Origin of the sequence: Paenibacillus phytohabitans, from assembly GCF_013141775.1 — a bacterium.
Lineage (GTDB): Bacteria > Bacillota > Bacilli > Paenibacillales > Paenibacillaceae > Paenibacillus_AQ > Paenibacillus_AQ phytohabitans.
In genome coordinates this window covers 1-52,412 of the sequence record NZ_WHOB01000095.1, presented here as the reverse complement: position 1 = coordinate 52,412, position 52,412 = coordinate 1, and the positions used below count along the sequence as shown (strand labels likewise).

The window sequence follows — 52,412 nt, the reverse complement described above, 5'->3', positions numbered from 1 at the left end:
AATTTCCTGTGCGGATTTACATGGCTACCATTTATTTGGAGAGATACCCAAGTGGCTATAAGGGGACCCTCTGCTAAGGGGTTAGACTGCGTAAGCGGTGCGAGGGTTCGAATCCCTCTCTCTCCGCCATTATAAATCCAATACTTGTAGTGTGGCGGCGTAGCTCAGCTGGCTAGAGCGTACGGTTCATACCCGTGAGGTCGGGGGTTCGATCCCCTCTGCCGCTACCATACATACCCGGAGGCTTAGCTCAGCTGGGAGAGCATCTGCCTTACAAGCAGAGGGTCGGGGGTTCGAACCCCTCAGCCTCCACCATTTTTAAATCTTAGATCCACCTTACACCGTGCCGGTGTAGCTCAACTGGTAGAGCAACTGACTTGTAATCAGTAGGTTGGGGGTTCAAGTCCTCTCGCCGGCACCATTTTTACATTAAATTGTGGAACCGTGGTGTAGTTGGCCTAACATGCCTGCCTGTCACGCAGGAGATCGCGGGTTCGAATCCCGTCGGTTCCGCCATTTTTTTTGTTTTAAGGCTTGTTTTTATGGCTCGGTAGCTCAGTCGGTAGAGCAAAGGACTGAAAATCCTTGTGTCGGGGGTTCGATTCCCTCCCGCGCCACCATTATGGAGGCTTAGCGAAGTGGCCAAACGCATCAGACTGTAAATCTGCTCACGTACGTGTTCGGTGGTTCGAATCCATCAGCCTCCATCCCTTTTTATGAGCCATTAGCTCAGTTGGTAGAGCACCTGACTTTTAATCAGGGTGTCGAAGGTTCGAGTCCTTCATGGCTCATCTCAATCAAGAAGTCATCACTTTCATGTGATGGCTTTTTTTATATTTTCTGGAGGTCTGAATATTAAAAAGTATATAAATTACCCGGATTTCGTTTAAAATAGCTCTCCTCGTTTAATTATAAGTCTATAATGCTGTAGAAATGAGGGAATGACAATTGATCTATGATGCGATTATAGTGGGCGGCGGTTTTGCGGGGCTTCAGGCGGCTATTCAATTGGGACGTTACTCGGTCCATCAGGTGCTTGTAATTGATGCAGGAGGCGGAAGATCAAGCATATGCCGGAATTATCATAATATATTGGGCTGGCCTGACGGTGTGCCGGGTGAGGAACTGCGGGCCAGGGGGAGACTTCAGGCCGAAAGGGCAGGTGTAGCGTTTCAGAAGGATAGAATAGTAAAAGCCGAGAAGCCGGACGAATTATTCATACTTCACGGAACCGGGGGGCAGCAATATGCAGGCCGGACTCTGCTGCTTGCTACAGGAGTAATGGACCGGTTTCCTGAGCTGCCGGGCTTACGGCCTGCCCTTGGCATGACGATCTATGTATGCCCGGACTGTGATGGCTTTGAAATTCAGAACCGGCAGACCGTATTGATAGGCTCTGGTGATGTGGGCGCTAATATGGCTTTTGTTTTAAGGGAACGCACAGGTGATTTGACCTACATTAATCATGAACATACACCCGTCTCGGCGGAAAATCGTAACCGGCTGCGGGATGAGGATATACAGTATATCGAAGAACCCGTTGCCCGCATTGAGGAAGAGAACGGAAGAATTAAGGCGGTAGCCTTGGAGAACGGGGAGGTTCTGCCGGCAGAGCGCGGGTTTATTGCTTTTGGCCAGAATCCGGTACATTCTGAGCTAGCTGCACAGCTGGGAGTGACGCTTCATAAGAACAAGCATGTGGAGGCGAATAAACGTTCATTAATGACTAATATCGAGCATGTATGGGTGGCAGGAGATGTTGCAGTGCATGCGGAGCAGGCGACGGTCGCTATGGGCGAAGGAGCCATTGCCGGGATCTGGATGCATAAGATTTTGAAAAAGATGAATCCGGTAAGTCTGCCTCCAGCCAAGAAGCATTATGCAGCAAAATAGACTTTTGATACACAACTGATCAAATGTCACTCAGGGTTCAGGAGAGCTATTCCGCAATTTGCAGCAAAATATGATAAAATAGGCGAAAAGAGCAAAAGTGGTGGAGAATGGTGACGATGGATAGTGAGGTTTTGCGTCAAAAATTGGAGCAACTCACCGGAAAGAGAACCGGAATCAAGCAGCTCGGGAGGCAGCATTCAGCTTCTCTTTTTGGCATGGGCACGGAGAAGGATCAAGAGCAGGCGGTCTTTCATGAGGGATATTTGTGGATTCCCCTATATGAGAATGACGGGCGTATAACCGCGGTGTGGGTGGAGACAGAAGGGCTGTCGCCTCTGGAACTGCAGCTGGTCAATTATGCGGGCCGTAATTTCGCGGTAGCCCTCAAGGCTACCGGGCTTAAGGAAGAAGGAGAGATGGAAGCCCGTCAGCTTAGCGGCTGGTTGAACTCGCAGCTCGAGCAAGAAAAGGATGATGCAGAGATTCCGGATGATATTACGCTGAAAGGCCGGCTGTTCGGGGATATGATTCCTTTTTTGCTGGTTAGTGAGAATGTCCATAATCCGCAGATGACATACCGTTCGTTAATGAAGCTGTTACGCAGTTATTTCGAGAACGAAGTTCTGCTAATTCCGCTGTTGGATAAGGAATGGTTAATTTTAGCCCGTAAGGAACTGCTCACCGGCGGAGATGATAAGGAAGATGAGGAAGAAAGTGCTGAGGATCTGCTGTCTCAGACCTCTATGGGACTGCATGAACTGATCGCCAGTGAATGGGTTGGCGTCTTCCATCTGGCGGTTTCTCCGGCCATCATTCCGGTTAAAGGCCTGACAGGCTCCGTGGCTCTGCTGCGCGAGACGATTATTCTGGGCCGGATCTTCCAGGTAGGTGATTATATCCATCTGCCGTGGGAGCTTCATATGGAGCGTCTGGTGAACAGTATCCCCGATGACCGCCGCAGACAGCTGCTGGGTCAGATCGGTGATTATACGGCTGTGCTGGCGGATAAGGAAATGCTGCTGACGCTGGAGACTTTTTTTGAAATGGACTGCAATGTCAGCGAAACCGCGAAGAAGCTGTATATCCACCGGAATACGCTCCTGTACAGACTCGACAAGATCAAACAGGAAACGGGAGCGGATGTCCGCAGTTTCGGGGATGCGGCGATTGTGAAGTTAGCCATGTTATTGTATAAAGTGACGAAAAGAAAATAGGATTTTTGTGAACCTTACAAATAGCCAGGAGGCCTGGTCTGGGGTAAGATAAGTGTACAAGAAAGCGTTTGATTTTCTAATCCAATAATTGACTCGAGGGGGAAATACAATGGCAGGCGTACGTTTAGAGCATATTTTCAAAAAATACCCGGGTTCCGATAAAGCAACAGTAATCGATATCAATCTTGATATTAAAGATAAGGAATTTCTCGTACTGGTTGGTCCTTCCGGTTGCGGTAAATCCACAACACTGCGTATGATCGCAGGTCTTGAAGAAATCTCTGAAGGTAAAATGTACATTGGTGACCGTGTAGTGAATGACGTGGCTCCTAAAGACCGCGATATCGCGATGGTATTCCAATCCTACGCCCTGTACCCGCATATGAGCGTGTATCAGAACATGGCTTTCGGTCTGAAACTGCGTAAAGTGAAGAAAGAAGAAATCGACAAGAAAGTGCGCGAAGCAGCAAGAATTCTCGATATCGAGCATTTGCTGGAACGCAAACCTAAGGCACTGTCCGGTGGTCAACGCCAACGTGTCGCTCTGGGCCGCGCTATTGTCCGTGATCCGCAAGTCTTCCTGATGGATGAGCCTCTTTCCAACTTGGATGCTAAACTTCGTGGTCAAATGCGTGCTGAAATCACTAAGCTGGTTAAACGTCTTGAAACCACTTGTATCTATGTAACGCATGACCAGACAGAAGCTATGACAATGGGTGACCGTATCGTAGTTATGTACGATGGTATCATTCAACAAGCAGCTTCCCCTGAAGAATTGTACAATGAGCCTACAAACCTGTTCGTTGCAGGATTCATCGGATCCCCAACAATGAACTTTATCAATGGTACACTCTCCGATGTTGGCGGCGCTGTTCGCTTCCGCGCAGATAACCTTGATGTTGAAGTTCCAGGCGGCAAAGCTACAATCCTGCGCAACAAAGGTTATATCGGCAAAGATGTAATCATGGGCGTTCGTCCAGAAGATATTCATGAAGAGCCAGTGTTCCTGGAAGCTTCCCCTAACACAATCTTCACTTCGCTGGTTGATGTTACTGAAAACCTTGGTCATGAAATGCTCCTCTACTTGAGCGGCCTTGGCGCTAACACTGTAATTGCCCGTGTAGATGGACGTTCCACTACCCGTGAAGGCAGCAAGCCTAGATTGGCAATCGACATGAACAAAATTCACCTCTTCGATAAAGAGTCCGAACTGAACATTCTGCTGGGATAAGACAAAGCACAGCGGGATATAGGTTATAATAGAAGAAAGCCGCCCTCACAGGCGGCTTTTTCTTGTATTGGGCATGTAGAGCCGGAGATAAAACGTAATGGTCCAAGGACCCGGAAAGCAGGGGATTCCGTCAGGACTGGCTTAGCAATACCGTAGGTAATAAGATTGCATTCATAGGCGTTATCAATTAAGATAGCAGGAGAATTACCTGTAGCTGGAATGGGAAAAGTTGTGAACCCGGGTGCAGGAAACGGGCACAACCGCAGGTGACGAAAGGACGGACATACATGGCTAAGAAGGTAAAGGTATCAGAACTGGTACAGCATTTTCAATTAGAGGTTGTTTCCGGACAAGAGGGTCTGAAAAGACCGATTACAGTGGATGATTTGAATCGTCCGGGACTGGAAATGGCCGGTTATTTCGAATATTATCCGGAAGAACGTGTTCAGCTGCTGGGCAAAACAGAGCTGGCTTTTTTCTCAATGCTACCTGAGGAAGAACGCAAAAGCCGGATTCGCGGGATTTGCAACGATAATACCCCTTGTATTGTAATTACCCGTGCACTGGATGTTCCGCAGGAGCTTATTGAGATCAGTAATGAAAAGGGATTACCTGTGCTGCGCAGCTCAATGGCGACCACTATTTTCTCGAGCAGACTGACAAGCTTCCTGGAAGGCAGACTGGCACCTACGGCAACAATCCACGGTGTTCTCTGTGATGTATATGGTGTAGGTATGCTGATTACAGGCAGCAGCGGTATCGGTAAAAGTGAAACGGCGCTCGAACTGGTTAAACGCGGGCACCGCCTGATCGCCGATGATGCTGTAGAGATCCGTCAGACCTCGGATAACCAGCTGCATGGTACAGCTCCGGAGCTCATTCGTCATTTGCTCGAAATCCGCGGGGTAGGGATTATTAATGTAATGACTCTCTTCGGTGCCGGGGCCATCCGTAATCATAAGCGGATCACACTGGTCGTTAGACTCGAGGCCTGGCAGCAGGATAAACAATATGACCGGCTCGGACTGGATGAGGAGACTACACGGATCATTGACACCGATGTGCCGCTTGTAACGATCCCCGTACGTCCGGGACGTAACCTTGCGGTAATTATCGAGGTTGCGGCGATGAACTACCGGTTGAAACAAATGGGCTTTAACGCGGCTCTACAATTTACGAATAAACTTACAGCCACCATCTCTGAAGACATGGATGATCTGGACTAGGAGTGTGAGAGCATGTTTTTTTCATTAGCGATTAATCCGATTGTCTTCTCCATCGGTTCACTGCCTGTTCACTGGTATGGTTTGATACTGGGTCTTGGTGCATTAGCCGGATTATTCCTTGCTATTCAAGAAGGCAAACGCTACAACATTCCGCAGGAGTTCTTCATGGACATGCTGCTGCTCGGAGTCCCTTCGGCGATCATTGGCGCGCGGATTTATTTTGTAGCGTTCAAATGGGAAGATTATAAGGACAACTTGCTGGATATATTCAAAGTCTGGAATGGCGGTATTGCTATTTATGGCGCGCTGATCGGGGCGATCATCTGCGGAATTATTTATTTCCGTTACAAGGGATATCCGTTCTGGCGTATCGTAGACATTTGTGCACCTGGACTGCTCGCCGGTCAGATGATTGGCCGTTGGGGTAATTTCATCAATCAGGAAGCCTACGGCGGCGTTGTAGAGGAATCTTTCCTGCGTGACAAGCTGCATCTGCCGGACTTTATTGTGAATCAAATGTACATAGGGGATGCGTTTCACCATCCGACCTTCCTGTATGAATCGCTCTGGAGCCTGCTGGGCATTCTGCTCCTCATGGTGCTGCGCCGCCAGAAATTTGTCCGTGCCGGTGAAATCTTCATGTCTTATTTCATCTGGTATTCGATCGGCCGCTTCTTTATTGAAGCTTTACGTACGGACAGCCTAGGATTTAACGGCAGCAGCGGTTTGGCATCGTTCATTAACGGTCTATGGAGTCCGATGAAATGGCTGGGATTTGAGCAGGGGTATTTCGATCCGGCATACGGGAATGTCCGTATCTCACAGCTGCTGGCACTACTGATCATTCTCGTTGCAGTTGTATTGATCATTGTACGGCGTGTCAGCGGTCAGCCGAAGGATCATTATTCTGATCCGATTGTCAGCACTAAACCGGCAGCGGCAGATGCTGTAGTTCCCGAGAGTGCAGTGAATACACCGCAGAAGGCTCCTCAGCCTATCCAGCCGGTGAAGGACTCATCTGAAGATAAGGAAACAAAGGAGTAGTAGAACTAATGATAGAATGCGTGTTATTTGACTTGGACGGAACGATTGTGAATACTAATGAGCTGATCATCAGCTCGTTCATGCATGCGCTGAAGGAGAATAACCTCCCGGCTCTAACCCGGGAAGAGATTATTCCCCATATGGGAACTACGCTCCAGCAGCAGATGAGCGCGTTCTCCGGTCTGCAGGACACAAGCGTGCTGGAGCTTTCTTACCGTTCATATAATTATGCGCATCATGATGAGCTAATCCGTTCTTTTCCTCATGTGAATGAGACTATGGAAGGGCTGTTAAGCCGGGGAATAAAGCTCGGGATTGTGACAACGAAGATTCGTCCAACTACTCTCAAAGCGCTGGAAATGTTCGATCTGCTGAAGTATATGGAGACGATTGTGACGGTCAATGATGTCAGTCAGGCGAAGCCGCATCCGGAGCCTGTCCTAACCGCGGTTGCTAATCTGGGTGTTGATCCGGCCAGAACTCTCATGGTAGGTGACAGTGCGGTCGATATTCAGTCTGCCAAGGCAGCGGGTGTGCGTGTAGCTGCGGTTGCCTGGTCACTCAAAGGTGAGGAAATGCTGCGGAAGTACAACCCGGATTACATCATCCACGACATGAAGGACTTATATACTATAGTGGAGCAGGAGACGAAGCAGCCGTGAGAAAGTTAACCCGCTATCCGGTGGAGGGCCATAATTCGCTCTGGTATATTTACCGTACGGTGAGCCCGTGGAAGGGCGTACGCAATTTCATTTTTATCCAGATTGCCCGCTACTGTCCGGTCTTGCCGCTTAAGAACTGGATCTACCGCAGGGTACTCGGGATGAAGGTGGGCAAGCATACTGCGTTTGGGCTAATGGCGATGGTGGATGTGTTTTTTCCGGAGAAAATTTCGGTCGGTGAGAACTCGGTCATCGGCTATAACACGACCATTCTTGCCCATGAATACCTCATCAAAGAGTACAGGCTGGGTGAAGTCATTATCGGGGAGAACGTCCTGATTGGAGCCAACACAACGATATTGCCTGGCGTTACGATTGGAGATTGGGCGGTTGTCGCCGCGGGTTCTGTCGTGCACAAGAATGTAGCTGCGGGCTCGTTCGTCGGGGGCAATCCGCTGCGTGAGCTGCGTCCGCCGGGATCAGCGGAGAAGGCTGTAGAAGAATAGTCACCAGGTAACCTCTTACCCTGCAGTTTCATATTGCGTGTATCTGCGCAGGAGCTGCAGGGTTTCTTGTGTAAACTTCGCAGCCTGGGCAATTAAGCAATCTTAAGCAACCTTTAAGTGTTCGGCGGGTATATATTGGCGATATACTTGTAAGTGCAGGAGCGGATCTTTCCGCATACGGACGCGCAGCACATATCAGAATGAAATAATCAGCAGGGGCAGACTTCCTGATAGGTATCACTTCCGCTTGGCGTCTATGAACAGCCATCATAGCAGAGAAGAGGAATCTTAAAGTGAATGCAGCAAAACAGGAACGTCTGCCCCAGCTGGATATATACCGTGCTCTGGCGATATTGGGCGTATTGCATGTCCATTCATCATCTTTTGCGGCCGGAGAATTGGCACTCCAGTCACCCTATTATTATTGGCTGAACTGGATCAACATCTTCTTTAAATTCGGTACACCGTCGTTTATTTTTCTAAGCAGCTTTGTGCTGTTCTATAATTATTACGGGCGGCCCGTGACGCGGAGTCTGATCGGAAGCTTTTACCGCCGCAGGCTGAAGTACATTCTGCTCCCCTATATGCTGGTATCCATCGGCTATTACGGATTGACCCTGTACGTGAATGGGAAGCTGGCACAGCCTCTGGCAGAGAGCATCTCCGGCTTCCTGGGTGCCTTATTTACGGGTTCGGCGTATGCGCATTTGTATTTCGTATTCATCAGCATCCAGTTCTACCTGCTGTTTCCGTTGCTGCTTAAGCTGCTGCAGAGCTCACGGCTGTGGGTGCGCTGGGCTTTTCCGATTGGACTTTCGCTGCAGTGGGTATTCATTATCTGGAACAAGTATCAGTTGCATATTGTGGAAAAAGGAAGCTTGTCGATCTCGTATCTGGCATACTATATGCTGGGCGCCTATATCGCCATTAATTTTGAAGCGATCAAGCTGTGGCTGATGAAGCCTTGGCGTGAACTGGCTGCCAGGTATAAAATGCTTATCCTGCTGCTTGTTACATTGTGGCTCGGAGCGGCCTTCACGCATGTACAATTATGGTATAGAGCCCGCCATTTCGGGATATGGACGGACTCGCTCTGGTACGAGCTGCTCTGGAATGTACATACGATGCTGTCAGCGCTGGTGCTGCTGTATGCCACTTTTCTTATCTACCGCAGGGCACCGAAGGTGATCGTTGCTATTTTGACCCGGCTGGGTGAGGTTTCATTTGCGTTGTATCTGATCCATCCTCTGCTGCTTGCAGTGTATAGAAGATTCGGAACGGGAATTCCTACAGATTCATTAACCTATGTATTCTATATTTACGGAGGATTGGCTGCGGCGCTGGCAGGAAGCTGGATACTTGTGCAATTTGCGTTCCGCCGCATCCGCCTGTCCTGGGTGGCATTCGGGAGCGTACCGCATTCACTTGCCCCTCCGGTGAAGGACAAGCCTGTGCACGGGAGCACCAATAGAGTGCCCGAAGGTAAAGATATCAGTAAATCATGAGAGTTCAACAGACCCCAACTCAGGGCATCAGGGATGAGGGTCTAGGCAGGAGGAAAGATAATGGCTCAAAAGGAAAGAATACCGCAGCTTGATGTATTCCGGGCGATAGCGATTATTGCGGTCATAGCGATACACGCCACTTCGCGGACACTGGCGGAAACGCTGGATACCTCTTTGTTTCATCCGTTTCTGTTCATAAACAAGTTCAGCCAGTTCGCTGTACCTTCGTTTGTATTCCTAAGCGGGTTTGTGCTGTTCTACAATTATATTGACCGTCCGCTTGGCGGGAAGACACTCGCGAAATTCTATAGCCGAAGGCTGATTTATATTATTGTGCCTTATCTTGTTTTCTCGGTGCTGTACTTTATATTGAAAATGACTGCCGGGCATACATGGGGCATGCCTCTTAATGAGCAGGCGGCCAAATTCGGCAAATATCTGTGGACCGGTACGGCGTATACCCATCTGTACTATATTATTATCATTATTCAGTTCTATGTGCTGTTCCCGCTCATGCTCTGGTGTCTGCAGAAAGTCCGCCGTCTGGCGGCGTGGGCACCGCTCATCGGACTTGCCTTACAGTGGGGATTCGTGCTGCTGAACAAATATATGGCTAATCATGGATACTGGCAGCTGTCCAAGGGCAGTCTTGCAATTACGTACTTCTCTTATTTCCTGCTCGGTGCAGCGATTGCGGTATATTACAGCTCTTTGAAAAAGTGGCTGATTCCTACCCGTGAAGGGTGGCGCTCCGGTAAGGGTGCAAGCTGGATTGTGCTGTGGTTCTTATGGGCCGCTGCAGGAATTGTTCATGTGGAGCTGTGGTTCAACAATTATACGAAGAAGACGGTCATCAACAGTCTATGGTATGAAGGCTTCTCCAATCTTCATGCGCTGCTCTCTTGTCTTGTGCTGTTCCAGCTGTCCTTCCTGCTGTACGGAGCGGGGCGCAGCCTGCTGGCAAGATTGCTGATCTCTGCAGGTGCCTGCTCCTTCGGGATATATCTGCTGCATCCGGCGCTGCTCTTCTTCTATAGAAAGCTGCCGCTGCACGGCGGATCGCTTGCCTACACGGCTGCCATTGCCGGGGGCTGGCTGGTGGCCTTCGCCGGCTCCTGGCTGGTCGTCGCCCTCGTCTTCCGTTATGTGAAGCCGGCCTGGGTACTGTTTGGTTCTGCGCCGCAGAAGGTTAAGCGGGCGCCTGAAGCAACAGTGTAGCTGGGTGCCTTGAAATGCAGTAATGAAGGGGACTTCAAATCCAGAATGATAAAAGCGCCGACTGGCCGCAGATGCGGGCCAGTTGGCGCTTTTATTCATATATTGGCAGGATTGCAGACTACTCTCCGGCCTGTTCGCGCTGGAAATCGGCAATCGCCTGATATTGGCCTTCGAGGCTGCGGTATACGGAGATATAGATGGGCAGCAGCTGCTTATAGACTTTGGCATGTGCCTGGACGGGTTCATGGCGGTGGGTCGAGCCAATCATGCCGAATACGGAATCGAAGGAATCGATCCGGCCGATGGCGTACAGCCCGAGGACAACGGCGCCAAGACAGGAGCTCTCGAAGCTCTCAGGGACTACCACCTCCTGATCAAATATGTCCGCCATCATCTGCCGCCATAGAGCGGAGCGGGCGAAGCCGCCGGTAGCCAGGATTCTGGCCGGCTGGCCGATAATTTCCTCCATAGCGAGCAGGACGGTATACATATTGAAGATGACACCCTCCAGCACAGAGCGGATCATATGCTCTTTGCGGTGATTCATGCTCAGTCCGAAGAAGGAGCCGCGCGCATCGGGGTTCCACAGCGGGGCACGCTCACCGGTCAGATAGGGATGGAAGAGCAGGCCACTGCTGCCTGGCGGTACCTGCTCGGCGATCCGGGTCAGGACCTCATAAGGATCAATACCGAGGCGCTTCGCGGTCTCTACCTCAGAGGCGGCGAACTCATCACGCACCCAGCGGAACAGCATGCCGCCATTATTCACGGGGCCGCCAATAACCCAGTGCTTGTCCGTTAGTGCATAGCAGAAGGTCCGCCCTTTCGGGTCGGTCAGCGGCCGGTCGACCACGGTGCGGATGGCACCGCTGGTTCCTATAGTCGCGGCAATAACCCCCGGCTCTATGGCACCGACCCCCAGATTGGATAGGACACCGTCACTGGCGCCTACGACAAACGGTGTGGCGGCCAGAAGTCCAAGCTCTTCCGGAAGCCCCGGAAGCAGCCCCTGCAGGATCTGCGTGGTGGGCACCGGTCTTGATAGACGTTCTGGAGTAATTCCGGCGATACGGAGCGCCTCAGCGTCCCAGTCAAGCTTCTCCAGATTGAACATACCTGTAGAAGAGGCAATGGAGTGATCAATTACATATTTGCCGAACAGCTTGAAGAAGATATATTCTTTAATGGAGATGAATTTATGGGTCTGGCTGAACAGCTCCGGATGCTCCTCACCGAGCCACATCAGCTTGGTAATTGGAGACATCGGATGGACGGGTGTTCCTGTCCGCATATACAGCTCATGCCCGTTCAGTTCATTCTTCAGCCGCCGGGCAGCTGCACTGCTCCGGTTATCGGCCCAGGTGATGCAGGCGGTAAGCGGTTTGCCGGAAGAATCTACAGCAATCACGCTGTGCATGGCCGAGCTGAAGGAGACAAGCAGAACCTGTCCAGGAGGGACGTGGCTGTCCTGCATGACTGAAGAGATAGTGTGCAGGACAGCCTGCAGAATCTGACCAGGGTCCTGTTCTGCTACAGAAGGGGAAGGCTGATGCAGCGGATAGCCCTGGTTGCTCTGTGTGACGATTGTTCCGTTCTCCTCGAAGAGGACAGCCTTGGTGCTGGTGGTTCCAATATCAACGCCGATCATATAGGATGTACTCAAGCCGTCAGTCCTTCTTTCTGCTCTGAAATAGATACCGGGAATACTTAATGCAGGAAATAAAGTACAATTATATTATATATTTCGTATGAAACATTCTGAAGTTCATGTTCTACAGCTTATTATATTCGCAGGTAATCACGGTGGCAAAGAGAGGATGGATAGGCGCTGCTTAACATATAGTCCAAGCTTCCGAAACTGGCGGGTATAGAAGGAGATTGTTGACGCAAAAGGATAGTCCGTGATACGATATTACCACTGCTTTAGTTTACTACCACTTTACCATATTAAAGCGATTTAAGATGCTTCTTATGATATCTGATGAGGTGAAAAGTGAAGATGTCCAAACCAAAGGGATTCGAAAAGCCTGCCGGCGTACGGGATTATCTCCCGCGTGCGGTAACGAAGCTGCGCAAGATTGAGAACGATGTGCTGCACTGCATGAGCCGCTGGGGCTACCGCCAGATGATTACTCCCACCCTTGAATATTACGATACGGTCGGTGTGGCCAGTTCCACGTCAGACCAGAAGTTGTATAAATTACTGAATAACCGCGGTCAGGCACTCGTGCTGCGTTCAGAAATGACAGCGCCCGTTGCCCGCGTAGTCTCCTCCTTATTGAAGGACGAACCGCTGCCGCTGCGCCTTTCCTATCATGCCAATGTCTTCCGTGCTATCGAAGAGGAGGCCGGCCGGGAAGCGGAATTCTTCCAGACCGGAGTGGAGCTTGTCGGAGATGATTCACCAGAGGCGGATGCTGAGGTCGTTGCACTGGCAATTGCCTCGCTGGAGGCCGCGGGAGTGAAATCTTTTAAAATTGCGATAGGGCATGTAGGCTTCCTCGACGGTCTGTTCCAGGAAGCGGTATCCGGCCTCCCGCAGGCCCAGGAAGAGCTGAAGAGTCATCTGCTGGGCCGTGATTATGTCGCTTTCCGGGAGACGCTGCGCCGCCTGGAACTGCCGGAAGCCCAGAAGAAGGAACTGGACGGACTGCTGCGGCTGCGGGGAGGCAAGGAAATCTGCGGACAGGCGCTGGAGCTCAGCAGCCATCCGCTGGCACGCGCTTCCATTGAGCATTTATGCAAGGTATGGGAGGTGCTTGTCGCATACGGCGTCTCTCAGCATGTGCTGATTGATCTGACGATGATCGGTGATTTCTCCTATTATACGGGCATGACGTTTGAAGGTTATGCTTCGGAGCTGGGCTTCCCGGTGTGCAGCGGCGGAAGGTACGACAATCTGCTTCAGCAGTTTGGACGCCCGATTCCGTCGACAGGCTTCTCACTGAAGACCAACCGCATTCTGGATGGTGTATCCGGAGTGACCGAAGAGGAAGAACTGCCGGTACTGGTCCAGTACGATGCCCTGCGGCGTCAGGAAGGTCTTGCTGAGGCGGCCCGGCTGCGGAATGAGGGCCACGCTGTGGTAACCCGGCTGGCGGCAGGCCCGGAAGAGCTGAAGGTTGTGAAGCGCCTGGATACGGATACCGTAGAGGCAGAGGGTGAACGTTACGGAGAGATTTATACGTTTGTGTCTTTTATCAGCGAGCATGGCTGATCTCATAAATGTGGAATGAAGCAATAGGTGACAATAAGTGAAATGAAGGAATATGTGAACCCAAGTAATCCCTGCAATTATATAGGGTAGCGGAAATTGAAATGGAGGCGGGTATGAATGGCACAGATTCTTAAGGTAGCCATGCCGAAAGGCCGGATTTACAACAAAGCGGCAGAGCTGTTCCGCAAGGCGGGACTGCCGATTCCTCCGGACGGGGAAGAATCACGCAAGCTGGTGATTTCACTGCCGGAAGCCGGAATGGAGTTTATTCTTGCCAAGCCGGTAGATGTGCCTACATATGTAGAGTATGGTGTAGCGGATATCGGTATTGTCGGCAAAGATGTACTGCTGGAAGAAAACCGTGATGTGTACGAGCTGCTTGATCTGGGAATCGCCCGCTGCCGGATGTCGATTATCGGACTCCCGAACTGGCAGCCGGGCATCCAGCAGCGGGTAGCGACCAAATATCCGAACGTGGCCTCACGGTACTTCCGTGAGCAGGGCCAGCAGGTCGAGGTTGTGAAGCTGAACGGCTCGATTGAGCTGGCGCCGCTGATTGGACTGGCTGACCGGATCGTGGATATGGTGGAGACCGGCCAGACCCTGAAGGATAACGGGCTGGTGGAAATGACCAGTATCTTCGAAATTACCAGCCGCCTGGTGGCCAACCGGGTAAGCTACCGGATGAAGAATGAGGAAATTCAGCAGCTGTGTGACCGCCTGCAGGCCGTGATTGCAGGCCCGGAGCTGCAGATTAAATAAGCTATACAGATTGAACTTTAAAAGATGAAAAAAGGATAGAAGTGACGAAGGAAAAGTTTGGAACTGTAGGAGCGGAAGTCCAAACATTATCCGTAGTTACGGCTGAGCCTAGCTAGTAAATAGAAAGTTCAGGGGGGAAGCAGCGGTGAAGGTCCAGTCCAGTAAGGAGTTTAAGCTGCAGCGTGAAGTGGAATACGGCACGCCGGAGCAGAACAAGGCGGTACGTGAAATCGTGGCCGGTATCAAACAGGAAGGTGATGCGGCATTGCTCCGGTATACGGAGCGCTTCGACGGCGCAGTGCTGACGCCTGCGCAGCTGCGGGTAACGCAGGAGGAGCTAGAGGCCGCCTATGGCCGGGTAGAGGAGTCCTTCGTGACGGCAATCCGGGCGGCAGCTGTCAATATCCGTGCGTTCCATGCGCGGCAGAAGCGCAATTCCTGGATGGATCTGCAGCCGGACGGCACGATCCTCGGACAGATCATCCGCCCGCTGAAGCGGGTGGGCGTCTATGTTCCCGGGGGCAAGGCAGCGTATCCGTCCTCGGTGCTGATGAACGTTATTCCGGCACAGATCGCCGGCGTGCCGGAGATCGTGATGGTTACACCGCCTTCGACGGGCGGCTTCGAAGGCATCGATCCCTATATTCTCGTTGCCGCCGCTGAAGCGGGCGTAAACGAGATATACCGCGTAGGCGGCGCGCAGGCGATCGCCGCCCTGGCCTTCGGCACGGAATCCATCGTGCCGGTCGATAAGATCTGCGGGCCAGGGAACATTTACGTGGCCCTGGCCAAACGCGAGGTCTACGGCGCTGTCGATATCGACAGCATCGCCGGACCGAGCGAGATCGTCGTGCTCGCCGACGATACCGCCGAGGCCGCCTACGTCGCGGCCGACCTGCTCTCGCAGGCCGAGCACGACGAGATGGCCTCGGCGATCCTTGTGACGCCGTCGCAGCGTCTCGCGGAGGCCGTTGCTGCCGAAGTAGAACGGCAGCTGCAGACGTTGCCGCGCGAAGCTATCGCGCGGGCCTCGGTGGAGAACTACGGCGCGATTATCGTCGTGGAATCGATCGAGGAGGGCATCTCCATTGTGAACCGGCTGGCGCCGGAGCATCTGGAGATTGTAGTGGCGGACCCGATGGCACTGACCGGCGCGATTGAGAACGCCGGGGCAATCTTCCTGGGTCCGTACAGCTCGGAGCCGGTCGGCGATTACTTCGCCGGACCGAACCATATTATACCGACCAACGGCACAGCAAGGTTCTCCTCGCCTGTGGACGTGGATGATTTCATTAAGAAATCCAGCCTGATCTATTACAGCAAGGAAGCACTGCTGCGGGACGGGGCGGCGATTATGGAGCTCGCCCGGCGTGAGGGTCTGGAAGGCCATGCCCGCGCAATAGAAATCCGGCTGGAGAACGAAGCGAAAGGTGGAGACGGAAATGGAGAACAATAATAATGAAGTGGCGCTGCGCAAGGCCGGACTTAGCCGTACAACCAACGAAACGGACATCGCGTTGACCTTTGCTGTGGACGGCAGCGGAGTTTCCGAGCTGGAGACCGATGTGCCTTTTCTGAATCATATGCTGGATCTATTCACCAAGCATGGACAGTTTGATCTGAGCGTACAGGCGCGGGGCGACATCGATATCGATGACCACCACACGGTTGAGGATATCGGTATCTGTCTGGGACAGGCGCTGCGGGAAGCGCTTGGCGACAAAAAAGGCATCAAGCGTTACGCGAGTGTCTTCGTCCCGATGGATGAGGCACTGGCTCAGGTAGTGATTGATATCAGCAACCGGCCGCATTTTGAATACCGGGCTACGTATCCATCGCAGCAGGTAGGCAGCTTCTCTACGGAGCTGGTTCACGAATTCCTCTGGAAATTTGCGCTGGAAGCGAGAATTACGCTGCATGTCATTGTACATTACGGCTCCAATACCCATCACATGATTGAAGCGGTCTTCAAGGCACTGGGACGGGCGCTGGATGAAGCGACACAAGTGGACCCCCGGGTGAAGGGTGTGCCTTCGACGAAGGGAGTGCTGTAGCATGACCGTTGCAATCGTCGATTACGGCATGGGCAACCTGCACAGTGTCAGCAAGGCGGTGGAACGCCTGGGGTATACGAGTCTGGTGACGGCAGATGCCGGTGAGATTCTGGCGGCAGACAGCGTGATCCTGCCGGGTGTCGGTGCATTCGGCGATGCGATGGAGCATCTGCGGGCGAGCGGAATGGATGTTGTAGTTAAGGCTGTAGCTGAAGCGGGACAGCCGCTGCTGGGTATATGCCTTGGTATGCAGCTGCTGTTCAGCAGCAGCGAGGAGCATGGCGAGCATAAGGGGCTGGATCTTCTGCCGGGCTCGGTGGTACGCTTCGCACCCCGTGACGGCTACAAGGTGCCGCATATGGGGTGGAACAAGCTGGGCTTCCTCCAGCCGGCGAGTCCGCTTCTGACCGGCCTTGAAGAAGGGCATGTCTACTTCGTCCATTCCTATCATGTGCTTGCAGGTAGCGACAGCGACCTGCTGGCGGTCACGGATTATGGACATCCGGTAACGGCTGTAGTCGGGCGGAACCATGTGTACGGCATGCAGTTTCACCCGGAGAAGAGCGGTGAGCTTGGCATCAAGCTGCTGGGGAATTTCCTGCGGCTTCGAAGAGAGCAGGCGTGAAGCCTGAATAACTATATTTGCAAATTGTAATGAAAGCGGGGAGCGCTACATGTCTTCTTTTATCGTATATCCGGCGATTGATATCCGTGACGGCAAATGTGTCCGGTTGCAGCAGGGGGATTACAGCCAGGAAACCATTTATAACGACAGTCCGGTTCAGGTGGCCAAGTCTTGGGAAGAGCAGGGCGGACAGTTTATCCATCTGGTCGATCTGGACGGCGCTAAGGCCGGGCATCCCGTTAATGATGCCATCATCGGAGCCATTGCCAGGAATGCCAATGTTCCGGTTCAGGTCGGCGGCGGTCTCCGCACGCTTGCGGATGTGGAGAAGCTGCTGGGTCTTGGCATCAGCCGGGTCATTATTGGAACGGCGGCGATCAATGATTATGCTTTTACAGAGGCGGTTCTCGCGAAGTATGGCGATAAGATAGCGATCGGTATTGACGCCCGTAACGGCTATGTGGCTACGCATGGGTGGCTGAATACCTCCGAGGTGCGCGCCGAGGATCTGGCCAAGGAGCTGGCAGCCAAGGGTGCAGAGACCTTCATCTACACAGACATCTCCCGTGACGGGATGATGCAGGGACCGAACGTGGAGGGTATTCTATCCATGGCCGGGGCGAGCGGCAAAACCGTAATTGCCTCCGGCGGTGTTACCAGCCTGGACGATCTGCTGCGTCTGAGCGTACATAGCAGCAGCGGGATCGGTGGAGCGATTGTCGGCAAGGCGCTCTACACCGGCAATATTGATCTGGCTGAAGCCCTGCAGGCGCTGGGTAAGGCGTAGGGGTTACGGGCTTAGTAATTACTTTTGTTAGCCTGTGAAGGAGGGGTCTTGGATGTTAGCCAAACGGATTATCCCCTGTCTGGATGTGAAGGACGGGCGGGTGGTAAAAGGCGTTAATTTCGTAAATCTGCGCGATGCCGGAGATCCGGTGGAGCTGGCGGCTTTATATGATAGCGAAGGTGCAGATGAGCTGGTATTTCTGGATATCTCCGCTTCAGTGGAAGGGCGGGCGACTATGGTTGAGGTCGTGCGGCAGACTGCCGGGGAGATTGCTATTCCATTCACGGTGGGCGGCGGGATTTCTACACCCGAGGACATGAAGCGGATCCTGCGCGCCGGTGCGGACAAGATCGGCATTAATACGGCAGCTGTCAATAATCCGCAGCTGATTCTTGAAGGCGCCCGCCACTTCGGCTCCCAGTGCATTGTGGTGGCGATGGATGCCAAATATAATGAAGCTTGGGGCGAGTGGGAAGTGTACACTCACGGCGGACGTACGCCTACCGGTATCCGGGCGCTTACCTGGGCCAAGGAAGCTGAGCGGCTGGGAGCGGGCGAAATCCTGCTTACGAGCATGGACGCGGACGGCACGAAGGACGGCTTCGATCTGAAGCTGACGGCAGCAGTCTGCGATCTGCTGAGCATTCCCGTAATTGCTTCCGGCGGTGCGGGAAGAATTGATCATTTCTATGATGTATTTACCGCAGGCAAGGCAGATGCCGGGCTTGCGGCAACTATTTTTCACTATAAAGAGATTGCCATTCATGATTTGAAGGCTGATCTGAAGCAAAGAGGGGTAGAGATCCGATGAGCGAGGACAAGAAAGACATAGCGCAGATCCAGCAGGAGGCATTGTCAGGCATCCGCTGGAATGAAGCCGGCCTGCTGCCGGCAGTGGTGCAGGATGCCCGTACCCTGGAAGTATTAATGTTCGCCTATATGAATCCGGAGTCACTACGGCTGTCACTCGAGAGCGGCCAGACCTGGTTCTGGAGCCGTTCGCGTAGTGAGCTCTGGCATAAGGGCGGAACCTCCGGCAATACCCAGGCCATCACCTCCATCCATTACGATTGTGACAGCGACACCTTACTGGTAAAAGTAGTGCCGGAAGGACCGGCCTGCCATACGGGTGAGAATAGCTGCTTCTTCCGCGAGATTCCCCTCGATTCACCGGCAACAGCTGAAGCAGCGGGAGGTACAGTTAACTCGGCAGCAGCAGGCCATGACCGCTTTGCTGTACTGGGTGAGCTGGAGCGCGTAATTGCCGAGCGGGAAGTGAACCGTCCGGAAGGGGCGTACACTACTTATCTGTTTGATAAGGGCGTCGACAAGATTCTCAAGAAGGTCGGCGAAGAAGCCTCCGAAACTATTATCGCCGCCAAAAATAAAGATAATGCCGAGCTTCGCCTTGAAGTCAGCGATCTGATCTATCATTTACTGGTCCTGCTGCAGGAGCGGAAGCTTCCGCTGGATGAGATTCTGAAAGAGCTGAGTGCCCGCCATGAACGGCCTCGCCGGGACTAGGAGGAAGTTTCAGCATGCGTATTGATTACCATACCCACCATGAGCGCTGCGGCCATGCCGTAGGGAAGCTTGAAGAGTATGTGCAGCGCGGCATCGCGCTCGGGCTGCAGCAGCTTGGACTGTCCGATCATCTGCCGCTTATCCATGTAGATCCGGAGCACTATTATCCCGAGATGGCTATGCCGCTTGCGGAGCTTCCGCGTTATGTGGAGGAATGTCTTACGCTGAAGGAGCGCTACCGCGGAACGATTGAGCTGCGGGTGGGGCTTGAAGCGGATTATATCGAGGGATATGAAGAGCAGATCCGCGAGCTTTTAGCACCCTATCCGTGGGACTATCTGATCGGGTCGGTGCATTTTCTCGGAGAATGGGATATTACGGACCACCGGCAGACCCATGGCTGGGAAGGCCAGGACGTGATGAGCGTCTACCGCCGATATTATGATGCAGTGCAGAAGTCGGCGTTATCGGGATTATATGATATTATAGGACATATGGATGTCATCAAAAGGTTCGGTTACGGGCCGCAGACTCCGGAAGGAAGAGCCGAGGCCAGAGCACTGGAGCTGGAGACGCTCAAGGTTATATCCGGCAGCGGAATCGCGATGGAGCTGAATGCTTCGGGACTCACTAAGCCTTGCGCCGAGATGTTCCCGGCTGAGCATGTGCTTCAGCAGGCGTATGCCCTGGGTATTCCGCTCACCGTGGGCTCAGACGCCCATGACCCTCTGAAGCTGGGAGACGGCTTACAGGAGGCGCGGGAAATGCTGTGGCGCACGGGCTTCCGTGAACTGGCTGTGTTCGAAGGACGCCGCCGCACATCCGTCCAAATATAAGAATGTATAGGCTTCGCGCTATATATTATCCTTCTATTTCTCGCTGAAACGGTACCGTCCATACAAGGACGGCAAAGCCGTTTCCACTTGCGTTCGAAGTTTAAATTATAATCCCAGGAGGGTACTATGCATCATCAATTACGTATTTTTTCCGGTTCGTCGAATCCGAAGCTGGCCGCTGATATTGCGGAGCGCCTTGGCGCACCGCTGGGCCTGATTAAGCTGACACGTTTCAAGAGCGGCGAGATTTATGTGCATTATGAAGAGAGCATCCGGAACTGCGACGTATTTTTGGTGCAATCCCTGGCTCATCCGATTAACGAGCTGTTTGTAGAATTGCTGGTCATGATCGACGCTGCCAAACGCGCATCGGCAAGAACAGTGAATATTATTGTTCCTTATTACGGGTATGCCCGGCAGGAGCGCAAATCTGCGCCGCGTGAGCCGATCTCGGCCAAAATGGTTGCCGATGTGCTGACCACTGCAGGAGCTACCCGCGTGATAACTATTGACCTGCATGCAGCGGCTATTCAGGGATTCTTCAACATTCCCGTGGATCATCTGACTGCGCTTGATCTGATCAGCGGCTATTTGAAGATCAAAGGCCTCTCCGATCTGGTAGTCGTATCACCCGATGCAGGCCGCGCCTCCATGGCTGAGAAGCTAGCCAGCCGGCTGGACTCTCCGTTTGCCATCATGATCAAGAAACGTCCGGCTCATAACGAATCGGTGATTACCCATGTCATCGGAGACGTTGAGGGAAGAACGCCGATTATTATTGAGGATCTTATTGATACGGGGACCACGATCGTCAATGTGGTAGAAGGGCTGAAGGAGCGCGGGGCCCGGAACAGCATCGTCTGTGCTACGCACGGGCTGTTCTCCGGAGATGCGCTGGAGCGGATGGATCATCCCAATATCGACGAAATTGTCGTCACGGATTCTATTGCGCTGCCGGATGAGCATTCCAGCAGATTCTCGGTGCTCTCTGTTGCACCTATGCTGGCAGAAGCCACACGTATTATCATCGAAGGCGGTTCCATAGACAAGCTATTTAGAGACGCGGGGATATAGTCCCTGCGTTTCTTTTTTACAGTTATGCTGCAGCAGCAACTTTTCAAGCGTTTACCTCCCCTTAACTCTCCTCCCAGGTTGAGAATCTCACTACCACATGTGGTATACTGTGTGAAGAAGACAGCCAAGTCCATAAATGGAAACGAAAAGAACACTTAAGACAGGGAGTATGGGTATATATTTGATGCCGCTCTCCTATTTTTCGTTAGGCTAGGGAAGCTTACAAAGGGAGGTGCCTTGCTTCCATGATTGAGAAAACTTCAGAGAATGATACGGACAGCGGTAATGTGATTCCGGTCACTCTGGATGCCAATTTTTTCTTTGAAAGAGCCGTACGGTCGCTTGACCGCTTTCAATATGATAAGGCATTAAAGAATTTTCGCAAAGCTGTTGAATATGAGCCGGATAATCCGGTGAATCATTGCAACATGGCGGGTATATTATCTGAGATGGGTAATTACACAGCATCTAATGAGATTCTGACCCATGTACTGGAGAAGATTGATCCCGCAATGACCGAATGTCATTTCTATATGGCTAATAATTACGCCAATATGGAAAGCTTTGAAGAGGCGGAGCGTTCGCTGGTCACGTATCTGGAAGAGGATGCCAGCGGCGAGTTCATGGCCGAATCCGAAGAGCTGATGGAGCTGCTGCAATATGAGCTGAACCGTCCTGCTCCGCTTGTGCGGATCCGCAGCCGTGAGGGTGTGGTCGAGCATGACCGGGCCCGCAGTCTGCTGGAGGAGGGCAAGTTTCCCCAGGCCGTAGAGCTGCTGGAAGAGATCATTGCGACCTCGCCGGACTTTCTGGCTGCGCATAATAACCTGGCCCTCGCTTATTTCTATATGGGCCGGTTTGCCAAAGCGAAGGAATGCCTGAACGAGGTGCTGAAGCAGGACCCCGGCAATCTGCATGCGCTCTGCAATATGGCGATCTTCCTGCAGTATGCAGGTGACAAGGAGCAGCTGGATTCTCTGCTGGGCATGCTTGAAGCCACTGTGCCTTTTCATCAGGAGCATGTATTCAAAATGGCCACGACGATGGGCATCCTGGGCAGACATACTGCAGCATACAGCCACTTCCGGCGTCTGCTGAAGGATGAAGAGGTCGCGGGAGACGCCGGCCTGTATCATTACTGCGCAGCAGCGGCCAGCAACAGCGGCCTCTACACTGAAGCCCTGCGCTGCTGGAGACAGGCTGCGAAGCTGGACCCTGAGTCGGCCGTGCCGGCATTCTTCCTGTCCCAGCTCCAGCAAGCCCGGGGAGAAGACAGACCTATGCCTGCTGTCAGCTATAATTACCAATTGCCTTTCCAGGAGCAGCTTAAGCAGTGGAAGGGGAATACAGGCAAGTTCACCGAAGAAGTACGGAACAATCCGCTGCTGCGCGCCTCGTTCTTCTGGGCGCTGCGCTACGGCGATTCCTCCACGAAGCTCCAGGTGACCGAAGCCCTGCGCTGGATTGAGGATGAGGAGATGTCCGAGGTACTGCGCGGAGTTCTGGAGCATCAGCCGCTCCAGGAGGACCGGCTGCAGGAGGCGGCGTTGTTCAGCCTGCAGCGGCTGATTGGAGAGAATCTGGAAGCAGCAGCTCCTGAAGAAGAGCAGGTGCAAGCGGCTTCCAGCCCCAAGGGCCCCGCTGAATGGAAGGAAGACTGGCAGCGGATTATCGATCATACGGTGGCCATGATGGACCGGAGGTATGATGCTGCGCAGAAGAAGGATGCAGAGTTTATCTGGAAGCAGTTCATCGGCAGCCTGTATCCGGATGTACCGTTATTCCGCAATGACGGCGGCTGGTGTGCGGCACTGGAGTACCTGACTGCCAGGCTGCACGGGCGTCCGGTCACCTTCCGCGAGGCGGCACAGCGTTACGGCGTCTCGGTCTCCATGGTAAGCCGTTATGCACGGCGGATCGACAGTGAATGCGATACCCAGGGCATGCTGCCGGGAACGGACGGCTTGTCGCCGTCCACCACCAATATTTGAACCCTTTTTTCAAATATAAGAATCTATACGCTACTTGTAAGGAGGCCAATGTAATGTACAAAACGATTGTAATCGGAACAGGCCCGGCCGGGCTGACTGCCGCGATTTATCTGGCGCGCGCGAACCTGAGCCCGCTCGTAATTGAAGGCTTGCAGCCGGGAGGACAGCTGACAACGACGACAGAAGTGGAGAACTTTCCAGGCTTCCCTGAAGGAATTCTGGGTCCTGATCTGATGGACAACATGCGTAAGCAGGCCGAACGCTTCGGCGCTGAATTCAAGAATGGCTGGGTGGAGTCGGTTGACTTCTCGCAGCGTCCGTTCAAGGTGACTGTAGACGGAATGGGTGTACTGGAAGCGGAGACGGTCATTATTTCGACCGGCGCCTCCGCCAGATACCTGGGTATCCCGGGTGAGCAGGAGAATGTAGGACGCGGGGTCAGCACCTGTGCGACCTGTGACGGATTCTTTTTCCGTAACAAAAAGATTGTCGTGGTCGGTGGCGGCGATTCCGCGATGGAGGAAGCCAGCTTCCTGACCCGCTTTGCTTCCAGCGTAACGCTAGTTCACCGCCGTCCGGAGCTGCGTGCTTCGAAGATCATGCAGGACCGCGCACGCGACAACAGCAAGGTGTCATGGGCACTGAACCGCACGCCGCTTGAGGTAACCGTCGGCGATACCGGAGTTAAGGGCATCACCGTCCTTAACAATGAGACGGGTCTTACCGAGCTGGTGGAAGCGGATGGTGTATTTGTTGCTATCGGACATACACCTAATACCGCTTTCTTGGGCGGTCAGATTAACACGGATGCCAATGGTTATATCGTGGTTAATCCGGGCACCACAGAGACGAATATTCCCGGCGTATTCGCTTGCGGCGACGTGCAGGATACGCGTTACCGTCAAGCGATATCGGCAGCCGGCACCGGCTGTATGGCCGCCATGGATGCCGAGAAGTTCCTGGAAGGCACCATGGTGCATGACTGGAGCGAATCGCTCGATAAATAATACGGCGCTTGCCGTAAGCTTCTAAAGTTTTTGCGTACGGGCCGGCAGCTCCAGAAATGGGACTGCCGGCTTTTTGGCGTACCCTTATTCGGTTATGTGAAACTATGCACATGAACCAGCGTAAACCACATTATCCAATACAAGGGAGTGTATGAAATGGGGACTAAGGATTGGTTCAAAGAAAGTGAACGGTTTAATGAAGCAGCGGCATTCTATGATATGTACCGGCCGAGCTATCCCTCCGCGCTTATTGAGCGGATAATAGGAGAAGCCTCTCTGACTACGGAGTCCAGAATTCTTGAGATTGGTGCGGGCAGCGGTAAAGCCTCCGAGTTGTTTCTGGATCGCGGGTATGAGCTAACCTACATAGCTGTCCCTATGCTGTTACAGGCGTATGGGCAGCTTTTTCCTTAAAAGCTAATATGTTGTGGGGTTATTTTATACTTAGTGACTGCAATCACAATTTGCCCCCTTGCCCTATGCTAAGCTGTTGCTGAGAAGGATTCTCAATTGTGAGGTGTGCAGATCATGAGTAAGGTATTGAAGCTGAATGAATCTATATTGGAACTGGTAACCAGGCACCCGGAAGCCATAGATATTATGGCCAGTCTGGGTTTCCATGATATAACGAAGCCTGGAATGCTGCAGACGGCAGGCAGGTTCATGACATTATCCAAGGGCATGAAATTAAAGAGAATAGAGCTGGAAACCGTTCGGCTGGCCTTTGAGCAGCACGGCTTCGAGATTATTGAATAGAAGGAGAGAATATAATGAGCGAACTGATTAATAACCGTGAAGTGGATGTACCGGAGCAGACGCGCCGCCAGGCTATGCTGAAGGAGATCATCAAGGAGCTGCACGCGGGTAAAAGTGTAGAGGAAGTGAAGGCGCGTTTTGCCGAAGCGGTAGGCGATGTGACCGTAGCGGAAATTTCCGCCATGGAGCATTCCCTGATGACCGAAGAGGGTATTCCGGTAGAGGAAGTGCAGCGCCTATGCTCCGTGCATACGGCCATCTTCAAGGGCTCAATTGAGCAGATTCACCGCTCCTCGAAGGCTGAAGAGCAGCCGGGGCATCCTGTGCATACCTTCAAGCTGGAGAACCGTGAGATTGAACGGCTGGTTAACTTCCGGCTGGAGCTGCACACAGACAAGTTCAAGAAGAACGCCAGCGAAGAGATCATCTTCAAGCTGCTGGAGGATCTGAGCCTACTGCTCGACCTCGACAAGCATTACAGCCGCAAGGAGAATCTGCTGTTTCCTTACTTAGAGAAGTACGGCATTTATGGTCCAACCAAGGTAATGTGGGGCGTGGATGACGGGATCCGCAATATGATTAAGGAAGCCAAGAAAGCACTCAGCGCGTATAGCGGGGAGTCTGAGCAGATTGCAGCTTCACTGGAGGAGATCATTAAAGAAGTCAACGAGATGATCTTCAAAGAAGAGAATATTCTGCTGCCGATGGCGCTCGATAAGCTGACTGAAGATGAATGGGTCAAAATCGCCCGCGAAAGTGACGAGATCGGCTTCTGCCTGACCGCGCCGGAGCAGGAATGGATTCCGGAGCGTGCCGCTGAACCGGAAGGTGCCCAGAGCCAGGAAGAAGGAGAAGCCGCATCACCGCAGGGCTTCATCCGCTTTGAGACCGGCCTGTTGTCGCTTCATCAGCTCGAGACGATGATGAATCATCTGCCGGTGGATTTGACCTTTATCGATGAGAACGATGTGGTCCGCTACTTCTCGCATGGCAAGGAACGGATCTTCGCCCGGACCAAGGCGGTTATCGGCCGTACGGTGCAGAACTGTCATCCGCCGCAAAGCGTGCATGTGGTGGAGAAGCTGCTGGCAGATTTCAAGGCAGGCATTAAGGATGCTGAGGATTTCTGGATTGCCATCAAAGATAAATTCATCTATATCCGCTATTTCGCAGTACGTGATGAGACCGGGCGCTATATGGGGACGCTGGAGTTCACACAGAATATTGCTCCGATCCGTGCCTTAGAGGGGCAAAAGCGTATTTTGTCGGAATAATGGCAGATTTACAGGGACCAGGGCAATAGAAGATTACTTTCAGACTTTCTTGCCTGCCGGGCGAGAAGGTCTTTTTGTTAGGCGGGTTGTCCGCAGACGGAGCATGTCAAAATATCCCATACCGCTTCCTGAAGAACATTGCCCCGGGTGTATCGCCTTTCCTTGACCGCAGGGGAGGCTTCTATTATAGTGGGTACGTAGGATTAACTATTTTAGCATAGAAAAAGGTGGCTTGTAACATGTCTGAAAATATCTACGTTGGCGTGGATTTAGGTGGAACCACGATTAAGGTTGGAATCTGCAATGCCGAGGGAAGCCTGCTGCACACTTACGAAGGTCCAACGGGGACCGCAGACGGCGTCGATGCCGTTATCGATAATATCGAGAAGTATGTGCGCCTGATTGTGGAGGACTCTCCGTATTCCTGGGAACAGCTTGCCGGTGTGGGAGCCGGGCTTGCCGGGTTTACGAATATTCGTGAAGGAATCATCATCCTTGCGCCTAACATAGGATTTAGAGATGTGCCGATCCGTTCCATTCTGGAAGGTCGTTTGAACAAGCCTGTCAAAATAGACAATGACGCCAATGTGGCTGCGCTGGGCGAGGCTTGGAGCGGTGCAGGACGCGGCATTGAGAATTGTGTCTGCTATACGCTGGGTACAGGGGTAGGCGGCGGAATTATTATCAATGGCAAGGTGTATCAGGGCTTTGCCGGACTGGCCGGAGAGCTTGGCCATATTACAGTAGTTCCCGATCTGGAAGCTATCCAGTGCGGCTGCGGAAACATGGGCTGTTTGGAAACCGTTTCCTCTGCGACTGGTATTATCCGCATGGCGAATGATGCAGTGGCCCGCGGGGACCGCACCACTCTGTCCACGGTGGAGAAGATTGCGGCCAAGGAAGTCTTTGACGCTGCCAAGGCAGGCGATGAAGTCGCTCTGCGTATTGTGAACCGCGCAGCATTCTACCTGGGCAAATCGATGGCTTCGGTGGCTGCGGTACTGAATCCGGAAGTGTTTATCGTAGGCGGCGGCGTATCCAAAGCCGGCGATATCCTGTTTGATGAAGTCCGCCGTGTATTCGCCAAGCTAACACCTGCACCTCTGCAGACTGGTGTTACCATCGTGCCTGCGGAGCTTGGCAATGATGCCGGTATTATTGGTGCGGCAGGTCTTTTGCTGCGTTCTTAAGGAGCAGGAATTATTCATATACTAACCTTAGGGAGGGGACGCTCTAATGACCGAATTCGAGCAAATATCGCCCGGTCGTGCCACCCTGATCATCATTACCGGCATGTCGGGAGCAGGCAAGACGATTGCAGTGCAGAGCCTGGAGGATCTCGGCTTCTTCTGCGTCGATAATCTTCCGCCAGTGCTGATCCCGAAGTTCGCCGAACTGATTGAGCAGTCCAAAGGCAAAATCGCCAAAGTGGCGCTCGTGATCGACCTCAGGGGACGGGAATTCTTCACCGCTCTGTCGGAGTCTCTGGCCTATATCAAGGACGAGTCGACCATAGGCTTTGAGATTCTTTTCCTGGATGCAACAGATTCAGTGCTTGTACAACGCTACAAAGAGAGCCGGCGTCACCACCCGCTTGCTCCCAAGGGCATGCCGCTTGACGGTATCCGGATGGAGCGCCAAATGCTGGAAGAGCTCAAGAATTCAGCTACCCTGTGTCTGGATACCAGCAGTATGAAGCCGGCACAGCTAAAAGAAAAAATTGTGTCACGGTTCTCCCATCTCGGGAAAAGCACTCTCTCCGTTAACATTACTTCGTTTGGGTTCAAGTATGGTATTCCGATTGATGCTGACCTGGTGTTCGATGTCCGCTTCCTGCCTAATCCGCATTATGTGGATCAGCTGCGGCCCAAGACAGGCCAAGACAACGATGTGTATGACTATGTAATGAAATGGCCTGAAACGCAGACGTTCCTGACCAAGCTGCTTGACATGCTTCAATTTCTTATTCCGCAATACCGCAAAGAAGGCAAATCCCAGATTATTATCGGCATCGGCTGTACAGGCGGCAAACACCGTTCCGTAGCCATTGCGGAATATCTGGGCAAAATGCTGGGGGTAAGCGAGACGGAATCGGTAGCAATCAGCCATCGGGATTCCGAACGTGATCGGCATTGACGAGAGAAGGGATGAGTAGTGACTGAAGAACAAGGGCAGCGTCCGAAGATCGTCGTCATGGGCGGCGGTACCGGGCTGTCTGTTATGCTTCGGGGATTGAAGGAGAAGCCGCTGGATATTACGGCTATCGTAACTGTGGCAGATGACGGGGGAAGCTCCGGGATTCTGCGCAGTGAGCTGCAAATGCCGCCTCCGGGGGATATCCGTAACGTCCTGACGGCTATGGCCGATGTGGAGCCTCTGATGGCGCAGATCATGCGCTACCGTTTCAGTACCGGAGAGGGCCTCGCCGGACACAGCCTGGGCAATCTCATTCTGGCAGCGCTGACAGACATCTCCGGTGATTTCGTTACGGCAGTCAGAGAGCTTAGCCGCCTTTTCGCCGTCCGCGGCCGGGTGCTGCCCGCTGCAGGCGAAGCGGTGGTACTGCACGCCGAGATGTCGGATGGTACCCTGATAACCGGCGAATCCAAAATACCGGAGGCCGGCGGTATAATCAAACGTGTATTCCTGGAGCCTGCCGATGTGGAGCCTCTGCCGGAGGCGCTGGATGCGATCCGGAATGCGGATGCCATTCTGCTCGGTCCGGGCAGTCTGTATACAAGCATTCTGCCGAATCTGCTGGTACCGAAGCTGGCTGAAGCCGTCGTGGCCTCGGATGCAATCAAAATATTTGTATGCAATGTAATGACCCAGCCCGGTGAAACGGATAATTATACGGTCAGTGATCATCTTCAGGCGGTGTACGATCATATCGGACTGCATCTGTTCGATTATGTAATTGTGAACGACGGAGAGATCCCGGAGCAGGTACAGATCAAATATGCCGAGAAAGGCGCACGTCCGGTGCAGCTTGACCGCGATGTCGTTGACGGCAACGGATATAAGGTGATTGCCGACAAACTGGTATTATTCAAAACCTATTTGCGGCATGATACAGATAAGCTTAGCCACCATATTTTCCAGCTGGTTCAGGATTGGATTGACAGAAAGAGTTAACATGAAAGAGGTGAGCCCCTTGTCTTTTGCGGCCCTTACCAAAAAAGAGCTGACGATGGTCGAGAGCCAGCCCTGCTGTGAGAAAGCGGAAATGTCAGCGCTGATCCGGATGAATGGTTCGGTGCAGCTTTCGAGCAAAAAGGTTGTTCTCGACATTTCGACGGAGAACGCCGCGATTGCAAGGCGGGTATATTCTTTACTTAAGAAATATTACCAGGTCCATATCGAGCTGCTCGTGCGTAAAAAAATGCGTTTGAAGAAGAATAACGTCTATATCGTAAGAATTCCAAACCGGGTTCAGGAGATCCTGAAGGATCTGCGGATTGTCTCGGAAGGCTTCATCTTCACCGATGGGATTGATGATGAAATCGTCGGCAAGAACTGCTGCAAGCGTGCTTACCTGCGCGGGGCCTTCATGGCTGGCGGCTCGGTGAATAATCCGGAGGGTTCCTCGTACCACCTGGAAATTGCTTCGATGTATGAGGAGCACTGCAAGGCGCTCGTGGAGCTGGCTGGTGAATTTCACCTGAATGCCCGCTGCATAGAACGCAAGAAAGGCTTCATCCTATACATCAAGGAAGGCGAGAAGATTATTGAATTCTTAAGTTTGATCGGAGCCCATCAGGCACTGTTCAAATTCGAGGATGTACGGATCATGCGCGATATGCGTAACTCCGTTAACCGGATCGTCAACTGCGAAACGGCCAATCTTAACAAAACGATCAGCGCTGCGGTACGCCAGATTGAGAATATCAAGCTGCTGCAGCGTGAGGTGGGACTGGAAAGCTTGCCGGATAAGCTGCGCGAGGTTGCGGAAATCAGACTTGCACACCCGGATATCAACCTGAAGGAAGTTGGCGATATGCTGGGCGGCACCGTCAGTAAATCAGGCGTAAACCACCGTTTGCGCAAAATTGATGAGCTGGCTGACAAGGTGCGGGGCAGTTGATTATTTTTTTTCTAGTGCGGTAGAGGTTATAATGATATAATATTATAAAATTAATGTGAAATTTTTGGGCAGATCTCAAATAGGGGGTAAGCGTTTCATGACAAAGCACCCGGTAGTTGTTCGGTTGAAGACGGGGCTCCATGCTCGGCCGGCAGCATTGTTTGTGCAAGAAGCTAATAAGTTTTCGTCGGAGATTTTCGTGGAAAAAGACGATAAAAAAGTTAACGCCAAAAGTATCATGGGCATTATGAGCCTTGCGATCAGTTCCGGTACGGAGATTTATATCAGCGCAGATGGCGCAGATGCGGAACAAGCTGTAACCGCTTTGACAAGTCTTGTAAGTAAGGAAGAACTCGAGAATCAATAAATGGTACACGTCTTACCGAAAGCCCTTAGGGGCTTTTTTTTCATATTATTTATGGATAAGGGGAGATACACAGAAATGCAGATCCAAGGCAGTGAGGTAGCATTAGTGGAGCCTTCAGAAGCTCTCAGAGAGCACTATCTGGCATTTTATGAAGAGTGGAAGGCCAGCGGAGAATCATTCGTTCCCTGGGTAGTCGAGATCGATCCTGCTGACTTTGCCGGTATGCTTCAGTCTCTGCGTGAGCATGCCGGCGGTGAGAATATCAAAGACGGATGGGTGAGCAGTTCAACCTTCTGGCTGGTGACAACGGATCAGCGGGTGGTGGGTGCCGTGAACATCAGACACTGGCTGACGGAAGCGTTACTCCGTACAGGCGGGCATATCGGCTATGGCGTGAGTCCCCTCGGAGCGCAGACAGGGGTATGCCAGTGAACTTCTGAAGCAGGCTCTCCTGAAAGCTGCTGAACTGGGTATAGAGAAGGCACTCGTGGTCTGCGACGCCGTCAATACAGCATCGGAACGGACGATCCGCAAGAATGGCGGAGTAGAGGATAGCGAATATATTGAGGAGGACGGAAATGTCATCCGGCGTTTTTGGATAGAGACGGAATAAATTATTAAATAACGTACATAGGATATGCAACTTTTGCCATGCTGGTCCGTCTAGAGGGTACCAACACTTAAAGAAACGAAAGGGGATGGCAAGCATGATGAAATTCGGCAAATCAATCGGAGCAGTGCTGCTGGCAGGAAGCTTGATTATAGGAGGAATGGGGCTGAGCGGGGTGCTAAAAGGTCCTGAAAAGGCTTACGCTGCCGATGAGGTGCAGAAGAATATTGTGAACGTAGTCGGTAAAGGCGAACTTGCGATCAAACCGGATATCGTCTATCTCTCCATCGGGGTAACTACCACGGCTGATACTGCACAAGAGGCGCAGAAGGGTACCGCGGCAAAGATTGCGAAGCTGACTGCATTATTCAAAACAACCTGGGGAATTGCGGACAAGGATATTCAGAGCACGCAGTTCTATGTACAGCCTAATTACGTCTATAGCGAAAAGGATGGCCAGCAGGTTAAAGGCTATAATGCCCAGCATACGCTGAAGATTTCCTACCGTGATCTGACTAAGGTCGGACAATTGCTGGATGCAGCATCGACGGCTGGCGCGAACAATATCGGCAATGCAAGCTTTGCGATCGAAGATCCATCAGCCTTTGAAGCACAGGTTATCGAAAAAGCAATGCTGAATGCAGATGTAAAAGCGGCAGCGATTGCTAAAGCGGCGAAACGCGGACTCGGTCAGGTGGTGACGGTCATTCAGAGCGATGACGGGAATAACCCGGTTATCTATATGGAATCTGCTAAAATGGCTAATACTTCAGCAGATTCAGCTGCCGGAAGTTCCGTTGAACCCGGAGAAGTTAAAGTAACCACTCAGCTTAGCGTAACCTATGAATTGAAATAAAGTGACCGCGAAGGGGCGCTTGCTCTGCTGTTTATGGCAGGGCGGGCGCCTTTTTTAGGAGAAATTTTCGTTGAAATCTCTCAAATTGTTTAAATAAATGTAATAAGGTTGATAGAAAGACTCTTCAATCCTTAAGAAACTGTAAAGCGCATTGTAACATCCGCCGACCTTCTTATCCCTATAATAGGAAGAGTGAAGCTGAGGGAACACATCACGTAACTATCATCGTACCAGCGGAAGGGGAAGAACAACAATGAAAATGAATGATACTTCGAAGAAATACGCCCGTAAATGGGGCGCAGGAATGATTGCAGCAGGAATGCTAATCGGTGGAGGAGTACTCCCGGCAGGCATTACCCAGGCTGCTCCAGCAGCTGCTCAGGTGAAGGCTGCATCCTCCCCTGTAGTACTGAAGGTAAACGGCAAGATTGCAGCGCAGAAGGGGCTTTTCCAGGACGGAAAGGTATGGATTCCGGTAACGTTTATGCGCGATGCGCTGGGGATGCCGCTATCTTATGATAAAGCTGAGAAGACGTATACCATCGGTACAGGGACTACACAAACTAAACTGACGGTTACTGAATACTATACTACGATTAAAGTGAACAATTATTTTATCGGCGAATATGAAGTGAAGAATATGGATAACCGCTTCTATGTTTCGTTTGACCTGCTCAGCGATTACTTAGGCTACAAGGGTGACTGGAGTGCCGCTACGGGACGGCTCAATGTGATGAAGAGAACGCAAAATGCGGTAACTATAAAGACTGAGAGCTATGTTAAGGACCATAAAGATGCACCAATCAAGCTGGATTATCCACAGGTCAGCGGTCTTGCAAGTAGCGAGGCTGAGAAGGCAATCAATGATACAATCAAACAGACGATTCAGAAATACGCGGCTTACGCCGAAGATCAAATCTCCCTTAAATCCGAGGACGACCGTCCGTATGAATTCGAAGGCGGTTATGTGGTCACTTATAATCAGGACGGCGTGCTCAGTCTGATCACGAATCAATACGGGTACACCGGCGGGGCACATGGATCGACTATCCGCAATGCCTTTACCTTCTCACTTAAGGACGGCAAGCGCCTGCTGCTGGGGGATTTGTTCAAGGCTAATCCTAACTACAAGAAACAGCTGAATGCCAAGGTATCTACTGAAATCAAAGCAAACGGAGGTTATCTGGGAGGATTCACAGGCCTGAATACAGAGAAATACTTCTATTTGAAAGAGGGCAAAGCCGTGCTCTTCTTCCAGCAATATGAGTATACTGCATACGCTACAGGCTTCCCGGAGGTAATCTTCAGCTTCAAGGAGCTGCTGCCGGACGGAAGCAGTCCGTTCGCTGCACTGAAATAACGTATAGGCTTCACAGTTCCAGTTCCGGTAGCTTCATCTATCCTGCCCATGCGTTTCCTCCGGAGACATGAGGGCAGGATTTTTTTGCGGGCCTATTAAGGCCGCCCTGCCGTTACCACATCCCCCGGGCAGTCATAAGCTAAAGAAAGCAAGCAGCTTATAGCGGGGAGGGAAGGCTATGGTCTATCAGTATACGGCCATTGGAGATTCATTAACGACCGGGTTCGGGGCGCTGCCCGGGAACGGATTTGTCCCCGTCTACCGCCGGATGGCGGAAGGGCGGCTGCAGACTCCGGTTGCTTCAGCGAATCTAGGAGTGAACGGTCTGACAACAGCGGGGCTGGAGCAGCGTCTCAAGACAGATGGCGGTTTTCGTTCTGCGGTTAAGGATGCAGAGATCATTACCGTCTCTATCGGCGGCAATGATCTGATTAAGGCCGCCAAAGCCGCGGCGGGGAGGCCAGGTGAGCTGAATGGGTATCTGCAAAAAGCGCTCCGGGACTGCAAACGGAATTTCAGTGATATTATGAGTACTCTGTCACAGCTGAAGGCGGGCACGCGAAGTCCTTACATTATCCGGATAGTAGGCCTCTATAATCCGTATCCTCAGGTGGATGCGGCCACAGATTGGGTGAGGCAGTTCAACCGTTATGCTGCCGGCTACAGCAGTTATGCTGTAGGGTTTGCTTCCATTTATCATGAATTTGCCGGCAATGAGCGGGGGCTGCTGTTCCTGGATCATATCCATCCGAACGGCAGGGGCTACCGGGTAATCGCCGGCAAGCTGGATGCCCTGGGATATGGAAGCTTGAGATGAATTATCAGTATATATGCCAAATAAAGAGGCTGCCGCAGACCTGTAGGTCCGTGGCAGCCTCTTTATGTGTTGATGAAATATAGTAATTAAACGCCAGTCGGCAAGGTCTTCTCAATGACTTTATCGACAATGCCATATTCAGCTGCATCGGCAGCACTCATGAAGTAGTCGCGGTCGGTATCCTTCTCGATCTTCTCGATCGGCTGGCCCGTACGTTCGGACAGGATACGGTTCAGCTTCTCGCGTAGCTTGATGATGCGGCGGGCGCGGATTTCAATATCCGAAGCCTGACCCTGGGCACCGCCGAGCGGCTGGTGAATCATAATTTCGCTGTTCGGCAAGGCAAAGCGTTTGCCCTTGGCGCCAGCGTTCAGCAGGAAGGCTCCCATGGAAGCGGCCATCCCTACACAGATGGTGGATACATCCGGTTTAATGTACTGCATTGTATCAAATATAGCCATACCCGCTGTAATGGAGCCGCCAGGGCTGTTTACATACAGGTGAATATCCTTATCCGGATCCTCGGCAGCCAGGAAGAGCATTTGTGCGATGATGGAATTGGCTACCACGTCATTAACCTCCGTTCCAAGGAAAATGATGCGGTCCTTCAGCAGGCGGGAATAGATGTCATAAGCGCGCTCACCGCGGTTGCTCTGTTCTACTACCATAGGAATATAACTCACGTGGAAAACCTCCTTGAAATTGGTGCTTCGAATGTGTTCATTTTTTACTGTTACCGTATTAACCACATGATAAACAAATTCAAACAAAAAGTCAAAGAAAGTCAAACTTAGATTCAAAAAAAAGAGCCATCAAGCGGCTCTTTGGTTAAATATAATATAAGCATTGCTAAATTATGTACAAAAGTGAAAATAATGGCGCGCCCGCCAAGAATCGAACTTGGATCTCAGGCTTCGGAGGCCTACGTCATATCCATTGGACCACGGGCGCAACAGAAATTATTATAATACACTTATTGCATAAAAGCAACGTGTAAAACCCATCGTGCAAAAAAATAGTTTTTCCGGCTCCCAGGCAGATGATAGCTTCCCACCTGACAGTCAGGTGAGGGAGGTTTTCAGGTATGTGCTTAAGGGCGTGGTTACCTCTCACAGACCGGCAGATGTATAAGATGAAACGGGTCTGAGAATTATAGTCTCGGAACACTTGCACTCGGCGTCAGTTTTGGGTAGAATATGGGTGGGACTTAAAAAGTTAACCCGGGACATTTTGAGACCACGAACAAGGGAAAAGAGAAAGACGAAGTTGCAGGAGTGAAAGCATGCGTAATTTATTGGAAATCCAAAAGCAGCTTCTGCCTGATCTCATGGAAACCCTTAAGAGACGGTATACGATTCTACATCAGATCATGCTGTCCGATATTATTGGGCGCAGAACGCTTGCCGCCTCGCTTGATATGACCGAGCGGGTGCTGCGCGCCGAGACGGATCTTCTGAAATCGCAAGGGCTCATTGAGATCGAGAGCGTCGGCATGCGCATTAGCGAAGCCGGTCGCAGACTGCTTGACCTGCTGGAGCCGATCGCCAAGAGCCTCTTCGGCCTGGATGATCTGGAAGAGAAAATTCGTACTACGTACGGTCTCAGTAAAGTAGTTGTTGTACCTGGCGACTGCGAGACCTCGCTGTTCACCAAACGTGAACTGGGGCGTGCAGGTTCGAAGGCACTGCTCAGTGTACTGCGCAGTGACGACACGATTGCCGTCACCGGCGGCTCAACGCTGGCCGAAATGGCCGATCAGTTGACCCCGCCGCTATCCCTTTCCTATAAGAACGCCTGGGTAGTTCCGGCGCGTGGAGGACTGGGAGAGAGCATGGAGATCCAAGCCAACACCATTGCTTCGACCATGGCCAAACGGATTGGTGCCAATTACCGTCTGCTGCATGTGCCTGATCTGCTCAGCGGCGATGCCTATCAGTCGCTCGCACTGGACTCCAATATTGGAGAGATTGTGCAGATTATCCGCAGATCGCGTATTATTGTGCATGGAATTGGCGATGCCATTGAAATGACTCACCGCCGCAAGCTGGACCCCGGTACAATCTCAGAGATTCAGGACGAGGGTGCGGTAGCCGAATCGTTCGGATATTATTTCAATGAGAATGGCGAGGTGGTTCATACCATGCTGACCATGGGGCTGCGCCTGGAAGACATTATCCGTACAGAAGTCGTCATCGGTATTGCCGGCGGTAAACGCAAGGCTAAGGCCATTCATGCGATGCTGCGGTTCGGCCAAGAGGATATTCTCGTAACAGACGAGGCGGCTGCTGTCGAAATCGGCAAAGAAATCGACAAACAGTTGCAAGAGGTCCTATAGATTCCATTTTATGGGACGCGCGCAAAGGTATTATGCATTATACTTAACCTTGTTGTCTTGACGAGCCTCACGGCTTGTCTTGAATAAATAAAACGAAATCTAGGAGGAACTATTCAATGAGTGTAAAAGTTGGTATTAACGGTTTTGGACGTATTGGACGCCTTGCATTCCGCCGTATTCAAAATGTAGAAGGTATCGAAGTGGTAGCAATCAATGACTTGACTGATGCTAAGATGCTTGCTCATTTGCTTAAATATGATACAACTCAAGGTAAATTCCAAGGCGATGTTGAAGTTCACGACGGCTTCTTCAAAGTTAACGGTAAAGATGTTAAGGTTCTGGCGAACCGCAACCCTGAAGAACTTCCTTGGGGAGAGCTTGGCGTTGATATCGTTCTGGAATGCACAGGTTTCTTCACAACTAAAGAAGCAGCTGAAAAGCACCTTAAAGGCGGAGCTAAGAAAGTAGTTATTTCCGCTCCAGCTACAGGCGACATGAAGACTGTTGTTTACAACGTTAACGATGACATCCTTGACGGTAGCGAAACAGTAATCTCCGGCGCATCTTGCACAACGAACTGTCTGGCTCCTATGGCCAAAGTTCTGAACGACAAATTCGGTATCATCGAAGGCTTGATGACTACTATCCACGCTTACACAGGTGACCAGAATACACTTGATGCTCCACACGCTAAAGGCGACTTCAGACGTGCCCGCGCTGCTGCTGAGAACATCATCCCTAACACTACCGGTGCTGCAAAAGCAATCGGCCTGGTAATTCCAGAACTTAAAGGCAAACTTGACGGTGCAGCACAACGTGTGCCTGTAGCTACTGGTTCCCTGACTGAGCTGGTTACTGTTCTGGATAAGAGCGTAACTGTTGAAGAAATCAACGCAGCCATGAAAGAAGCTTCCGATCCGGAAACTTACGGCTACACTGAAGATGAAATCGTATCTTCCGACATCAAGGGTATGACTTTCGGTTCCCTGTTCGATGCTACACAAACTAAAGTTCTGACTGTTGGCGACAAACAACTGGTTAAGACCGTTGCTTGGTATGACAATGAAATGTCCTACACTGCACAGCTCGTTCGTACTCTAGAAAAATTCGCTAAACTTGCTCAATAATACCGATTTTATATAGGCAGTACAATAGAGCGGAAACAATGAAAGTCTGTTTCCGCTCTTTCTAAATGAAATGGATTCGTGAATGAACCAATTTTGGGTGTGGAGGAAATGTTAATCATGAACAAAAAAAGTGTCCGTGATGTAGAAGTAAAAGGCAAACGCGTATTCGTGCGTGTGGATTTCAACGTGCCAGTGGAAGACGGTAAGATCACTGATGATACCCGTATCCGCGAAACCCTTCCAACAATTAAATACCTGATTGAGAACGGTGCAAAGGTCATTCTGGCCAGCCATATGGGCCGTCCTAAAGGTGAATTCGTCGATTCCATGCGGTTGACTTCCGCAGCTGTACGTCTGTCCGAATTGCTCGGCAAACCGGTAGCCAAAGCTGATGAAGCGATTGGCGAAGCGGTAAAAGCACAAATCGCTGAACTGAACGAAGGCGACGTGCTTGTGCTTGAGAATGTCCGTTTCTATAAAGGTGAAGAAAAGAACGATCCTGAACTGGCTAAGCAGTTCGCTGAACTGGCTGACCTGTTCGTCAATGACGCATTCGGTGCGGCTCACCGTGCCCATGCTTCGACAGAAGGCATCGCTCACTTCCTGCCTGCAGTATCCGGCCTTCTAATGGAGAAGGAATTGTCCGTTCTGGGCAAAGCACTGTCCAATCCTGAACGTCCTTTCACTGCGATCATCGGCGGTTCCAAAGTTAAAGACAAAATTGACGTGATCGACAACCTGCTGACTCTGGCTGACAACGTATTGATTGGCGGCGGCCTTTCTTACACCTTCACCAAGGCACAAGGTTACGAAATCGGAAATTCTTTGGTAGACAACGACAAAATCGAAGCGGCGCTTGGATTTATCGAAAAAGCCAAAGCACTGGGCAAAAACTTTGTGCTTCCGGTTGACGTAGTTATCGCGGACAAGTTCGGCGCAGATGCCAACACCAAAATTGTAGATGTGACTGAAATTCCTGCTGGCTGGGAAGGTCTGGACATCGGTCCTAAAACCCGTGAAATTTATGCCGATATCATCAAAAGCTCCAAGCTGGTTGTTTGGAACGGACCTATGGGCGTATTTGAAATTGATATCTTCGCTGAAGGTACAATTGCTGTAGCTCAGGCTTGCGCAACTACCGAAGGCTACACAGTTATCGGCGGTGGTGATTCCGCAGCAGCAGCAGAGAAATTCCACCTCGCAGACCAAATGGATCATATCTCCACTGGCGGCGGCGCATCACTCGAGTTCATGGAAGGTAAGGCACTTCCAGGCGTAGAAGCACTGAACGACAAGTAAGACGTAGAAGGTAGAAGGAGGCAATCCATTACTATGAGTAGAACACCTATCATTGCCGGCAACTGGAAAATGTTCAAAACTGTTCCGGAAGCCGAAGGCTTCATCGCTGAAATCAAAGGCCAGGCGGAAGTTGAAGGCGTAGAGACTGTAATCTGCGCACCTTTCACTAACCTGCCTGCACTTGTTGCAGCGGTACAAGGCACCAGCATCAAAATTGGTGCTCAGAACCTTCACTTCGAAGATAACGGTGCTTACACAGGCGAGATCAGCGGTGTAATGCTGAAGGATCTCGGCGTGGAATACGTTATTATCGGCCACTCCGAACGCCGTGCATACTTCGGTGAAACGGACGAAATCGTCAACAAAAAAATGCATGCGGCATTCCGCCATGGCATTACTCCAATTGTCTGTGTAGGCGAAAAGCTCGAAGAGCGCGAAGCGGACCAGACTAAAGATGTATGCAAAGTGCAGACTGAAGCGGCATTTGCCGGCCTTAGCGCGGAACAGGCAGCAAGCGTAGTTATCGCTTATGAGCCTATCTGGGCTATTGGTACAGGTAAATCCTCTACTTCCCAGGATGCTAATGAAGTTATTGCTTACATCCGTACCCTTGTAAAAGGCTTGTACGATGAAGCAACTGCTGAAGCTGTCCGTATCCAATACGGCGGCAGCGTGAAGCCTGAGAATGTAACGGAGTACATGAGTCAAAGCGACATCGACGGCGCTCTAGTCGGCGGTGCCAGCCTGCAGCCTGCTTCCTTCGTTTCACTCGTTGAGGGGGCGAAATAAGAATGTCAGCACCAAAACCTGTAGCTCTAATCATCATGGACGGTTTCGGTTTGCGTAACACGGATGAAGGCAACGCAGTTGCCCAAGCCAACAAACCGAACTACGACCGTTACCTGAAACAATATCCGAACACTACACTTACCGCTTGCGGCGAAGCTGTAGGTCTGCCGGAAGGACAAATGGGTAACTCTGAAGTAGGGCACCTTAACATCGGCGCAGGCCGGATCGTATACCAGGATCTGACCCGCATCGATAAGTCTATCCGTGATGGCGAATTCTTCGAGAACGAAACGCTGGTTGCTGCGGTGAGAAGCGCCAAAACAACCGGCAAAAAGCTTCACCTCTATGCACTTGTATCCGATGGCGGCGTGCACAGTCACATTAAACACCTGTTCGCGATGCTCGATCTGGCCAAAAAAGAAGATTTGCATGAAGTTTATATTCATGCCTTCATGGATGGCCGCGACGTACCACCCGACAGTGGACAGAAGTTCATTCAGGAACTGGTAGCCAAGATCGAAGAGGTTGGCGTAGGTACGATTGCTACGGTATCCGGACGTTATTATGCCATGGACCGTGACAAACGCTGGGAACGTGTAGAGAAAGCTTATCGTGCAATGGTGTATGGCGAAGGCCCTAAATATACCGATGCACTTCAGGCAATCACTGGATCTTACCAGAATTCTGTGTATGATGAATTTGTAGAGCCAAGTGTGATTGTAGATAGCCTGGGCAACCCGGTTGCGACAGTGGAGAGCGGCGATTCTGTCATTTTCCTTAACTTCCGTCCTGACCGTGCCATTCAGCTGTCGCAAGTATTCACGAACTCTGACTTCCGCGGTTTCGACCGTGGCCCTAAGTTCCCTGAAGGTCTGCACTTCGTATGTCTGACAACCTTCAGCGAGACGGTTCAAGGCTTCGTGGCTTACTCCCCGAAGAACCTGGACAACACACTCGGTGAAGTGCTGGTTCAGCAGAACAAGAAGCAGCTGCGTATCGCGGAAACTGAGAAGTATCCGCATGTTACCTTCTTCTTCAGCGGCGGACGTGATGAGGAGCTTCCCGGCGAAACACGCATCCTGATCAACTCTCCGAAAGTGGCAACCTATGATCTGCAGCCTGAGATGAGCGCATACGAAGTGGCGGCGGCCTGCGTAGCGGAGATCGAAGCAGACAGACAAGATGCCATTATCCTGAACTTTGCTAACCCTGATATGGTTGGACACTCCGGCATGCTGGAGCCTACTATTAAGGCAGTTGAAGTAACGGACGAATGCGTAGGTAAAGTTGTGGATGCAGTAGTTGCCAAAGGCGGCGTTGCAATCATCATTGCCGATCACGGCAATGCGGATATGGTATTCGATGAGAACGGCCGTCCGTTCACAGCCCATACTACCAACCCTGTTCCTTTCATCGTTACGACTGAAGATGTAGTACTGCGCGAATCCGGTATTCTCGCAGATGTAGCACCGACAATCTTAGATCTGATGGGACTTCCGCAGCCTGCGGAAATGACCGGACAATCCATGATTGCCAGCCGCAAATAAGCAAGACCTCAAGTTTCATTGTTACACTAAACCTAAAGTTAAAAGGAGATTAAACTTACATGACTATTATTTCTGATGTGTATGCTCGCGAAGTCCTTGACTCCCGCGGTAACCCGACTGTAGAGGTTGACGTTTATCTTGAATCCGGTGCTAAAGGCCGCGCTATCGTTCCTTCCGGCGCTTCCACTGGTGCTCATGAAGCTGTAGAGCTTCGTGACGGCGACAAATCCCGTTACATGGGCAAAGGCGTTCTGAAAGCTGTTGAGAACGTAAATGAAATTATCGCTCCTGAAGTAATCGGTATGGACGCTCTTGACCAAGTGGGCATCGACAAATTGATGATCACTTTGGACGGAACTCATAACAAAGGCAAGCTGGGCGCTAACGCGATCCTGGCAGTATCCATGGCCGTAGCTCGTGCAGCTGCAGCAGCTCTGGATATTCCTTTGTACGTATACCTGGGCGGATTCAACGCTAAAACTCTTCCAGTACCAATGATGAACATCATCAACGGTGGTGAGCATGCCGACAACAACATCGACGTTCAAGAGTTCATGGTTCTTCCTGTAGGCGCTACAAGCTTCAAAGAAGCTCTTCGTACAGGTGCAGAAATCTTCCACAACCTGAAATCCGTACTGCAATCCAAAGGATTGAACACAGCTGTAGGTGACGAAGGCGGATTCGCACCGAACCTTGGTTCGAATGAAGAAGCCATCACTACCATCATCGAAGCGATCGAAAAAGCCGGTTACAAACCAGGCGTTGACGTATTCCTCGGTATGGACGTTGCTTCCACTGAGTTCTACAAAGACGGTAAATACACACTTGCAGGCGAAGGTAAATCTTACACTTCCGCTGAGTATGTTGACCTTCTTGCATCATGGGTTGAGAAGTACCCAATCATCACCATCGAAGACGGTATGTCCGAAGACGACTGGGATGGCTGGAAATTGCTTACTGAAAAATTGGGCGACAAAGTCCAATTGGTTGGTGACGACTTGTTCGTTACTAACACTGAGCGCCTTGCTACAGGTATTGAAAAAGGTATCGGTAACTCCATCCTGGTTAAGGTTAACCAGATTGGTACCCTGACAGAAACTTTCGATGCTATCGAAATGGCTAAACGTGCTGGTTACACAGCAGTTATCTCCCACCGTTCCGGTGAATCCGAAGACAGCACAATCGCAGACATCGCTGTTGCGACTAACGCTGGCCAGATCAAAACGGGTGCTCCTTCCCGTACAGACCGCGTTGCTAAATACAACCAGTTGCTTCGCATCGAAGATGAACTGGGCGAATTGGCTCAATACAACGGCCTGAAATCCTTCTACAACCTCAAAAGATAATATCTTTTGACCCTATATTTAAAGGGCCTGCCGAACTTTGGCAGGTCCTTTTTTGGATTATAGATCCGAAAGTGCAATGCGATCTAGCGAGGTTGCCTCGGATGCTTCTAGTGGGTTATTCTATAATTGTAGATAACTGGAAGGAGTGTGGGCATGAACGCTATTGTTGCGGGTATAGGTGTGGGGATATTTTTAATTATTCTCAGCTGGGTGCTGTCGCGGACCGGGCGCATGCGGAGCAGAGCTGTTTTTTATCCGGGAATCACTGGTTTACTGGGCAGTATGATATTGCTGGTTCTAAGTTTCACTGTAATCGGAGGCTGGGAGGGGATCGGGTATGCCTTCTTCTCTGTACCTATATTACTAATCTCTGGTCTGCTGCTGCTTCTACTTGTCTCTTATAGGAGACAATCCTGAATAATGTAATAGCCGGATTAGTAGAATGAGGTTTGTGTGGTTGTATTCAATCTATGGCTATGATACAATAAAAATACTGTTTATGAAATCGTGAGGTCTAATTTAGCATAGATAGTGATGCTTGGACGTAGGAGGTGGAAGTGAATGGATATCTTTTTGAAAGTGGTGCTTCTGATTTTTGCCGTAGGTCTGATTGCGGTCGTTCTTCTGCAAAAAGGGAAAAGCGCGGGTCTTTCCGGTGCCATCTCCGGCGGTGCTGAGCATCTCTTCGGTAAAACAAAAGCACGCGGTATGGAGCTTGTGTTGCAGCGTGTAACAGTTGGATTGGCTGCAGGATTCTTCATCATGTCAATCGTTGTGGCCATTGTTATTGATTAGTTTGCCTACAGTAAGCCTTCGCTCTGTTCTGAATGGAATAGGCGGGGGCTTTTTTGTATGCAGATTTGAGTGTTTGCACATCATAACAGGGATGCCCGGGATTGATTTCGTGTATACTAGGGTATGAAGTATATAAAGGTAAATTTTACTTGGATTTATTAGATGTGGGATAGGACAAGACATACATATATGCCAGCGGCATGAATGCTGCGGAGGGCCGAGGTGACGAAGATGATAACACAAGAAATTCTACTTGATTTCATGCGGGAGGCCGCTTATAAACCACTGACTTATGAAGAACTGGTGAGCCATTTCGCAATTGAGGATAGCGAGGCATTCAAAGCTTTTGAGAGCCTGCTGATTGAGCTGGAAAAGGACGGCCGGATTATTCTGACCCGGGGTAGCCGTTATGGCGTGCCGGAACGGATGGATCTGCTGCGCGGACGGCTGCAAGCCCATGCGAAGGGTTTTGCTTTTCTGATACCTGATGACCGTGATCATCCCGATGTATACATCCATGCCAATGATCTGAAGGGTGCAATGAACGGTGACATCGTATTGATCCGCATTACCTCGAAGAGCCCGTCTGGCGGGCGTATGGAAGGCGAAGTAGAGCGGATTCTGATCAGAGGCGTGTCGCAGACGGTTGGCGTATTCCAGAGCCTGGAGACGTATGGCTTCGTGCTGCCTGATGATAAGCGGATTAACCGGGATATCTTCATTCCGAAGCAGTCCTTCAAGGGAGCGGTTGACGGGGAAAAGGTTGTTGTCCGCATTGTGAACTATCCGGAAGGCCGTGCTGCGGCTGAAGGTGAAATTATCGAGATCCTCGGTCATAAGGATGACCCGGGCGTGGATATTCTGTCGGTTATCCGCAAGCATCAGCTGCCGGAGGCTTTTCCGGCTGAGGTGATGACGGAAGCGGAGCAGGCACCCGATTCCATTACCGACGAGGAGATTATCCAGCAAGGCCGCCGCGATCTGCGCGGACTGAACATTGTGACCATTGACGGCGCGGATGCCAAGGACCTGGATGATGCGGTGAACGTTGAGCGTCTGGAGAACGGGCATTATAAGCTGGGCGTTCATATCGCCGATGTAGGCTATTATGTGCGCGAAGGCTCCGAGCTGGATAAAGAAGCTTATGACCGCGGCTGCAGCGTGTATCTGGTTGACCGGGTCATTCCCATGCTGCCGCACCGGCTGTCGAATGGGATCTGTAGCTTGAACCCGCAGGTAGACCGGCTGACGATGTCCTGTGAAATGGAATTCGACGAGCACATGAAGGTTGTGAAGCATGATGTGTTCACGAGTGTGATCCGTACCAAGGAGAGAATGACATACTCCGATGTACGCAAAATTGTTGAAGATGAAGATCCTGAGCTGCTGGAGCGCTACGCTCCGCTGATCGGTGATTTCCGCCTGATGAAGGAAATTGCGATGAAGCTGCGCGATGCCCGGATGCGGCGCGGAGCTGTTGACTTCGACTTTGAAGAAAGCAAAATCATCGTGGATGAAGCAGGTAAGGCTATCGATATCGTGAAGCGTGAGCGTTCCGTGGCGGAGCAGATTATTGAGGAATTCATGCTCGCGGCTAATGAGACTGTAGCGGAGCACTTCCACTGGCTGAAGGTGCCGTTCCTGTACCGGATTCATGAAGATCCGGACCCCGAGAAGCTGCAGAATTTCATGGCCTTCGCCGCTAACTTCGGCTACCACGTCAAGGGTCGCGGCAATTCCGTTCATCCGCGTGCGCTGCAGGATCTGCTGGAGCAGATTCAAGGCACCAAAGAGCAGACGGTGATCAGCACGATGATGCTGCGCTCCATGAAGCAGGCGAAATATGATGCCGAGAGTACAGGCCACTTCGGACTGGCGGCAGAATTCTATTCCCACTTCACCTCACCGATCCGCCGTTATCCCGACCTTGTCATTCACCGCGTCATGCGTGAGGTGCTTGAGAATGGCGGAGCTCTGACCGAGAAACGTCATGAGTATCTGGCTTCGCGGATGCCGGATATCGCCCAGCAGTCCTCCGAACGCGAGCGTGTAGCGGTAGAGGCTGAACGTGACACTGAGCAGCTGAAGAAAGCGGAGTTCATGCAGGATAAGGTAGGCGAAGAATTCGATGCAATGATCAGCAGCGTGACCAGCTTCGGAATGTTCATCGAGCTGGATAACACCGTGGAAGGTCTGATCCGCCTTAGTGCACTGAGCGATGATTATTACCACTTCGATGAAGCGCACATGGCCCTTATCGGTGAGCGTACCTCCAAAGTGTTCCGCATCGGTGACGAGGTGAAGATCCGTGTGGCCAAGGTCAACATGGACGATCATACGATCGACTTCGAACTGGTTGATATGAAGCCACGCGCGGCTGGCGACCACCGGAACTACGGCGGACGCGGCGGCAAGGGCGGACGCCCTGGTGCCGGTGGCGCCAGCAAGCCGTTCGCAGGTAAGGCCGGCGGTGCGGGCAAGGGCCGTAAAGGCAAGCCAGGCAGCGCAGCTACCGGTGCGGGTAAAGGCGGCGCTGGGAAGGGCAAGAACGGCGGTGCAGCTGCCGGTGCGGCTGGATTCGGCGCCAAAGGTAAAGGCAAGAGCGGCAGCGCTGGCGCCGGTGTCTTTGGCGGGGCAGTTAAGGGCGGCGCCGCTGAGGCTGGCGCTGGTGAAGAGCCGCGCGCAGGCGTAGCGCCGGCTGAAGATGGCGGCGCAGCAGGCGGCGGCCGTAAGCGCGGCCGCGGGCCGGAAGCGGCAGCGCGGCGTGCACTTGCCGCCTCCGCAGCGGGCGGCGCTGCGAAGGCGGACCGCCGGGGCGAAGCCGGCGGTTCGGGTGCTCCGCGCGAGCGTGAGCGCGGCAGAGGCCGCGGCGGAGACGGCGGAGGCAGTGCCGGGGGACGCGGCATTGCCTTCGGCTTCGGCTCCGGCAAGGGCGGCTACGGCGCGCCAAGCGGGGGCGGAGCCGAGCAGGCGGGCGGTGAGCTGCGCGGCGTGGACGCGAGCACACGGTTCCGCAGCCGCGAGGACCTCGGCAGCGGCTTCGGAAGCGAAGGCAACGGCGCAGCGCCGGAGGGCAAGAGCCGCCGCAAGAAGAAGAAAGGCGGCGTCTTCATCGGCACTTCTGTGACTCCAGGCAACGTGGAGACCACTAATCCGGCACCGGCAGGCGCTGGCGACAAGAGCGGTAATCCGGAGGGCGGCGGCCGCAGAAAGCGGAAGAAGAAACCTCAGGCCTAGGCTGAATTAATAGAGGGCACTGTTCCTTTAGGGGGACAGTGCTTTTTTAGAATATAAGGGGACTTCTATTTCACCTGAAACGCAGTACTTCCTGACACCCATATGTCAAAATGATTGCTGCGGGATAGGGTGATCCTTCCTTGCGCTGCCTGCTTGGCTTTTGATACAATATAGACCTGGTGTCCATTCATAAGAGGCCGGGAATTCGATTCAAGGAGTGACTTTCATGGGTAAAAAAGCAGACGGGAAAGTGCTTGCCCAGAACAAAAAAGCTTCCCATGATTATTTTATTGAGGATACGTATGAAGCGGGTTTGGTTCTGACGGGTACAGAGATCAAATCGCTGCGTAACGGCCGCGCTAATATCGGGGACGCTTTTGCTACCATCCGTAATGGTGAGATTCATATTCACAATATGCATATCAGCCCTTTCGAACAAGGGAACCGTGCCAATCCTACCGATCCGACACGTACACGCAAGTTGCTTATGCACAAGGAACAGATTCACAAGCTGCTTGGTTCCTCGAAGCGGGATGGCTTCACGATTGTGCCGCTGAAGATTTATGTGCGCAATGGCTATGCCAAGCTGCTGATCGGCCTTGGTAAAGGTAAGAAGGAATACGACAAGCGCGATTCCGCCGCGAAGCGTGATGCTCAGCGTGATATCCAGCGTGTGCTGCGCGATAAGCAGAAGATCGCCCGCTAGACTGGTAACCACCTGGCGCCCAATTGTTCCAGATTCGACCTTCAATTCCTTTAACCTACGTGTTAAAGTGTTGATAAATGTGCTATACTGTGTAAGTAAACTTATTGCTTCTGAACAGCCATCTTGATCAAGATAGCTGTGAACCGGATCAGCATTTATGCTTGTCATTGATCCGTTAATCCGAAGCGCCCTTTCTAATGAGGGGCCGTTCTTGGATTCGACGGGGATAGTTCGAGCATGAGTAGCGAGTAGTGGGGACGCGTCCGCTTCATCAACGCTAAAGCCTATTAAACGGCAAACAACAAAACAACTACGCTTTCGCAGCCTAAGAAACTGTGCGCGTGCTTCTACCCTGCATCGCCCATGTGACAGGGATAGGGGCTAACAAGTAGTGGGATACGCTGTCTCATCTCCGCCTGCGGTGAGCTGAAGAAGACAATCAGGCTGACCCAACGTATAGCCGGTTACGGGGCGATACTCGGGTGACATCAAAACTGTAACTACACTCGTAGAAGCTTATGTGCCGTTATCTTCGGACAGGGGTTCGACTCCCCTCGGCTCCATATGGAGTATCAGTGAAAGACACCTTTAGGGGTGTCTTTTTTCATTTTTAGTTATTTACTTCAAAGCTCAGTTTCCTTGAAAGATGATATAATAATAATGAATGGAGATGATGCCGATGGATTTGCTTGACCCGCGTGTGGATTTCGTATTCAAACGGATATTTGGCAGCGAAAACAATAAGGATGTGCTGCTGGCGTTTCTCAACCGCATTTTCACCGAAGCTGGTGAGCCGCCGCTGACTGAGATCATTCTGATGAATCCTTATACGGATAAAGACGATCCACTCGACAAACAATCCATTTTTGATGTTTACGCCAAGACCTCTGAAGGTAAACTGATTGATATAGAGATGCAACTGTTTAATAAGTACGACATAGAGAAAAGAACGCTTTTTTATTGGAGCAAACGGTATGCAAGTCAACTCAGTGAGGGCGAGAAGTATCCAGAGCTTGAGAAATGCGTAACGATTAACATTCTAAACTATGCGTTCTTGAAGAATGAGCAATATCATAACGTATTTCATCTGCGGGAAGACCGGACAGGGATATCCTTGATTGACGACATAGAGGTTCATTTCTTGGAATTGCCGAAGCTGGATGATCGTAGTATTCCGTCTGAAGGCGGACTGATCAATTGGTTACTGTTTCTGAAAGGTGCCGATACATCACAATGGGAGGTGCTGAAGATGAATGAGCCAGGATTGGAGAAGGCAATGGATACCCTGCAATATTTGAGTCAGGATTCCGAGGCCAGACGGTTGTATGAGGCTAGACAGAAGTATTTGCATGATGAAGCGTCCATGGTTGAAGGGGCAAAGTCTGCTGGGATTATCGAGGGTAAGCTTCAAGTGGCTCGCAACTTGCTGGCAATGGGGATGGATTATGCAGCTGTAGCGAAGGCGACAGGGCTTAGAGAAGATGAAATCAAGTCTATCAAGCTTTAATACGTTGCCTGTTTAGTGATAGAAGTTTCATCAACGCTAAAGCCTATTAAACGGCAAACAACAAAACAACTACGCTTTCGCAGCCTAAGAAACTGTGCGCGTGCTTCTACCCTGCATCGCCCATGCATCGCCCATGTGACAGGGATAGGGGCTAACAAGTAGTGGGATATGCTGTCTCATCTTCGCCTGCGGTGAGCTGAAGAAGACAATCAGGCTGACCCGAAGGGGACCCGGTTACGGGGGGCTTCTAGGGTGAGATCAAAACTGTAACTACACTCGTAGAAGCTTATGTGCCGTTATCTTCGGACAGGGGGGCGGGCTCCCCTCGGCTCCATATGGAGTATCAGTGAAAGACACCTTTAGGGGTGTCTTTTTTCATTTATAATGATTGTTTTATGCTGATAATAGAAGGCTACTAGGTTAACGGAGCAGGGGATCAATGCTTTGAGAAAGAAAAAACGCAGGAGCATCCTATGAGCGAATGCTCCCGTTTGATCTTTTGTAGATGTCTTGTGATTCGGTTATTAATTTTCCTATTGACAGGAGCTTAAACTGACGTTCTTTGTTGGGATATAAACAACTAGTTAAGCATGCCCACTCTATTTTGAAGCACTTTCCTACAACTCCGCCCCCCGATACCCCATCCTCCGATATCCCTTCACTCGTTTCTTGAACATCGCCATTAACATTGGAACCTGAAGGTCAATATAATCATATATTTTCACTTCTTCTTTATTCGCATGACTCCGGTGCAGGCGGCCAGCATATTGCTGTAAGGTGCCTGTCCAGGAGATGGGATGGACTAGGAACAAGGTGTCCAGTCTGGCGTCATCGAAGCCTTCACCGATTAGCTTACCCGTAGCGATAACTACACGCTCCTGATCGTCTGGAATAGAAGCAATTTGGGCGCGTAGAGCTTCTCTTTGCTTTTTCCCCATTCCGCCCCTAAGCACAATTACGTTTTTGGCAAACGCGTGTAATCTCTCTGCAAAATATTCAGCATGAGCGGTCCGTTCAACCAGAAGCAGTGGAGAGCGTCCTTCATCCAAGCAGGTTAACAAATCGTCAAAAATAAGCGTGTTACGCTCCTCATTGTCTACAAGCTGCTGATAGATGTCCTGAATTCCGGCAACCTGTTCCCCTGACTTGATCTGAAAGTGAGTATAGCGGGGGACCACCCTTAATGAAAATCCTCTAGAGCTGCTTAGGCTTTTGGTATTTGTCCTCGATATTGTCCATTGATTGGTCCTCGCGTTTTATTTATATTATACCTTGTAAGTTGCTGAGTAATAATATTGGGGACTATAACCGGATTAAGGAGATCATAGTAATGCTGAAATTAAGTAACTCAACCATTAAAAAGCATTTAAAGAATCTAACGAGGGAAGAGCTTGAGGCTGAAATCTTGAATATGACCAAGATATATCCGATCATTCAGGAGCACTATTTTTCAATACTATTTCCTGATAGTGAGGAAGTCTTAGACAAGTACAAGAAAATTATTGAGAAGGAATTCGTCCACAAGGGAGAGATTCTGCGATACCAGATTATGAAGCAAGCAATAAAAGACTTTAGTAATGTCTCAACAAATAAGGGGCAAATTGCAGAGCTAATGATTTTTACAGTGGAATGTGGAGTAGACTTTACGCTTTCATATGGAGACATAGATGATGAAAAATTCTATCGTACTATTTCAAGTATATTTGAACAGGCTTTAAAGTATATTGTGGACAATCAATTAGAAGAAGAGTTTGTAGATCTATGCAACGAACTGACGCGAAGCAGTCAGAGCATTGGCTGGGGGTTCGGAGATGGGATGATGGAGTTGTATAGCGATTATTTAGGATACCTGGAAGAAGAAGACCTTGAATAGCGTATACGGACGAATTATTTAACCGTAAGGATTGTGTTATAATATTATAAAATAAATTCGGAATCCGAGCGAGGTGTTATCCTAATGCTGCCCCAAAGAGAAGAATTGCAACGGTTATTGAAAAAGGCCAATCAGCATGCAGTAGCAGAGGCCAAAAAGGCTGGAGCCTCCATTTATTATATAAAAGATGGCAAACGGATACGTGAAGATGCCACTGGGCAAAAATTCGAGATTACTTACGATGTAGCCGGAAATCGCACTGAGCTTGTTAGTCATGACTGATTGGGAGTCTGTAATGACGGTTTTTGCTGGCACTAATGGAGCCGGGAAAAGCACAATCAGTTTTCAAATGAGGGATTATGTTGGAACCATTATTGATCCTGACCAGATCGCCAAAAGGATTAAGCCGGAGGATCCCAGAAGTGTCGACCTGTCTGCCGGACGAGAAGCTGTAAAGCAAATAAGGAAATCAATCAGGCGGAAGGAAAATTTTGCTATAGAAACTACTCTGTCGGGGAGTTTTGTTTTACGTCATATGAAGGCAGCTAAGGAACAAGGTTATAAAGTCGTCATGTATTATATTGGTTTGCAGGATGTGCAAATGCATATTGATCGGGTAGCTTCAAGAGTGGAGCAGGGAGGGCACTGGATTGCGGAAGAAGATATCCGGTGGAGATATGGCCAATCTTTAAGTAACCTGATGCCTGCCATGGAGATTTCAGATGAAGTCACCATTATCGACAACACCAGTGAACCTGAAGTTGTGGCGGAAATTAAACGTTCACACATTAGCTTTTGCCGAGATGAGATTCCTGTGTGGGCCAGGGGAGCTTTGGAATTGTACTTGTAATTCCAGCAGTAACCCCCGCCGAATTGTGGCTCTGCACGTCCACGCCTCAGTTTCTAAAATCCCTTTCCCACCAAGGGGTTAAGGCCCTTTTTGGGAAAGGAGTTCTACACGGATTAATAGAAGAAAGATATAGTCATTCATAAAATGAACCCGTAATCTTAAACCATAAGGTTTGAAGATACGGGTTCATTTAATTTATATAGCTTACCCAGTATTCTTTTCTGGATAGCACCATTTACAGCCATTATATCCTTGAGCAAAGTAAAACGGGGCATTGTCTGTATCGATTCTATGTTGGGGTTTGATTTCATTAATTCTGCAGCGTGACTCTACTTTAGCGGTTTTGTGAACTTCCTTTGTATTGGTATTTACTATATAAGTCGCCATAGTACACCTCCCTTCAAATGTATTTTACTGTGCTAAAGCCAATAAAACAAGAACATTTGTTCTTTTTTATTTGTTGCCTTGTTATATATAATAACTCAACTTTCGCACCTAGAA

At 51.1% G+C, this 52,412-nt stretch carries 49 protein-coding genes, 9 tRNA genes, 2 other RNA genes and 2 pseudogenes; 57 read left to right on the top strand and 5 right to left on the bottom strand.

All coding sequences use genetic code 11. From position 1 onward, the window contains the following. Positions 1-37 precede the first annotated feature (37 nt). The 17 genes from GC101_RS33595 to GC101_RS33515 all read left to right on the top strand — a co-directional run bounded on the left by GC101_RS33595 (position 38) and on the right by GC101_RS33515 (position 10,499). Positions 38-129 (top strand) — tRNA-Ser (locus GC101_RS33595). A 24-nt stretch (positions 130-153) separates the two neighbouring features. Then, positions 154-230: transfer RNA gene (locus tag GC101_RS33590), tRNA-Met, on the top strand. A gap of 9 nt (positions 231-239) precedes the next feature. Then, positions 240-315, top strand: a tRNA-Val gene (locus GC101_RS33585). Between the two features lie 30 nt (positions 316-345). Beyond that, positions 346-421: transfer RNA gene (locus GC101_RS33580), tRNA-Thr, on the top strand. A 17-nt stretch (positions 422-438) separates the two neighbouring features. Continuing rightward, positions 439-516, top strand: a tRNA-Asp gene (locus GC101_RS33575). Between the two features lie 28 nt (positions 517-544). After that, a tRNA-Phe gene (locus GC101_RS33570) sits at positions 545-620 on the top strand. Positions 621-624: 4 nt separating this feature from the next. After that, positions 625-707, top strand: a tRNA-Tyr gene (locus tag GC101_RS33565). Positions 708-718: 11 nt separating this feature from the next. After that, positions 719-791: transfer RNA gene (locus tag GC101_RS33560), tRNA-Lys, on the top strand. A gap of 157 nt (positions 792-948) precedes the next feature. Then, positions 949-1,893: an NAD(P)/FAD-dependent oxidoreductase gene (locus GC101_RS33555; RefSeq protein ID WP_171720834.1), complete on the top strand. Its 945-nt coding sequence runs from the start codon at positions 949-951 to the stop codon at positions 1,891-1,893. Positions 1,894-2,009: 116 nt separating this feature from the next. After that, positions 2,010-3,107, top strand: coding sequence for a PucR family transcriptional regulator (locus tag GC101_RS33550; protein ID WP_052421605.1), 1,098 nt, complete (start codon positions 2,010-2,012; stop codon positions 3,105-3,107). 109 nt (positions 3,108-3,216) lie between these two features. Beyond that, positions 3,217-4,338 carry an ABC transporter ATP-binding protein gene (locus tag GC101_RS33545; RefSeq protein WP_042132735.1) on the top strand — a complete coding sequence of 374 codons (1,122 nt, stop codon included), beginning with the start codon at positions 3,217-3,219 and terminating at the stop codon, positions 4,336-4,338. Between the two features lie 287 nt (positions 4,339-4,625). Next, positions 4,626-5,564, top strand: a complete 939-nt coding sequence (gene hprK, locus GC101_RS33540; protein ID WP_042132736.1) for an HPr(Ser) kinase/phosphatase — start codon at positions 4,626-4,628, stop codon at positions 5,562-5,564. Positions 5,565-5,576: 12 nt separating this feature from the next. Next, positions 5,577-6,608 carry a prolipoprotein diacylglyceryl transferase gene (gene lgt, locus GC101_RS33535; protein ID WP_039302342.1) on the top strand — a complete coding sequence of 344 codons (1,032 nt, stop codon included), beginning with the start codon at positions 5,577-5,579 and terminating at the stop codon, positions 6,606-6,608. 8 nt (positions 6,609-6,616) lie between these two features. After that, the gene (gene ppaX / locus GC101_RS33530; protein ID WP_171720833.1) at positions 6,617-7,270 is read left to right on the top strand and encodes a pyrophosphatase PpaX; all 654 of its coding nucleotides are present in this window, start codon (positions 6,617-6,619) and stop codon (positions 7,268-7,270) included. Next, positions 7,267-7,776, top strand: coding sequence for an acyltransferase (locus tag GC101_RS33525; RefSeq protein ID WP_076243413.1), 510 nt, complete (start codon positions 7,267-7,269; stop codon positions 7,774-7,776). Before ppaX ends, GC101_RS33525 begins: the two co-directional genes overlap by 4 nt. Before the next feature lie 293 nt (positions 7,777-8,069). Next, entirely contained in the window at positions 8,070-9,281 is a 1,212-nt protein-coding gene (locus tag GC101_RS33520; RefSeq protein WP_171720832.1) for an acyltransferase family protein, read from the top strand. Positions 9,282-9,341: 60 nt separating this feature from the next. Then, positions 9,342-10,499: an acyltransferase gene (locus tag GC101_RS33515; protein WP_171720831.1), complete on the top strand. Its 1,158-nt coding sequence runs from the start codon at positions 9,342-9,344 to the stop codon at positions 10,497-10,499. 118 nt (positions 10,500-10,617) lie between these two features. Here GC101_RS33515 and gntK read toward each other — a convergent pair whose 3' ends face one another. Next, entirely contained in the window at positions 10,618-12,147 is a 1,530-nt protein-coding gene (gene gntK / locus GC101_RS33510) for a gluconokinase (RefSeq protein WP_425497172.1), read from the bottom strand. Between the two features lie 351 nt (positions 12,148-12,498). Between gntK and GC101_RS33505 the strand changes: the two genes are divergently transcribed. From GC101_RS33505 to GC101_RS33390, 24 genes and pseudogenes are all read left to right on the top strand, one after another. Next, positions 12,499-13,716, top strand: coding sequence for an ATP phosphoribosyltransferase regulatory subunit (locus GC101_RS33505; RefSeq protein ID WP_042132740.1), 1,218 nt, complete (start codon positions 12,499-12,501; stop codon positions 13,714-13,716). 117 nt (positions 13,717-13,833) lie between these two features. Beyond that, positions 13,834-14,478 carry an ATP phosphoribosyltransferase gene (hisG, locus tag GC101_RS33500; protein WP_039302355.1) on the top strand — a complete coding sequence of 215 codons (645 nt, stop codon included), beginning with the start codon at positions 13,834-13,836 and terminating at the stop codon, positions 14,476-14,478. A 145-nt stretch (positions 14,479-14,623) separates the two neighbouring features. Continuing rightward, positions 14,624-15,934, top strand: a complete 1,311-nt coding sequence (gene hisD / locus GC101_RS33495; protein WP_171720829.1) for a histidinol dehydrogenase — start codon at positions 14,624-14,626, stop codon at positions 15,932-15,934. Continuing rightward, complete coding sequence (gene hisB, locus GC101_RS33490) at positions 15,921-16,532, top strand: imidazoleglycerol-phosphate dehydratase HisB (protein WP_039302361.1); 612 nt, start codon at positions 15,921-15,923, stop codon at positions 16,530-16,532. Before hisD ends, hisB begins: the two co-directional genes overlap by 14 nt. Before the next feature lies 1 nt (position 16,533). Next, complete coding sequence (hisH, locus tag GC101_RS33485) at positions 16,534-17,157, top strand: imidazole glycerol phosphate synthase subunit HisH (protein ID WP_171720828.1); 624 nt, start codon at positions 16,534-16,536, stop codon at positions 17,155-17,157. Positions 17,158-17,206: 49 nt separating this feature from the next. Continuing rightward, positions 17,207-17,944: a 1-(5-phosphoribosyl)-5-[(5-phosphoribosylamino)methylideneamino]imidazole-4-carboxamide isomerase gene (gene hisA, locus GC101_RS33480; RefSeq protein ID WP_171720827.1), complete on the top strand. Its 738-nt coding sequence runs from the start codon at positions 17,207-17,209 to the stop codon at positions 17,942-17,944. Between the two features lie 52 nt (positions 17,945-17,996). Next, on the top strand, positions 17,997-18,755 hold the full coding sequence (gene hisF, locus GC101_RS33475; protein WP_039302370.1) for an imidazole glycerol phosphate synthase subunit HisF: 759 nt from the start codon (positions 17,997-17,999) through the stop codon (positions 18,753-18,755). After that, complete coding sequence (gene hisIE, locus GC101_RS33470) at positions 18,752-19,468, top strand: bifunctional phosphoribosyl-AMP cyclohydrolase/phosphoribosyl-ATP diphosphatase HisIE (protein WP_171720826.1); 717 nt, start codon at positions 18,752-18,754, stop codon at positions 19,466-19,468. The genes hisF and hisIE overlap by 4 nt, the downstream gene beginning before the upstream one ends. 14 nt (positions 19,469-19,482) lie before the next feature. Further along, positions 19,483-20,304 (top strand): histidinol-phosphatase HisJ, encoded by an 822-nt coding sequence (hisJ, locus tag GC101_RS33465; protein WP_076243416.1) that lies wholly within the window; start codon positions 19,483-19,485, stop codon positions 20,302-20,304. Positions 20,305-20,430: 126 nt separating this feature from the next. Beyond that, a complete protein-coding gene (locus tag GC101_RS33460) occupies positions 20,431-21,378 on the top strand; it encodes a ribose-phosphate diphosphokinase (RefSeq protein WP_039302378.1) in 948 nt (315 codons plus the stop codon). Between the two features lie 245 nt (positions 21,379-21,623). Continuing rightward, the gene (locus GC101_RS33455) at positions 21,624-23,369 is read left to right on the top strand and encodes a tetratricopeptide repeat protein (protein WP_171720825.1); all 1,746 of its coding nucleotides are present in this window, start codon (positions 21,624-21,626) and stop codon (positions 23,367-23,369) included. A gap of 53 nt (positions 23,370-23,422) precedes the next feature. Beyond that, positions 23,423-24,376, top strand: coding sequence for a thioredoxin-disulfide reductase (gene trxB / locus GC101_RS33450; protein ID WP_171720824.1), 954 nt, complete (start codon positions 23,423-23,425; stop codon positions 24,374-24,376). A gap of 156 nt (positions 24,377-24,532) precedes the next feature. Then, on the top strand, positions 24,533-24,790 hold the full coding sequence (locus GC101_RS33445) for a class I SAM-dependent methyltransferase (protein ID WP_171720823.1): 258 nt from the start codon (positions 24,533-24,535) through the stop codon (positions 24,788-24,790). 114 nt (positions 24,791-24,904) lie between these two features. Next, complete coding sequence (locus GC101_RS33440; RefSeq protein ID WP_171720822.1) at positions 24,905-25,132, top strand: DUF1858 domain-containing protein; 228 nt, start codon at positions 24,905-24,907, stop codon at positions 25,130-25,132. Positions 25,133-25,146: 14 nt separating this feature from the next. Beyond that, positions 25,147-26,406, top strand: coding sequence for a DUF438 domain-containing protein (locus tag GC101_RS33435; RefSeq protein WP_171720821.1), 1,260 nt, complete (start codon positions 25,147-25,149; stop codon positions 26,404-26,406). Positions 26,407-26,645: 239 nt separating this feature from the next. Further along, positions 26,646-27,596, top strand: coding sequence for an ROK family glucokinase (locus GC101_RS33430; RefSeq protein ID WP_171720820.1), 951 nt, complete (start codon positions 26,646-26,648; stop codon positions 27,594-27,596). Positions 27,597-27,642: 46 nt separating this feature from the next. Then, positions 27,643-28,542, top strand: a complete 900-nt coding sequence (rapZ, locus tag GC101_RS33425; protein WP_039302396.1) for an RNase adapter RapZ — start codon at positions 27,643-27,645, stop codon at positions 28,540-28,542. 57 nt (positions 28,543-28,599) lie between these two features. After that, on the top strand, positions 28,600-29,541 hold the full coding sequence (locus GC101_RS33420) for a gluconeogenesis factor YvcK family protein (protein ID WP_171720837.1): 942 nt from the start codon (positions 28,600-28,602) through the stop codon (positions 29,539-29,541). 19 nt (positions 29,542-29,560) lie between these two features. Continuing rightward, on the top strand, positions 29,561-30,490 hold the full coding sequence (whiA, locus tag GC101_RS33415) for a DNA-binding protein WhiA (RefSeq protein WP_039302402.1): 930 nt from the start codon (positions 29,561-29,563) through the stop codon (positions 30,488-30,490). 97 nt (positions 30,491-30,587) lie between these two features. Then, positions 30,588-30,857: an HPr family phosphocarrier protein gene (locus GC101_RS33410; RefSeq protein ID WP_036651317.1), complete on the top strand. Its 270-nt coding sequence runs from the start codon at positions 30,588-30,590 to the stop codon at positions 30,855-30,857. Between the two features lie 75 nt (positions 30,858-30,932). Continuing rightward, a pseudogene (locus GC101_RS33405) lies at positions 30,933-31,470 on the top strand (GNAT family N-acetyltransferase). Between the two features lie 94 nt (positions 31,471-31,564). Next, on the top strand, positions 31,565-32,323 hold the full coding sequence (locus GC101_RS33400; RefSeq protein WP_171720819.1) for an SIMPL domain-containing protein: 759 nt from the start codon (positions 31,565-31,567) through the stop codon (positions 32,321-32,323). A gap of 253 nt (positions 32,324-32,576) precedes the next feature. Further along, on the top strand, positions 32,577-33,683 hold the full coding sequence (locus tag GC101_RS33395) for a PdaC/SigV domain-containing protein (protein WP_171720818.1): 1,107 nt from the start codon (positions 32,577-32,579) through the stop codon (positions 33,681-33,683). A 178-nt stretch (positions 33,684-33,861) separates the two neighbouring features. Beyond that, positions 33,862-34,500, top strand: a complete 639-nt coding sequence (locus GC101_RS33390) for a GDSL-type esterase/lipase family protein (protein WP_171720817.1) — start codon at positions 33,862-33,864, stop codon at positions 34,498-34,500. 86 nt (positions 34,501-34,586) lie between these two features. Here the strand turns inward: GC101_RS33390 and clpP are convergent, their stop codons facing one another. Both clpP and GC101_RS33380 read right to left on the bottom strand, forming a co-directional pair. Then, a complete protein-coding gene (gene clpP / locus GC101_RS33385; RefSeq protein WP_042132753.1) occupies positions 34,587-35,183 on the bottom strand; it encodes an ATP-dependent Clp endopeptidase proteolytic subunit ClpP in 597 nt (198 codons plus the stop codon). Between the two features lie 193 nt (positions 35,184-35,376). Continuing rightward, positions 35,377-35,451: transfer RNA gene (locus GC101_RS33380), tRNA-Arg, on the bottom strand. A 331-nt stretch (positions 35,452-35,782) separates the two neighbouring features. On the opposite strand from GC101_RS33380, the gene GC101_RS33375 reads away from it, so the two are divergent. From GC101_RS33375 to ssrA (GC101_RS37020), 13 genes and pseudogenes are all read left to right on the top strand, one after another. Beyond that, positions 35,783-36,835: a sugar-binding transcriptional regulator gene (locus tag GC101_RS33375; RefSeq protein WP_171720816.1), complete on the top strand. Its 1,053-nt coding sequence runs from the start codon at positions 35,783-35,785 to the stop codon at positions 36,833-36,835. A gap of 116 nt (positions 36,836-36,951) precedes the next feature. Next, positions 36,952-37,962, top strand: a complete 1,011-nt coding sequence (gene gap / locus GC101_RS33370; protein ID WP_039302421.1) for a type I glyceraldehyde-3-phosphate dehydrogenase — start codon at positions 36,952-36,954, stop codon at positions 37,960-37,962. Positions 37,963-38,079: 117 nt separating this feature from the next. After that, positions 38,080-39,261, top strand: a complete 1,182-nt coding sequence (locus GC101_RS33365) for a phosphoglycerate kinase (protein ID WP_171720815.1) — start codon at positions 38,080-38,082, stop codon at positions 39,259-39,261. Between the two features lie 33 nt (positions 39,262-39,294). After that, positions 39,295-40,050 carry a triose-phosphate isomerase gene (gene tpiA / locus GC101_RS33360; RefSeq protein WP_039302428.1) on the top strand — a complete coding sequence of 252 codons (756 nt, stop codon included), beginning with the start codon at positions 39,295-39,297 and terminating at the stop codon, positions 40,048-40,050. Between the two features lie 2 nt (positions 40,051-40,052). After that, positions 40,053-41,597: a 2,3-bisphosphoglycerate-independent phosphoglycerate mutase gene (gene gpmI, locus GC101_RS33355; RefSeq protein ID WP_171720814.1), complete on the top strand. Its 1,545-nt coding sequence runs from the start codon at positions 40,053-40,055 to the stop codon at positions 41,595-41,597. Positions 41,598-41,656: 59 nt separating this feature from the next. Next, entirely contained in the window at positions 41,657-42,943 is a 1,287-nt protein-coding gene (gene eno / locus GC101_RS33350; RefSeq protein ID WP_171720813.1) for a phosphopyruvate hydratase, read from the top strand. Between the two features lie 153 nt (positions 42,944-43,096). After that, complete coding sequence (locus GC101_RS33345; protein WP_171720812.1) at positions 43,097-43,360, top strand: YesK family protein; 264 nt, start codon at positions 43,097-43,099, stop codon at positions 43,358-43,360. A gap of 144 nt (positions 43,361-43,504) precedes the next feature. Further along, positions 43,505-43,738: a preprotein translocase subunit SecG gene (secG, locus tag GC101_RS33340; protein WP_042132758.1), complete on the top strand. Its 234-nt coding sequence runs from the start codon at positions 43,505-43,507 to the stop codon at positions 43,736-43,738. A 231-nt stretch (positions 43,739-43,969) separates the two neighbouring features. Beyond that, on the top strand, positions 43,970-46,975 hold the full coding sequence (rnr, locus tag GC101_RS33335) for a ribonuclease R (protein ID WP_171720836.1): 3,006 nt from the start codon (positions 43,970-43,972) through the stop codon (positions 46,973-46,975). A gap of 226 nt (positions 46,976-47,201) precedes the next feature. Then, positions 47,202-47,681 (top strand): SsrA-binding protein SmpB, encoded by a 480-nt coding sequence (smpB, locus tag GC101_RS33330; protein ID WP_039296783.1) that lies wholly within the window; start codon positions 47,202-47,204, stop codon positions 47,679-47,681. 201 nt (positions 47,682-47,882) lie between these two features. Further along, positions 47,883-48,247: a transfer-messenger RNA gene (gene ssrA, locus GC101_RS33325) on the top strand. Positions 48,248-48,345: 98 nt separating this feature from the next. Further along, a pseudogene (locus GC101_RS33320) lies at positions 48,346-49,119 on the top strand (Rpn family recombination-promoting nuclease/putative transposase); the annotation flags it as partial. 9 nt (positions 49,120-49,128) lie between these two features. Next, positions 49,129-49,525: a transfer-messenger RNA gene (gene ssrA, locus GC101_RS37020) on the top strand. Between the two features lie 280 nt (positions 49,526-49,805). Here the strand turns inward: ssrA (GC101_RS37020) and GC101_RS33315 are convergent. Further along, positions 49,806-50,366, bottom strand: coding sequence for a DEAD/DEAH box helicase (locus GC101_RS33315; protein ID WP_343049850.1), 561 nt, complete (start codon positions 50,364-50,366; stop codon positions 49,806-49,808). Between the two features lie 152 nt (positions 50,367-50,518). On the opposite strand from GC101_RS33315, the gene GC101_RS33310 reads away from it, so the two are divergent. The 3 genes from GC101_RS33310 to GC101_RS33300 all read left to right on the top strand — a co-directional run bounded on the left by GC101_RS33310 (position 50,519) and on the right by GC101_RS33300 (position 51,911). Continuing rightward, entirely contained in the window at positions 50,519-51,061 is a 543-nt protein-coding gene (locus GC101_RS33310; RefSeq protein WP_171720810.1) for a DUF6155 family protein, read from the top strand. A gap of 84 nt (positions 51,062-51,145) precedes the next feature. After that, positions 51,146-51,343 (top strand): hypothetical protein, encoded by a 198-nt coding sequence (locus GC101_RS33305; RefSeq protein WP_038693014.1) that lies wholly within the window; start codon positions 51,146-51,148, stop codon positions 51,341-51,343. Positions 51,344-51,356: 13 nt separating this feature from the next. Further along, the gene (locus GC101_RS33300) at positions 51,357-51,911 is read left to right on the top strand and encodes an ATPase (RefSeq protein ID WP_246354631.1); all 555 of its coding nucleotides are present in this window, start codon (positions 51,357-51,359) and stop codon (positions 51,909-51,911) included. 204 nt (positions 51,912-52,115) lie between these two features. Here the strand turns inward: GC101_RS33300 and GC101_RS33295 are convergent, their stop codons facing one another. Further along, a complete protein-coding gene (locus GC101_RS33295) occupies positions 52,116-52,298 on the bottom strand; it encodes a hypothetical protein (protein ID WP_171720808.1) in 183 nt (60 codons plus the stop codon). Between the last annotated feature and the right edge of the window lie 114 nt (positions 52,299-52,412).

Coding starts and splice junctions, on each gene's coding strand:
- rnr (WP_171720836.1), top strand. CDS start 43,970: ATGATAACACAAGAAATTCTACTTGATTTCATGCGGGAGGCCGCTTAT.
- rapZ (WP_039302396.1), top strand. CDS start 27,643: ATGACCGAATTCGAGCAAATATCGCCCGGTCGTGCCACCCTGATCATC.
- hisA (WP_171720827.1), top strand. CDS start 17,207: ATGTCTTCTTTTATCGTATATCCGGCGATTGATATCCGTGACGGCAAA.
- GC101_RS33310 (WP_171720810.1), top strand. CDS start 50,519: ATGCTGAAATTAAGTAACTCAACCATTAAAAAGCATTTAAAGAATCTA.
- GC101_RS33505 (WP_042132740.1), top strand. CDS start 12,499: ATGTCCAAACCAAAGGGATTCGAAAAGCCTGCCGGCGTACGGGATTAT.
- hisIE (WP_171720826.1), top strand. CDS start 18,752: ATGAGCGAGGACAAGAAAGACATAGCGCAGATCCAGCAGGAGGCATTG.
- GC101_RS33550 (WP_052421605.1), top strand. CDS start 2,010: ATGGATAGTGAGGTTTTGCGTCAAAAATTGGAGCAACTCACCGGAAAG.
- GC101_RS33440 (WP_171720822.1), top strand. CDS start 24,905: ATGAGTAAGGTATTGAAGCTGAATGAATCTATATTGGAACTGGTAACC.
- GC101_RS33305 (WP_038693014.1), top strand. CDS start 51,146: ATGCTGCCCCAAAGAGAAGAATTGCAACGGTTATTGAAAAAGGCCAAT.
- hisG (WP_039302355.1), top strand. CDS start 13,834: ATGGCACAGATTCTTAAGGTAGCCATGCCGAAAGGCCGGATTTACAAC.
- hisF (WP_039302370.1), top strand. CDS start 17,997: ATGTTAGCCAAACGGATTATCCCCTGTCTGGATGTGAAGGACGGGCGG.
- GC101_RS33395 (WP_171720818.1), top strand. CDS start 32,577: ATGAAAATGAATGATACTTCGAAGAAATACGCCCGTAAATGGGGCGCA.
- GC101_RS33375 (WP_171720816.1), top strand. CDS start 35,783: ATGCGTAATTTATTGGAAATCCAAAAGCAGCTTCTGCCTGATCTCATG.
- GC101_RS33435 (WP_171720821.1), top strand. CDS start 25,147: ATGAGCGAACTGATTAATAACCGTGAAGTGGATGTACCGGAGCAGACG.
- hisB (WP_039302361.1), top strand. CDS start 15,921: ATGGAGAACAATAATAATGAAGTGGCGCTGCGCAAGGCCGGACTTAGC.
- smpB (WP_039296783.1), top strand. CDS start 47,202: ATGGGTAAAAAAGCAGACGGGAAAGTGCTTGCCCAGAACAAAAAAGCT.
- secG (WP_042132758.1), top strand. CDS start 43,505: ATGGATATCTTTTTGAAAGTGGTGCTTCTGATTTTTGCCGTAGGTCTG.
- GC101_RS33460 (WP_039302378.1), top strand. CDS start 20,431: ATGCATCATCAATTACGTATTTTTTCCGGTTCGTCGAATCCGAAGCTG.
- hprK (WP_042132736.1), top strand. CDS start 4,626: ATGGCTAAGAAGGTAAAGGTATCAGAACTGGTACAGCATTTTCAATTA.
- hisH (WP_171720828.1), top strand. CDS start 16,534: ATGACCGTTGCAATCGTCGATTACGGCATGGGCAACCTGCACAGTGTC.
- GC101_RS33420 (WP_171720837.1), top strand. CDS start 28,600: ATGGGCGGCGGTACCGGGCTGTCTGTTATGCTTCGGGGATTGAAGGAG.
- gap (WP_039302421.1), top strand. CDS start 36,952: ATGAGTGTAAAAGTTGGTATTAACGGTTTTGGACGTATTGGACGCCTT.
- GC101_RS33400 (WP_171720819.1), top strand. CDS start 31,565: ATGATGAAATTCGGCAAATCAATCGGAGCAGTGCTGCTGGCAGGAAGC.
- GC101_RS33445 (WP_171720823.1), top strand. CDS start 24,533: ATGGGGACTAAGGATTGGTTCAAAGAAAGTGAACGGTTTAATGAAGCA.
- GC101_RS33300 (WP_246354631.1), top strand. CDS start 51,357: ATGACGGTTTTTGCTGGCACTAATGGAGCCGGGAAAAGCACAATCAGT.
- GC101_RS33545 (WP_042132735.1), top strand. CDS start 3,217: ATGGCAGGCGTACGTTTAGAGCATATTTTCAAAAAATACCCGGGTTCC.
- eno (WP_171720813.1), top strand. CDS start 41,657: ATGACTATTATTTCTGATGTGTATGCTCGCGAAGTCCTTGACTCCCGC.
- trxB (WP_171720824.1), top strand. CDS start 23,423: ATGTACAAAACGATTGTAATCGGAACAGGCCCGGCCGGGCTGACTGCC.
- gntK (WP_425497172.1), bottom strand. CDS start 12,147: ATGATCGGCGTTGATATTGGAACCACCAGCACCAAGGCTGTCCTCTTC.
- GC101_RS33390 (WP_171720817.1), top strand. CDS start 33,862: ATGGTCTATCAGTATACGGCCATTGGAGATTCATTAACGACCGGGTTC.
- gpmI (WP_171720814.1), top strand. CDS start 40,053: ATGTCAGCACCAAAACCTGTAGCTCTAATCATCATGGACGGTTTCGGT.
- GC101_RS33410 (WP_036651317.1), top strand. CDS start 30,588: ATGACAAAGCACCCGGTAGTTGTTCGGTTGAAGACGGGGCTCCATGCT.
- GC101_RS33295 (WP_171720808.1), bottom strand. CDS start 52,298: ATGGCGACTTATATAGTAAATACCAATACAAAGGAAGTTCACAAAACC.
- GC101_RS33515 (WP_171720831.1), top strand. CDS start 9,342: ATGGCTCAAAAGGAAAGAATACCGCAGCTTGATGTATTCCGGGCGATA.
- hisJ (WP_076243416.1), top strand. CDS start 19,483: ATGCGTATTGATTACCATACCCACCATGAGCGCTGCGGCCATGCCGTA.
- GC101_RS33430 (WP_171720820.1), top strand. CDS start 26,646: ATGTCTGAAAATATCTACGTTGGCGTGGATTTAGGTGGAACCACGATT.
- ppaX (WP_171720833.1), top strand. CDS start 6,617: ATGATAGAATGCGTGTTATTTGACTTGGACGGAACGATTGTGAATACT.
- GC101_RS33455 (WP_171720825.1), top strand. CDS start 21,624: ATGATTGAGAAAACTTCAGAGAATGATACGGACAGCGGTAATGTGATT.
- tpiA (WP_039302428.1), top strand. CDS start 39,295: ATGAGTAGAACACCTATCATTGCCGGCAACTGGAAAATGTTCAAAACT.
- GC101_RS33345 (WP_171720812.1), top strand. CDS start 43,097: ATGAACGCTATTGTTGCGGGTATAGGTGTGGGGATATTTTTAATTATT.
- GC101_RS33365 (WP_171720815.1), top strand. CDS start 38,080: ATGAACAAAAAAAGTGTCCGTGATGTAGAAGTAAAAGGCAAACGCGTA.
- lgt (WP_039302342.1), top strand. CDS start 5,577: ATGTTTTTTTCATTAGCGATTAATCCGATTGTCTTCTCCATCGGTTCA.